We start from the raw sequence: 57671 nt of genomic DNA, 5'->3' as shown, positions 1-57671 counted from the left end.
CGGATCGCCCGAAAAGCAGTATCCCTTGTGAGGGACGGCATGATTGTACTCATCGGCGGCGGCACAACGGTACAGGCCTTCATCGAAGCCATACCCGATCAGCTACGGGCGACCTTCGTAACGGTCAATCCGCATACCTGCATTGCGTTACTGAACAAGCCCAACCTTGAAACTATTTTGATTGGTGGCAAAGTATCAACGTATAGTCAAACCGTAATAGGTGGCGATGCGTTTTTGAAGCTTGCCGATATTCGGGCCGACCTTTGCATTATGGGTACGAATGCCATTGACCCTACGGAAGGGATTACCGATCTGGAATGGGAAACCGTGGAGATCAAAAAGGCGATGTTCAAGGCGGCTCAGACTATTGCTATTCTGGCCATCGCCGAAAAACTGAATACCTCAATGAAACTACGGGTATGCCCCGTCACCACGCTTGATTACCTGATTACCGAACTTGACGCCAGCCATCCCAGTCTGCAGCCGTATCTCGCTCTCGGCGTCAAAACCCTTTAATTCACCCCAAACGAACCATGAACGCACATATACAGAAACTATATACGATTGCTCAGAAACCTGAACGTACCATCATTGGCTTGATGTCGGGTACTTCGATGGATGGACTGGACGTGGCCCTCTGTACTTTTCGGGGGGAAGGCGGACAAACGCAGGTTACCGTACGCGAGTTTCGGACGGTAGATTTTACCGAGGAAATTAAAGCGGAAATTCGAACCGTATTCGCCAAGCGAACCATTGATTTCCAACACCTGTGCGTACTGAATCCCTGGATTGGCAACCTGCACGGGCGGCTGGTGCTCGACTGTCTGGAAAGCTGGGGCATTGCTCCGGCGGAAGTGGATGTGATTGCCAGTCACGGACAGACGGTCTTTCACGCCCCCCGAATTCTGCACGGTCTGGACCAGTTTCCCAACGCTACCCTACAAATTGGCGATGGGGATCACGTGGCAGTTACTACGGGCATTATTACCCTGTCCGATTTTCGGCAGAAACATTGTGCAGCGGGTGGTGAAGGGGCTCCGCTGGCCGTGTACGGCGACTATCTGATTTTTTCGGAAGCGGGAGAAAACCGAATTCTGCTGAATCTGGGTGGTATTGCCAACTTTACCTTCCTTCCGGCCAATCTGAATGCGGATGAAGTATTCGCTACCGATACCGGCACTGGCAATACGCTGCTTGATGCCTATACGCGTCAGAAATTCAATAAAGCCTACGACGCAGATGCGGCTTTGGCCCGCCGGGGAACGATACACGAACCCTTACTGGCCGCGTTGAAGCAGAACCCGTTTTTTGAGAAACCCTTTCCCAAAACCACGGGGCCAGAACTCTTTAGTCTGGCATATCTGGAGGCGGCTCAGCAACAAATCCAGCGTACCGACCTCAGTCCTGAAGACGTACTGGCGACCCTTACGCGATTTTCGGCGGAAACCATTGCCGAAGCCGTGCACCGTTCGCTGAAAAGCCGGGATACTACCCAACCCTGGGTATTGTACGCCAGCGGAGGCGGGATGCATAACCCCTTACTCTGGCAGTATATCCAGGAGCTTTTGCCCGAAATGACCCTTTGCCGGACCGATGAACTGGGTATTTCGGGAGATGCGAAAGAAGCCGTACTATTTGCCACTCTGGCCAACGAAGCTCTGGTGGGTGGCAAGACCCACTTTGGCAATCGGCAGGGCGTTCCCAGCGTATCGATGGGTAAGATTTCATTCCCGAATTAATCGTTTTCTCCTCTAAATCGACTTCCTGAATACGTTTTTCGTGGGACGCGGGCGGCTGCTACAGCTTTCCCACGACCTGCCTTTTTTAGTAGTACACACTCCAAACTAGTTAACCGTATGCGAAAATCAGTACTTCCAGGGAAGCTCCTGTTTTACCTTCTTTTTGCCTGGACGGCCCTGGCGGGTTCCGTTTCGGCTCAGGTACAACTGCAGGGGAAGGTCAGCGATGCCAGTGGGTCCGGCCTTCCGTTTATTACCGTGAAATTAAGTTCGGCCAGTACAGGAACCACGACTAACGCCAGTGGGACGTACCAGTTTACGCCTTCCTTGAAGCCGGGTCGGTATACGCTGATCTTTTCCGGCGTAGGGTACAAAAGTCAGCAGAAAAGCTTTGACGTAAACGCCAGTCAGAATGCGGTAACCCTTGATGCTACGCTTGAGGAAGACGTGCTCGGTTTGGATGAAGTGGTAGTGACGGGTACGATGGGTGCCACCAGCAAACGCGAGCTGGGCAACTCCATCGCTACCGTAGGAGCGAAAGATCTTCAATTTTCCGCCGCCCCCTCCCTCGATGCCGCCTTACAGGGCAAGCTCTCCGGTGCTCAGATTACGCAAAACTCCGGGAACCCCGCGGGTGGAATCAGCATCCGGATGCGGGGACCGAGCACGATTGTCGGTTCATCGGATCCGTTGTATATCGTGGATGGGGTCATTGTCAACAACGATTCCCGACAGTTGATTGACCTGGGCGGTTACTCCCAAAATCGTCTGGTGGATATCAACCCGGCGGATATTGATCGCATTGAGGTCATCAAAGGAGCGGCAGCAGCGGCCATTTACGGGTCGCGGGCCAACAACGGGGTCGTCCAGATTTTCACCAAAAAAGGGAAAGAAGGCAAACCATCCATTACGTTCTCTACGCAGTTTCGGGTCAGTCAGCTTCGTAAGAAAATGGCCTACAACGAATATCCGTTTGCTTTCGCGAACACCACGCCGACGGACGAGACGCAGGTTCCGGTTACCCGTTACGATTATCAGGATAAAATCTTCCAGAATGCTTTCGGTACCGAAAATTACCTGTCGCTTTCGGGCGGTACGGCTAATACCAAATACTTTGTTTCGGGATCTAATTATTATAATCAGGGAATTATTAAAAGTACGGATTTCAACCGTAATGGCATTCGCCTGCGGATTCAGCAGAAAATCGGCAACAAAGCCACGATTTCGGCGGGTAGCAACTACGTGTACAGCTCCAGTAAGGAGATTCCCAACGGCGGTATTAGCGAGGCGTATGGGGCTTTAACGGGCTTCATTTTCAGTAACAACTCCGTCAATCCGGAACCCGATCCAGTCACGGGTGTCTATCCCTCCACCGCTCCCGTCAGCGTAGTACGACGGACGAACCCGCTCGAAGCCATCAACCGTTTCAAGTTTGGACAACGAACGAGCCGGATCATTTCGGATTTCAATTTCAATCTGAAACCCATCGAAGGTCTGAACATTGATTATACCGTCGGTATCGACAACTACACGCAGTCGGCTACGGCTTACATTCCACCGAAAAACACCACGCCGACCTACGATCAGGGACTCGCCCGCCGGGCTGATGCTACGGTTTTCCAGATCAACAACGATCTGAATGTCAGTTACAATACAAAAGTGAACGACTGGCTGACCTCGACTTCGGGTATTGGCGGCACGATCCAATACGATCGTACGCTAACCTTCGGAGCTACGGCCCAGCAACTGGGAGCGTTTGGCGAGACGATCAACAACGGAACCATTATTGCGACGGAATTCCGCTCGGAGCGATCCATTCTCGGAGCATTCGCTCAGCAGAGTTTTGGCATTAAAGATCGCTACTTCATTACGGGAGCGGCCCGAGTCGATGCTTCGTCGGTATACGGCATCGATAACCGCTGGCAGTTTTTCCCAAAAGTGAGTGGTTCGTACGTGCTTTCCAACGAAAAATTCTGGAGTGAAGGAGCCCTGGGCCGCGTTGTCAATTCATTCAAACTCCGGGCCGCCTGGGGGCAGTCGGGCAACCTGACCGCCATTGGAGCCTACGACCGCTTTACCAATTACAGCCCCGTCATTTACGGTGGCCAGACGGGCTATACCTCTCCCGCTCAGTTCGGAAACTTTACGGTAAAACCTGAGCGTCAGACCGAAACCGAAATTGGTGCGGATTTCAGCCTGTTGAACGATCGCGTGAGTGTGGAGTTTTCGTACTTCAACAAGAGCGTAGCCGATCTGATTCTGAACCGTACGCTGGCTCCCACGACGGGCTTCAACAACCGACTCATCAACGTGGGTTCGATGACTAACAAAGGCTTTGAAGTCATGGTGAAAGCCGTACCCGTGCAGACCAGTAGGTTCCGCTGGATTACTACGCTGACCTATACGTCCAACAAGAATACGGTCAATGGTGTGGAAGGCAACGGCGTACTACCTTTCGCGGGTGGATTTAGTCAGGTGGCTGCCGTCAATGGCTACCCGCTTGGAGCGTATTACAGCACCTTTTTTGCCCGCAATCCGGACGGTTCCTTACTGCTAACCGCCCCTACGGCTACGAACCCCAATCGCTATCCGCAACGGGAACGGGGTACTCAGCTGGCCAACGGACAGTATACCGTTCAGCGGGATGCCAACGGTCAACCCACCGGAACGATCCTCAGCAAGGTCATCGGCGATCCCAACCCCTGGGGTATTGTTGGCTTTACGAATGAGTTTGAGATTGGAAAATTCAATTTTCGGATGCAATGGGACGGCATGCTGGGCTTTGAGGTGTTCAACTTCACCCGTAGGGTCGGCGAGCGTGACCTCTATGCTTCTCTGAAAGGATACGAACCCGAGCTTCGCGGCGATGTGCCCAAGGGTACGAGTGCGGCCCTGTTCTCGATCTTTGAAAATTACATTGAAGATGGCTCTTTCGTGAAGCTCCGGGAAATTTCCGCGTCGTATGTTCTGACACCGAAGCTTTGGAAAATGCAGAACCTGCGGCTTACGCTCATTGGCCGTAACCTGCTTTCGATTGATAACTACAGTGGCTGGGACCCGGAAACCAACGCCGCCGGTCAGGATAATGCCGTGCGAGGTTTCGATTTCGTGGAAGTACCGATTCCGCGTAGCTTCCTGTTCGGCGTAAGTGTCAATTTCTAAGCATTAATCCACTGAAGATCATGCAATTCAAAACATACATTCTGGCCTCTTTTCTGGCTGCTGGTTTACTGACGGGTTGTAAACTGGATATTCCCAACCCCAATGCTCCTACCGACGAACAGGTACTATCCAGTCGGGAAGGGATGCTGACCCTGAGTCTGGGGATGAAACAATACTATTCGACCTCGGCCCTGGAAGCTCTCATCATTACACCGGGGACGACCACGCGTGAGCTGAAAGGCATTACTACCTTTACCAATGTACTCGAACTCGAAGCCGGGGGTACGGCTCTGCCTTCTTTCAACGGCAACGTCCTCAACCTCTGGGCCCGGATGTACCGGGTGATGGGCATGGCTGACGAATTAATCGCCAATGCCCCCACCGTACTGGCTACCGACGAAGCCACCCGCAGTGGTGTACTGGCTCACGCGTATCTGTTCAAGGCGATGGCTCTGGGCGGACTGGCAACGGGTTTTGAGCAGTTCCCTACGCAAACCAACAAGAACGGACAGGCCCCGTTTGTACCCCGCCAACAAGCCCTGACCGAAGCCGTAACGTTACTTTCGCAGGGCATTGATCTGATTACGGCCACGGCTCCTTCGACGGAATTCAATACGCGGGTGCTGGGTACGGATTTTCAGTTGCGGGATTGCCTGAACGCGTACCGGGCTCGCTACCAGATGATGCTGGGTCGCTACGCTGATGCACTAGCCTCGGCGAATGCGGTTAACCTGACGTCGCGGTCGCAGTTTGTGTATTCGTCGCAATCGCCCAATCCCATTTACCAGCAAATTGTCGTTAGTAAAAATTACCAGCCCCGGGCTACATTAGGGTTACCGACGTCGCTGCTGGAAACGGGAGATGCCCGGATTAATTTTTACACGGCTACGCCGGAGGTTACTGTGGGTGGCGAGGTACTGCGTTCAGTAGCCGGATTTTTCAATGAAATCACCAAGCCCATTCCGGTATATCTGCCCGATGAGATTCGTCTGATCAAAGCCGAAGCACTGGTCCGGAGTAATGGTTCGATTACCGAAGCCGTAGCTCAGATCAACGCCGTTCGTACGCAAACGACGGGTGATCCCTTCGGCGTAAATGCCGCTTTACCCGCCTACGCTGGCGGTACTGATGCGGCCAGTCTGCTCACGGAGATTTATAAACAACGCAGTACGGAGCTTTTCATGCAGGGTTTACGGCTGGAAGATAGTCGCCGTTTCAACCGTACGGCTCCTGCGGTGAATGTTAACCCGATACCGCTCTCGGCCGAACGCACGCGAAACTTCTATCCCTATCCGGATCAGGAACGCCTGACGAACCCGAATACACCGGCGGAACCGGCGATTTAATACTTGGTTGGATTTTCGAACGGGTGCAGAAATGAACGGAGGTGGTTCGTTTCTGCACCTTTGTTTTTATATCTACCCAACTACCCTTACTTCCAACCTTACTTCCAAATCGACTTCACTTTGTATACCTGAAGGTCTTTCACCTCAATCCGATTGCCCCAGAACTGGAGCCCTTCCTGATTGCCCGGTACGGGTTTCCGTTCCAGCGAAAAGGAATACCGACCGCCATCCACAAACACCTCTACTGAGGTTCGGTCCACGAAGATATCTGCGGTAATTTCCATGCTTGTCATATCCTCTGGCGAATAGAAGGCTCCATTCAACTGATTGAAATTCAAATCATAATTGAGGATTCGCTGACCAAAAAGCGAAATACCTGCGTCCGTCGCGTGGGAAAGTTTGAGCGTAGTTTTGAGTCGAAACGCATCCTGTACGTCCACCGATTTGAGTTTCTCCCGGGCTTCCTCGACCCGTAGTGAGGTCCATTGACCCGCTGGTGTAAACAGTTGTTCCGTTTCTTTGACGGGTAGACTAAAGAGGCGGGGACCGTTTTTGGTCGTACGAAGCCGTAGCTCAGTGGGCAGTAGCATCATGCCATTGAAGGGCATCCCCGGCTGCTGTACCCGCCCCCAGCCAATCTGAATCCGGCGAGGGTCCTTTTCGGGCATATTCGTAAACGTCTGAGCGGCGTAGATGGTCCCGTGCGTATACGAGTGTTTACCCGACTCCGGCGTGAATTTTTTCCCGTCGAAATCGCCAATCATGTACGTGGTGGAGGCTCCGTACATTACCCATTTGGTTTTATTTGGATCACCATCGATGGGAAGTTCGAACAGGTCCGGGCACTCCCAAAAGCCGGTAATGTGACTTTCGTACGTCCATTGCTTCATGTTTTTCGAGGTATAAATCGAATGGCCGTCCCGCTCATTCAATACCATCACCCAGTGCCGACCCGGTTGGTACCAGAACACCCGAGGGTCACGGGTATCCTTACTCTCCCATTTCGCTTTGGAGTCGATCAGCGGGTTCTGGTCGTATTTGGTCCACGTACGTCCTTTATCCAGACTATAAGCCATGCACTGTACCTGCTTTTCCGGACTATCCACCGTGAAAAAAGCAACCATCGCCGGTACACTCCCCCGGTTAAAACCCGCCGTATTTTCGTAATCAATCACCGTTGAGCCGGAAAACATAGTTCCCATCCGATCGGGTGACAGGGCCGTGGGCAGTTCCTCCCAGTGAACCATGTCTTTGCTTACGGCATGACCCCAGGACATGTTTTCCCATTCGCGTTCGAAAGGATTATGCTGGTAGAACAGGTGGTATTCGCCCTCATAAAAAATCATCCCGTTTGGGTCGTTGATCCAGCCCCGGCGGCTGGTAAAGTGGTATTGCGGCCGGTTTTTTTCGTGATACAGGGAATCCTGACCCGCTAGGCGATCATCCTGGTAAATCTGGTTTAATCCTTCGGGACTGCCGTCGTAACGAAGGGTAAGGGTTTTGCCCTGCCAGGCGGAGACATCATAGAAGACCCAGTAATCGGGTTTACCCGGAGCCAGCCGTATTTTAAAGGACTGTTCCGTCTGCTGTGGCGTCACCAACGCCATGGTTCCCCGGTGCTGGGACTGGGCTACGGGCAGATTCAGGTAGCGTTTGGTAATTTTCAGCGAGCGAGTCTGGGCGTGGAGAGTCAAGCTTAAGCCCGTCAGGCTCAGCGTAATCCATTTTACGGCTGCGGTCATTCAACTAGGTTTTAGAGTAGAATAGTGGCGGAATCGAAAGGGCGGAATGCGTGGGTACTTCTTCGTTTCCTGAGAATCGACTTGAGAAGTCCCCGTGTACTGCTCGTTTCCATGCCATACACGACTCTAAAGTAAGGCAATCACTCGTTCTTACACGCATGAAAAGCCCATAAGTACCGTATTAAGCTCGCGGAATACGCAAAACCTCCTACCCCTTTCGTGTCGAATCTTCCCTTCTGGCTACATCCTTGCGACAATCGACTACAAGTGTTTTAGGAATCGTGACTGATCTTTGTAGAAACAAAACGGAAAGAATATGGACTTGCATAACAACACCATCCTGATTACCGGCGGCACCAGCGGATTTGGACTTGAATTCGCTTCCCGACTTCTGGCTCTGGGTAATACCGTGATTATTACGGGAAGAAATACACAAAAACTACAGGAAACCCAGCAACAACTTCCGGCAGTACATACCATCCAAAGCGATGTAAGTAAAGCGGAAGACATTGTAGCCCTGTATGATCAGGTGACCCGACAATTTCCTGCCTTGAACATGATCATCAATAATGCCGGTGAAATGCGTAAACTCAGCCTGAATCAGCCCCACGAGCTTTCGGACATTACCCGTGAAGTGGAAATCAACCTGATGGGACCGATTCGCATGGTACAGCAGTTTCTGCCGCATCTGAAAACAAAACCTAAGGCAGTAATTCTGAATGTGACCTCGGGTATCGCGTTCATGCCCTTCCCCATCTCCCCCATTTACAGTGCCAGCAAATCCGGACTGCGGGCGTATACGCAGGCCTTACGCGTACAGCTCATAAAAACGAGCATTAAAGTCATTGAACTGGTAGCTCCCGGAAGTTCGACGCCCCTGAATGACAAATTCATTGAGGAAGATGGATTCAACGCCAAAACCCTAATGGCTCCCGAAAAAATTGTCGACGCGGCCATCCAGGGCATGAAAAACGACAAGGATGAAATTTACCCCGGTCTAGCTGGATTGATGCGGGTGATGAGCCGAGTGGCTCCTAAGTTAATGCTTTCGCAGGCGGGTAAAATAGGGCGTCTACGATGTATGGTACGAAGTAAAGTCGAATCATGTTGGCCCCTGGCATATGCATCTAACCGTCTAATCACCATTCATTACCTCGAATCTTTCCAGTAAATCCATGAAAATTGTAGCTATCGTACTCCTGTTGATCTCGGCCTTTCTGAGTATTAAACACGGCTGGGACGCCTTCCAGCCCGCTAACGCGGAACAGGCAAAAATGTTGTCGGCCCTTGGGCTCTCCAAAACCATTATGCCCTACATGGGCGTATGGTCGATCGCCGTGGGGGTCCTGCTGTTTTTCCCGCAGACCTTTTTCGTGGCCAATGTGCTGAATGCGGTTACAATTGTTCTGATCATGGCCCTGTCGTTACGGGCGGGGAACAGTAGCATCGCTTTGATGGAAATTCCTTTTCTTGCCTTGCCCTTATTATTGATTTGGTTGAAATATCCCTTCAAAGGGTAGGTGAATACTGCCTGCCAGATACTATCCTTTCGGAAGAATAACTAACTTACCCACATGGAAACCAAAACGCCACTCCGTATTAAGTCCATTACCGAAGGGCATCGGCTCGCGAAACTTCCCAAACCGCATCATCCGCTCATTAGCGTGGTGGATGTGTCCGAATTGACGAGAGACGCAGGCGTTACCGCGGTCGTATTCGACTTTTATACCATTTCCCTGAAAAGAGGTTGCGATACGCTATTCTACGGACAGCAACAGTATGATTTCGACGAGGGAATCATGGGATTCACGGCTCCGGGACAGATTTTACGCGGTGACGCAAGTGACAGTGCCCACCGGCTGGAAGGCTGGATGTTATTTATCCATCCCGACTTTCTATGGAACACGCCCCTAGCTAAGAAAATCAGGCAATACGAGTTTTTTGGGTACTCGGCTCATGAAGCCCTGTTTCTCTCCGACAAAGAGGAAACCCTGATCAACAGCATCGTTGACCATATCAAGCAAGAGTACCATTCATCGATCGATAAGTTTAGCCAGGATGTGATTGTTGCCCAGCTGGAACTCCTCTTCACGTACGCTCAACGCTTCTACGAGCGACAGTTCATCACCCGGAAAATCACCAACAGCAAGGTACTGGATCGGCTGGAGCAGGTACTGACGGATTATTTTAATCAGGAAGATCTCTTGTTGAAGGGCTTACCCAAGGTGCAGGACATCGCCGATACTCTGCACATGTCCACCAAATACCTCAGCAGTTTACTGAAGCAGCACACCGGACAAACTACCCAACAACACATTCACCACAAGCTCATTGAAAAAGCGAAAGAGATGCTCTCCACCACGGATTTGTCGGTCAGTGAAATCGCGTACGAATTAGGCTTCGAGCATTCACAATCGTTCAGCAAACTCTTCAAAACCAAGACGAAGCAGAGTCCGTTGGAGTTTAGGCAATGTTTTAACTAACGTTATTGATTGTTAATTTAGGTTGCTTTAAACGAAATTGAGTTTCGTTCATTAGAGACGGCTAGCTGGCCCTTCATGCCTTCGTAGACTACCTTCCCATCGAAAACTTAGTTCTTTTAGAGCTTCGTTATTCACCTAGATCGAGTTTGGTCCTGTTGGCACGGCTGGCTAGTAGCATATCAGCATTGCATGCCGGGCTCAAGCCGCCTTCCATTCCATGGTGGCCTGAAGCAGGATGAAAAGAGCGGTGGGCGTGCCGACATGGAATGTATATGGACTAAATCACCAGCCGCATTTAAGGGACGAAAAACTGATCTATTATTAGATATCCTTTTTTTCGTACAGCTGAAAAGCTAAACCTTACGCCCTACGAACAAACCCTATTAATGCTGAACAGGCAAAGGCAATGACCGTTGAAAAGCCTAAGGCCAGTAACTCTACACTTTGACGCGTCTCGTTTTCAGGGAAATTGGTAAAAACCCAGTAGCCTACCCATAGAATGGCAACTTCGAGTAAGGCAAACTTCCAGCCTTTCTGGGGTTCCAGGATACCCAGCCCAAAAGCCGTCAGGATGGCTACCAAACAGGGTAAAAAGAAGGAGGTAGCGGTTTTAACGCAGTAAATGATTAGTATCCCTCCTGCAATTACCAGAGACAGGGCGAGCAGGGTCGTTTTAGAAAGGTTAGGCATGGCAACAAGCGTTTAAGGGTGGCGTTACACGACCCAGCTACCGGCTGGTTTGGCGAATTCTACTCTTGGTGAATAGACATTTCGCGGCACGCGTAGACTCCCTTCTTGTTGCAAAAATAGCGGTTAGGTTAATCGATTCAGCAATTCATCCCGATACAAAGCGGACAAGGGTAAAACAGCACCCGTGGTCAGGGTGACCTGATGCCGTTCGATTTTCTCAACTTTGCTCAGGGAGACGATATACGACTTATGGATGCGTATAAACTGATCGGCGGGCAATCGCTCCATGGCTTCTGACAGTTTCATGCGGGTTAAGGTCCGGCGGCTGGGTTCGTGAAACGTCAGGTAATTATCATCCGCCTCCACGTACAGCAAGGTTGCTCGGTCGATGCGTGCCCAGTCGTAACCCGTTTTCACGAACAGGGAATCAGAGGCTACCCATTCTGGTAAATGTTGCTGCGAGCGTTTGGCCATGGCCCGCTGGCAGGCTTGGACGAAACGGCTCAAACGGATGGGCTTTAATAAATAATCGAGGGCTTCCAGCTCAAAACCGTTCACCGCATATTCTGCGTAAGCCGTCGTGAAAATGATTGGTACGGATGAACCAATGATCTGAGCCATTTCCAGTCCGGATAAATCGGGCATCTGAATATCCAGAAATAGCAAATCCACGGATTCCGTCTGTAAAAAAGCCAGGGCCTGCGTAGCACTGGCAAAGCTGGCAACTACCTGTACATAGGGTACCTGTCGGGCGTGCGACTCCAGCACGTGCAGGCCCATGGGTTCATCATCAATCAGTAAGCAACGGAGCGGAGCGGAATCTTTTTTCACAAGAGTTGCCGGATTTGTTCATACAGAGCTTCCTTTTCGGAGGGCCGTTTTGCGTGCACGGTCACTATTTTACCCGATTTGTCGACTAAGATATACGATGGAAACTGAAGATGACTCTGCGGCGAATAGTGCCGCTGTACATCATCCACCAGTGCTTTCCCCGCCAGGATATGATAACCCGTTAACTGATAGAATGCAATCATCTCCCGCCAGCCTTTTTCAGGGTTCGTCGTATGTTCAACCGCTACGTACAAGAAATCGACGGCTTGTCCCTTGAAGTGTTCTTTCAGAGCCTGATTGAAAGTAAATTCCTCCCGACAGGGACCGCACCAGCTTCCCCACAGATCCAGATAGACCACCTTCCCCCGGTGAGCTACCAGCAACGAATCCAGTGTAGGTATGGAAGCAGGGTGTACGTGTATATATGACCGTTCGGTTTGTAACACACTATCCCAGTAGGGTTTCATAAGTTGTTGTACATACGGTCGGTAGGAGCTTTTGGGAAAGCGGTGCATGAAGTCCTCATACGCCTCGCGTTGGTAACCCAGCTCACCATGCTTGATTCCCTGGGTCAGGAACGAGGCAATCGCCCGTTCCAGCGACGGTCCGCTGAGGCCGTAGTTGATGGCTTTGTACTCCCAGTAACGCTCGCCCTTTTCACGCAATTCCTGATTGACCGTTGTAAAGGGCTTTTCAAACATTTCCTCAGCCAGCGTCGCAAAGTCCTCTTTCGAGGCACACTGGTGCTGGAGATAGCGGGAGTAATAGGCAATCACCTGTTGGTAGGGATAACTGCGTAAAGCCGTTGCATCGGACAGATGTATGGATTGATAGGTTTTTTTGAGAACAGCCCGCCACTCCGGCTGACCGTACTGGGATTTATTGCGGGATGTCCACACGCCGTTTTCCCAAATCAGGTCCCAGACTTTACTGGCCGCAAAGTAGGTAAGGTCGGCGGTTGTCATTTCTAAAAAAGCAGACGTCGGCTTGAAAGCAAGGGTTTTAAGCTGAGCGAAGGCCCAGGTTTGACTTTGCTGAATATCCGTCAGAATCGCAGCCGGGCTACTCAGTGAATCGTTATAGGTCGTTCGCCCCAGTCGATTATGCGTCAAGCCTAGTCGCTGGCGAAACTGGTTTTCTTTAGCCAGACTTCCGCTGAATCGGATGTTACTGCGATCTGCCCGCATTATTAAGGTCTTGCCGGGTTCGGCGTAGAGGTACAGGCGTTGATCGGCATAATCCATGAAAATGATTTGCGGTGTCGTTACGGGTAGCTGAACGGAAAAGTTCCCCTGAGCGTCCAGACTCACTTTTCGCGAATCGGCCCGGTACACCCAGCAATCAAAGGGTATATAAAACGTGAGCGTTTTCACGGTTGGACTCAGCTTGCCCGAAAGTTTCAGCTGGGCATAAGCATTCAACTGCACACCTAGGAGTGCAAAAACAAGAAATAATCGCATAATAACTAGTAGATTAGTGAAGAGTAAGATGCAGGCGGACGCAGTACCGATCCGCCAAAGACTGAATGCTGAGTTGATGTTTATCCGGATACAAAAGCGACAGGCGTTTTTTTGTGTTTGCTAAACCGGTACCCAAGCTCGGCTGATCGTTCCGCCGGGGAAACAGGCTGTTTTCAATGGCCAATTCCAGCTCCTGTTGCTGAATGCTCAATTGCAGGGTGATAAAGCAGGGCTCATCCATGCGAATACCGTATTTAAAGGCATTTTCCAACAAAGGGAGCAATAGCAAGGGGGCCATCTGAGTGGGCTTTTCGTCGTAGATAAGCTCGGTTTGAATCTGAATATTCTCCCGTACGGGCAGCCGTAGTTTTTGTAGCTGCACGTAATCATTAATAAACGTTAGCTCTTCGGCAACCGATACCAGATCGTTCCTCGAACGGTCAACCGTATATCGCATAATGCTGGCGAGTTGTTCAATGCTTTGAGCCGTCTGCTCCGCCTGTTCGAGTAAGGCCGTTCCGTACAAGGTATTCAGGGTATTGAAGAAAAAGTGAGGGTTGATGTGAGCTTTCAGGGCATGCAGTTCGGCATGGGTGAGCTGAATCTGCTGTTGCGTCTGATCCACCCGCTGCTGGATGTACTGCCGCAACAACGCATAGCTAATGCTATAAGCTGCCACGGCCAGAGTGGGTTCTCCGATCGGGTTAGGCATTCCTCCAAACTTCCACTGTTTGAAATACGTGAGTAGTACACTGAAACCCACCGAGCCCAAACTGGTACTAATCAGAAAAAAGGAGATAGATTTCTTTCTGAAAATCAGGTGGTAGTTAAGTTCGACCAGTAACGTTCCTACGGCCAGCACTGCCCACAAGCCCTGCGTGTAATTGTGGTTCATAAAACGTTGCCAGACCGTGACCGGCGAGCCATCGGGATTGATGAGATAGGGCCCCTCCGTGTACACCTGATAGCGATAAGAAAGAGCATCACTCAGCTCCATTCCTAGCCAGAGGACCAGGGCATGGATAAGCCATTGTTGCCAGATGGGTAAACGTGTAATAGCCATAATTGCCGAATCGCAGACGATGAATGCATCAAAGCAAAAAGGTAAGCGGCTGTATCGCAAAAAAATGGGGTAAGAGCTTCAAATTATGGGGTGAAAAGATTCAGGGTAAAAATCTACAGCCACAAATGAGGTAAAGGGAAGCCTTTTATTGATTGATTACTGATTTAAACAGACTCCGTTCCTACAGATTTCCGTATCGAATGAAACCACTATTTCAGTCAGGACTAAAACTTTTTTGCTTCGGATCGAGTCTCACCCGTGAACACTTCTTTTCATGGATTTTCTATCACGAATAGCAATACTAAAGATTTGATGATGACATCCAACCCTATTTTACTCATCGGCGGCTCCGGTATCGTGGGCCGTTGGACCGCTCATTTCCTACGAAAAGCCCATCCGGAAGTACCCCTGCTGATCGGTGGACGGGATCTTGCTAAAGCGAAAAAGGCAGCGGCTGAAATCAGTCAGGCGGAAGGTGTGAAGATCGATCTCACGGCCGAGGATCTCGGTCTGGGCGATCGCCCGGTTAGTGCGGTCGCCCTCTTTTTTACGGATGAACGGGCTGCCGGATTGCATTTCGCTCAGTCACGCGGCGTTCCGTACCTCACGATTTCTCCGGGTTTGCATGAAATCGCCCCGGAAATAGCCGCCTACATCCATAGGCCAGACGCCGCTCCGATTGTATTGGGTACGGAATGGCTGGTGGGTGCTACGACGATTCCTACGCTGGAATTTGCGAAAGATTTTAGCCGTGTACATGCCATCACCCTCAGTGCACTCCTGGACGAAGAGGACGCTGGCGGTCCGGCAGCAGATGCCGACCTGGAACGACAAATGAAAACGATGCCTTTATCCCTCACTCGCCGCGAGGGTGCTTACGTGTGGCGGAGTGGCGACGAGGGCAAAACTACCTTTCGGGCCGTGGATGGTACGGAAATGGACGCTTTTGCCCTGGCTCCCAATGACGTCATTAGTCTGGCTACGGTAACAGGCTCGCCCAACGTTCAATTCAATCTGGCTATTGGTGTGACTTCGACCCGTCGTCGCGGAGAGCCGATGTCAACGGAAATAATAATTGAACTGGAAGGAGAAGATCATACAGGCCAAGCTTTGCGTACGCGTCATGCGGTCGTTCATCCGGAAGGTCAGATGCCCTTGACGGGATTCGGGGTGTCCATGGTTCTGGAACGGCTGATCGGACTTGACGGTAAGCCGGCGACTCCGGCAGGCTTGTATTTCCCTTATCAGTTACTTGATTCAACAGCTTATTTTAGCCGCTTGAAGCAAATGGGAGGTATTCTTTTGGATCTGGACGTTCTGTAAAAGAATGGATGGTTCATTAGCTGCAAGGAATCGTCTATCAAGGAATTTTCCCGTGAACCTTATTCGCAGCAAGTCGTCGCCGATAGGAGGTAAACTGTCTATCGACGACGATTTTGTTTTAGCATCCTTGTTTGGTAAATACGGTAACAATGGTTCGAAAAAAAATGTATGCTTCCAACCGTACGCTCCAGTGCTTGATGTAGTAGAGATCGTACATGAGTTTATGGCGAGCATCTTTGAGACCTGCTCCGTAGGGATAGCAAATTTGGGCATAGCCGGTGATTCCGGGTTTAATCCGATGACGCTCCCGATAATGCGGAATCTGCTCTTCAAAAACCTCCGTGAAAACCCGGCGTTCCGGCCGAGGACCAATCAGTGACATTTCTCCTTTCAGTACACTTAGTAGCTGAGGCAATTCATCGAGCCGAATTTTTCGCATGAAAGCACCGAAGGCAAACGTTCGCGGATCACGTTTACTGGAAAAAGTCGCCCCCGAAGCTTCGGCATCCAGCCGCATGGAGCGAAATTTAACGCAGGTAAATTCGCGTTCTTTCCATCCCACCCGTACTTGTCGGTAAAATACGGAACCGGGGGATTGTTGATTGATTTTAAAGGCACTCCACAACCAAAAGGGACAACTTGCCAGCAGTAAACCAAGGCTAAAAATGGCATCTACCCCTTTCTTAAATAGACGTATGGAAGGCGAAAATCCGGGTAATGTTCCCGCCAGACTACGGTGCGTAGCGGATTCTGCAATGTAGACTTTACCCAGCATCTGCTCACAAAAGTCGGAAATAGTACTGATGTGAAACTTTGAGCTTTTTTGAATGAGCAAAGCCTTCGACGGCTGCCAGGACCCAGGACGCGTAACCAGATGAATGTATTCAAAGTGTTTTACTAACGTCTCCAGATTTTGGTTTGTCTTCATTTGAGCCGGTACCAAAATGATTCGCTGGAAGGAAAGCAACAGTCGCCTGAGATCCCGTTTTGTAAGAAAGTAATCGTAATCCGTGATGAGTAGAACCTTCGAGTTTAAGTTACGGGATGAGCGAATCTGATGGATTACCGGATTAATAGAGACGCTTTCCACAAGGGGAGGGAGTACAGATAGCATCATATCGTATCAATACGTGTGGACTTGGGGGTTATGATCGATGTTGTCTCGGCCCTTTGATTTAAACCGAGGGCTCCGCTTGATTAATTCTTACAAGGTTAGGAGGAATAGAGAAGGGTAATAGATTAATTAGAAAGAACGTCACTGGTCAGTGAATGTTATCCATGCTAGTCATCAGAAAGTAGACGGCTAGTAATCAGCCCTAGAAACGCTACAAACAGCAAAGTATTCAGCCAATTCTTTAACAAAGAACTTTCATACAAGGCACGTAACCTATAGTAGGAATTGTAAAATCATGTAGTAGTAGTTGATAGTATCTTGTAGTACTAGTTGGAGTTACCGATGAACGGAGCCTACCAATCAAAGGGGCTACCTGCTAGTTGCAGGTAGCCCCTTGACTTATCAATCAGAGTAGTTTTTACTTGACAATCACCACGCGGTAGCTGTAAGTAGAACCATCCTGATGCTCTAGGCTGAGCAGGTACACGCCGGCAGGCACCGCCTGCACATCCAGTGAACTTTCCGGTAAGCCCTTTATTTCCAACAGCGTATTTCCTACGGCTGACGTCAGACGAACGGATTTAATCTGAGCCGGATCACTCACCTTGAGGTATACCTTCTCCGAAGCTGGGTTAGGATACACGCTCGTTTCGAAGGAAACCTTCATGCTCACCGAGCGGCTACGGCTATAGTCGAAACTGCCATCCTGATCGACCATTTTCAGTCGGTACAGACTCGCTCCAGCCAATGGTTGCTGATCGACAAAGGCGTAGCTTTGTTTGGTCGTGCTCTGGCCTTTGGCCGAAACGATCTGAAGGGTCGTCCACTCGCCTGGGTTACCCGAGCGGCTCCGTTGCACTTCAAAATGCTGACTGTTTCGCTCCTGAGCCGTGGCCCAAGTAAGTTCTACGGTCTGGCCTTTGACTTTGGCATCGAAGTTTGTCAGACGTACCGGCAGCGGACTATCCCAGCTTAGGGCGTACGTTACGGGTGCAGACACGCTGCCCGCCGCATCGTGGTAGGCGTAGGTAAACACCGTCGACGTGTAACCCGTACCGGTGAATTCAAGCTCCAGCTTCGAAGGATCGTAGCTTTGAATCACCTGACCTGGGGTTACGCGTACGCCATCGTACCAGAGTAGGCCGTTGGTAGGTAGCGTAGTGATGGTAACGGTGCGGTCTTTCTTACTTCCGTTTAAGACCCCATCCTCGGGATCGGTGCCCGTGAGTTGACCGGGCACAGCCGTTCCGACACCTGTCGAAACGTGACTGCTGTCGAGTTTGATCTTCGTACCCGGACTCGGTACATCAATCAAATAGACCTTGGGCTGAGCTACGGGGGGTTGCTGGACGCCGAAGTTCGCATTCGTCACATCCGTCGTCGTGACGGTGATGTTCGGCAGGATACCGTTCACCGTACCGTCGCTTCCCGCATTCGCTCCCAAATGCTCACCCGTGTTGATCCAGCCCGAAGGTAGACTTGGCGTCGTCGAACCCGTCGGAGTCTGATGCAAGACGACACTATACGTACCCGCTGGCGTCACCCCAAAGTCGTAAGCTCCGTTTGAAGCTACGGTTGCTGTTTTCACCGCTTGACCAGTACTATTGACGAGCGTCGCATACAGTCCCGTCGGAATGGCTACCTGTGACGTACTGTTAACCGTGTTATCCGTCAAACCGTTGGCATCGTGGAAAACGTTACCACTTAGGCTAACGACAGGCGTGGTGAAGGGAACCATCACCGTACTCGTGTTACTCTTAGCTCCGCCGTTGTCGGTTACGTAGAACGGTACCTGCGAAGTCACCTCCCCGTCTACGGGATCCACCAGGACCGAAAGATTCGTCACTGGAACGGTTACCGTGCCCGGCCAGACCTGCTGACCCGCAGCGGGTGTTTGTCCCTCGGGTACGTAGGTCGTTCCGTTAATCGTTACCGTCGTCACGTTCGTTGGGAACTGCGTGAAGGTAATCGAAGAGACACTACCGTCAACGTCGGAGAAGGTAAATTCACTGGAGAGATCCACCGTGGTCGTTCCCCCCGGATTCACCCGCGAAGGCAGCGTTTGATCCGAAGTCACCGGCGGTTGTTGCACCCCAAAGTTCGCGTTGGTGACATCCGTAGTCGTAACGGTGATGTTCGGTAAGATACCGTTGACCGTGCCGTCACTACCCGCGCTGGCTCCCAAATGCTCACCCGTGTTCATCCAACCCGAAGGCAGACTTGGCGTGGTTGAACCCGTCGGAGTCTGGTGCAAGACGACGCTGTAGGTTGCGGGAGTTACTCTACCAAAGTCATAAGCACCACTACTACCTACCGCTACCGTTTTCACCGCTTGACCCGTGCTATCAACGAGCGTGGCGTACAAGCCACCTGGGATCGCCTGAGCGGACGTGGTGTTGACGGTGTTATCCATCAAACCGTTGGCATCGTGGTAGACATTGCCCGAAAGCGTCACCTGAGGCGTGGTAAAGGGAACCGTCACCGTGCTCGTGTTACTCTTGGCTCCGCCGTTATCCGTTACCAGGAACGGAATCTGCGAGGTGACATCCCCGTCTACGGGATCCACGAGTACACTCAGATTCGTCACGGGAACCGTTACCGTACCCGGCCATACCTGCTGTCCACTTCCCGGCGTTTGACCCGGAGCGACGTAGGTCGTTCCGTTAATCGTCACGGTCGTCGCACTTGAGGGGAACTGCGTGAAGGTGATGGTTTGAGGCGTACCATCGACATCCGAGAAGGTAAACTCACTCGAAAGATTCACCGGCGTCGTTCCACCCGGATTCACCCGCGAAGGCAGGGTTTTGTCCGAGGTCACGGGGGGTTGTTGGACGCCGAAGTTGACATTCGTTACATCCGTGGTAGCGACCGTGATGTTCGGCAAAATACCATTCACTGTGCCATCACTACCCGCGTTTGCTCCCAGATGCTCACCGGTGTTGATCCAACCACTCGGCAGAGCCGGAGTTGTGGAACCCGTCGACGTCTGGTGCAGTACGACGCTGTACGTACCTGCCGTAACGTTACCAAAGTTGTAGGAACCATCCGCATTTACGGGTACCGTAGCCACCGCTTGATTGGAAGCGTTGACGAGCGTCGCGTACAAGCCGCCTGGGATCGCTACTTGCGAAGTGGTATTGACTGTGCTGTCGGTTAACGCGTTGGCATCATGGTAGACATTGCCCGAGAGTTGTACCGTCGGCGTCGTGAAGGGCACCGTTACCGTGCTCGTGTTGCTGGTAGCTCCGCCGTTATCGGTTACTAAGAACGGCACCTGCGAAGTAACCGCTCCGTCTACGGGATCGATGAGTACACTCAGATTCGTTACTGGAACCGTTACCGTCCCCGGCCATACCGATTGACCACTGCCTGGCGTCTGTCCCGCCGGCACGTAGGTCGTACCGTTGATGGTAACGGTCGTTGTATTGCTAGGAAACTGCGTAAAGGTGATCGTCTGAGGCGTACCATCGACATCCGCGTAGGTAAACGCACTCGAAAGATCCACCGTCGTGGTGCCCCCCGGGTTTACCCGCGAAGGCAGGGTTTTATCCGAGGTGACCGGCGGTTGTTGTACGCCGAAGTTGGCATTGGTCACGTTGGTACTCGCTACCGTAATTCCGGTCAGAATACCATTAACGGCCGCATCACTGCCTACGCCGGCTCCCAGGTTCTCGCCCGTATTGATCCAGCCCGTAGGCAGACTAGGTGTCGAGGAACCCGCAGCCGTCTGGTGCAGCACCACGCTATAATTGCCCGGAGCAGTTACGCCAAAGTCATAGGCACCATTACTGCCAACCGCTACCGTTTTAACGGCTTGACCCGTACCATCTACCAGCGTGACGTATAGATTCGAAGGAATCGGCTGATTCGAGGTGGTATTCACCGACACGTCCGTTAACGCGTTGGCATCGTGAAAGACGTTACCCGAAAGCGTCACCGGCGGATAGCAGGCTTCAATCGGATTAAGCGTTACGTTTACGGGGAGTACCAACTGACACTTCGATGTATTATCGGTAAGGGTCACCGTATACAGGCGAGCCGTAGCGGTCGTCACGGTCGGATGGGCTACGAAAGGATTCGAAAGGCCCGTTGCCGGCGACCAGACGTAGGTGTAGCTGCCCGAAGAAGTGACCGTCAAAGGCATCGGCGTAGCCGAACTTGCACAAACGGCCAGATCACTCGTGGTCGCTGCAATCGTGTTTTGATTGACCACCACGACCACTTCCTTAAAGTTGCTACAACCCGTCGTTAGGTTGGTTTGCGTTAAGCGGTAGGTCTGTGTGGCTGATGGCGTAATCACCGTCGCAGTCGCGTTGGGACTCGCTACCCCCGTTAGCGGGCTCCACTGCCAGCTCGTGTTAGCGGCCGGCGTGCCCACTAGCGCTAAGGTGGTGGCTCCCCCCTGGCAGAGGGCCGTGTTGCCCGTGATGGCAAAGTCAGCAGGGGTATTCACCGTTACCGTTACCTGACTTGTTGAACTGCAGCCGCTCAGAATCACCGTGACCGTGTAGGTCGTCGTCGTGGTGGGCTTGACCGTCGGCTGAGCTACGTTGGCAGCCCCCACAATACCCGCACCCGTCCAGCTATAGGTAGCTCCGGTGATAGCGGCCGTTCCAATCTGGGTGGATTCACCCGGACAAAGGGTGACGGGCGAGCCCGCTCCCGCCGTCGGCGTTACTTCCACTTCGTCGGTAAATTGACAGCCACTCGAAAGCGTGACGGTAACCGAGTAAGTCGTCTGCTGGGCTACGGTAGCCGTGGGGTTCGCACACGTAGTGCAGCTCAGCCCCGTAGCCGGTGCCCAAAGGTAGGTGGCTCCACTGGGAGCTGCGGGATTACCGGCCGCGCCATACCCGATGGGAACGCCCCCCGAACACTGGGTTTTGTCGGTCAGCGAAAGACCCGAAACGGGGTTGACGGTTACCGTCACCTGATCGGTGACGGGCGTTGAACAGCCGGGGTAGCTCACCCGCACGCTGTAGGTCGTGGTCGCCGTGGGACTCGTTACCGTAGGACTGGCACACGTAGTGCAGCTTAAACCCGCCGCCGGACTCCACTCGTAGGTAGCCAAGGGTTCCGCCTCTCTTCCCAGTTGTACGGGTACGCCCTGACAGGTAGTCTGGGCGGCTCCGGCGTACTCACCCGCCAGCACGGTATTGCGAAGCACCACCTGATCGGTCGCCGTACAACCTGACTGGGGATCCGTGACCGTCAAGGTATAGGTCTGGGGGGTCGCGAAAGCAAACTGCACCTGAGGTTGGGGCGAGGAAGCGGTGGTGCCGTTGGTCCAGGCGGCATTGGCGGGACTCCAGGCGTAGGTCCAGGAAGTACCCGCGGGGGCGGGCGTTCCCAGCGTAACGGTGGCTCCGTTACAGACGGCCCGGTCTCTGCCGGCGTCAGCTACGGGAGCCGAAACGTTCACGAGTACCGTATCGCGGTTGCGACAACCCGTCGCCGTTTCGGTAATGGTGACGTAAAACTCTTTTGCCGAGCTGACCGTCGCCGTTGGATTGGCGGCCGTCACGCTGGAAAGGCCTTCGGCTGGCGTCCAGGCGTAGGTAAAGCCTGAAAGGGGCGTCTTTCCAATCTGAACGGGGGTGCCCGGGCAGGTATGGGCATTGGGTGCATTAAAGACGGGCAAGGACCAGCCGGGTGGGTTGATCACAATCGACTTGGAGCAGGTAATGGACGCGTCGTACTTACTGCGAATGGTCAGGGTAATGGTAGCCGGAGCCGTGGCAGTAATCAACACGGAGGAAGCCGAGGCATTATCCACCAGATTGGCCGGACTCCAGGCATAGGTCACATCGGCCGGATTGGTTATATTGGTACCCAGCCGGAGGGCCACATCGCCGAAGACTTTGGGGCAGGACTGATCCGAAAGCGTCAGGATCTCAAAGTCACAAAGATTTCCCCCGTTCGTACAGGGTTGTACCGAGACGTCAGCCGTACAGCTCACGCCGTTGAGGCTTACCGTGCGGCGGAAGCGGGTCCCCCCACTCGTGCTTTGCAGGTAAGCATCCTTGCCATTGTTACGGGTTTGCAGCACGCTACCCGTGCCGCTCACTACGCTCCAGGCATACGTAGTGCCCGGGGCGTTGTCTTCGTCTAGATGCGAAGACCACAGGGGAGCACAGCGGGTCTCGTTTTGATCAGTGATGCGGTAGTTTAAGACCGACACGCGAACCTGATCGACAAAGACGCAACCGCTCTTTTCGGCATTGACGGTGTAGTCAATAAAGCCATTGGTCACAGCGGCCGTTCCGGCATTAAAGGTCGGTTTGGCTACCTGGGAAGCCGACAGATACTGGCCCGAGGTCCAGGTGTAGGCAAAACTAGCGTCGGTGGCACTACCCAACACCTGCGAGGTGTTTTTACAGAGCGTGTAATCGGAACCAGCAAAGCCGGTGGGATTGCTGTTGGGAGCCGCCACGGGGGTTACCGTCACATCGCTGGTGGTTGCGCACACCGCTCCATTTTTCTGGGTGACGCGCACGGTCAGGCGGTAGGTGGTCACGGCGGCCGGCGTGGCAATGGGCTGGGCACAGTCGGTGCAGCTTAAGCTACTCAGGGCACTCCCGGAAACCACACTCCAGGCGTAGGTGACCGAGGGGCTAGCGACGGGAGCCGTGCCGATCTGCACGCCCCCGCTGCCCTGGCAAAAAGACTTGTTGCCGCCCGCGTTAGCCACGGCGGGTACGATGGTAACCTGATCGATGTCGGTACAGCCGGCGGCATCTTTGATTTGCAGGGTGTAGGTGGTGGCCGAGGTCACGGCGGGGGTAGTCAAGCTCGCCGTGGCCGAAAGGGACGTTCCGGTGGACGTACTGCCCGAAAACCACTGGTAGGTATAAGAACCCGCTCCGCCGGTAGCTGAACCGTTTAAGGTCACAGTGTTAGCTCCGCTGCCGCATACAAACCACTGGGGGCCGTCGGCACTAGCAATGGGGGCGGCATTGGTGCCGATGATGACCGAGGCAACCGGAGAAGTATCGACGACTTGTAGGTTACAGTAATCGGCGATGACTTTGATCTGGCGTCGGTAGTACAAAGTGGTTTGGGAGGCCAGGGGCTGGAGGTCCTTGTAGACTTCGCCCGGCAAATCTTCCCAGGGCCCCGTAGCACTAGCCGACTTCTGCCACTGGTAGAAGACCTTGCCGGTGTAGGGATTGGGAGTAGTGACGCCGACGGCGTTGCCTTCAACGAGGGCCGGAATGCCCAAAATGCAGGCATTTTGCGTGAGGGGAGCCACCGTAGAAGGGGTGACGGCAAAGTCCAAGGGCAACTCGCCCCCGTTAAACTTGGCGATCACGCCGTCAAAGTTACCTCCTGGGTTGGTTTGGTGCGAACCAGGGGTAGCTAGGCCCGTGCTTCCTGCTTGAACGCTAAAGCCTAATACTAGATGACCTTTAGAGTTTAGCGTCAAACTAGTATTCGTTTCGAAATTTTCATTAACTGATGAACCAAAATAGGTACCCCAGAGGCGTTGACCTGAGGTAATATTAAAATGGTTTAGGAAGAGATCTGTACCGCCTTTAGGCATCGGTTGAAACGTACATTCACTAGCAAGCTCACCCGTCGTAGTGTTCGTTGTTCCTGCCAAAATCAGGTTACTTTCTAAATCAAGTTGAATGTTACTTACATTTGTCAAAGCCCCCAATTGAGCTCCTAAATATGAACCTTGCTGAAAGCTACCATTCAGATCAAAGCTGGCCCAGAAGCCGTCAGATGTAGCAGTTCCTTTATTGGTGCGGTAAGCCCCCGAAGAAGCTATGCCTGTAGTGCTTGCCGCCGTCCCCCCCACGTAAATTCGACCTTTGGCTTTATCAATAGTAATAGCACGAATATCGTCGTTGAGGGAACCGCCAAAATAACGACCCCAAATCCGCTGGCCAGTTGTTTGGTTTATTTTCAACAAATATCCATCAGCTTCGTATCGGGTTTGGCCCTCTGAAATTCCTCCTACTAAGCTAGTATACGCTAACCATTGTGGCACAGTACTTGAGCCTGGTGAACTACCAGCTACATAGATACTTTCATCGGCATCCATAGCTATACTAGTATACATGGAAAAATTCTCCAGATACGTTCCCCAAATTTTCCGGCCAGTCGCTCCATTGTATTTCAACAAAAAAGAAGGACGCCCAACAGAAGCAGTCGTTGGACGAAAGGTCCCAGTCGTTCCCAATTCTCCTGGACTAGTTGTAGCTCCGATGCCGGTTTCTACAAACCCTGCTAAATACAAAGCTCCGCTTTGATCAATCAGAATTTGTTTAAACTCCATAAGAAAGACGGTAGAATTAGTTACATAAGTAAACCAATTTTTTTGTCCAGTAGTAGCGTTTACAGTAGCTATAAATCCTTTGCCGTTATAAGTAGGCTGTTCGGTTCCAGGTGTTCCTAAATTAGGGCTATCTGTAGTTCCAGCAATATACAGAGTACCATTATGAAACTTAACAGTTTGAATCCTGTCAGTGCCAGTCCCACCGAAATATGTTCCCCAAAGTCGTTGGCCCTTGCTGTTAAATTTCGCGATAAAACCATCATCTGTTCCAATTAAACTCCCTTGAGGTGCTCCTATACTAGCAATGTTAGCAGTACTTGCAGAGTACCCTACCGCGTAAATATTGTCTTCAGAGTCAATGTCTACTGCATAGATTCTTTCAAATCCCGTTCCCCCATAGTAAGTGGCCCACTCCAGATTGGGTGTCGGGTCAATAACCAGCGTTTGGGTTTTGTCGTAAGCGGGTACGTTAAACGCGTACATGTCGGAGCCCAAAGCTCTGTAGTGCACCCTGACGGGCTTTTTGCTTTGACTCATCCAACTCGCTGGAATGCGCTCGGAAAGCTTACCGTGCACGAGATTCATCACCACCCGCTCGTTTTTTAGAGCCGTGGCATTCGCTCCCTCGTAGCGAAGCTGAATTTTAGAAGCATCGCCGCCTGGCCGTACAATGAAGTTGTACTCAATGGGTTTGTTAGTACCCTTTTGGGCCACGAACTCTAAGTCAATGTCCGGATAGATGTCCTGATAGGTCACCTTCTCGTAGCTACGGATGTTAGAAAAGGCTCCGTTCCCATTAATCGCGTTTACGGAAGGTGCCATCACCGCCCCGGTGCGAAGCTGAGCTTTGGGATTAGCTCCGACCAGCTCAACATCCACCCGGTGAAAACCCAGCTTTTTAGCCGAACCTTTTACCGCGTAAGTATCATAACTAAAACCCGATTGTCGGAGCTGTACGTTTAAACCCGGCAAATTTAGAAGGTATCTGACCGAAGCATTAGGCTTTCCGAACTGGTCCAGGAATTGACCTTTGTTTTCGGTAAAAGCCGAACGGTTCTGTTTCAACCAACGGGCAGCCTGGGCCTGCTCGGCAGGCGGCGGGCTACTTTCCTTCATTACACCCAGCGTCCCTCTAGGTTTCTGCTGAGCAGAAACCGAAAATAGGGCCGAAGCGGTGAAAAAGGAAAAGAGTAATAGTTGTTTAATCATTGAAACATTGCTTTAAATGAAACATATATAAATTGGAATTGGGTTGGCTTTAGGTAAAAGCGATCGGTGACTAGGACAGAGAATACTGATCAGTCCAAGGGATAGGAAAGGGCACAACAGAGCCTGAAAAGATTACGGAAAGCGTGATCTTTAGAGCTAAGGATATAGGGAAACGCGAGCGTTTGAGGACTTTTTATTTCAAGTCCTATGCATACGAATGAGAGAGTCTAATTGAATTCAGTAGAGAGTACTTCGATTCGCCGCTTGTAGCGGGAGCCTAGCAAAAATGTTTACTTCTTTTAAGGGAGGTATATTGAGGGTTTCAATCGAAAAGCGAATGAGTGATACGTATTGAAGACATAGCTTTAGTAGCTATTGAACACGGATAAGCAAAGTGGACAGAATCCATAAGTAGCGGTTTAAACGTATGAATTTGTAAAAGAGATGGGGCTTAATACTATGTCACATTGACGCAGCAAACCTATCATTTATTAATTTAAGTATAAATAGTAATAATTGAATAGTTACATAGTATTACTACTACATAATTTGTGCTGTTAATTGGCTAGTTAAAGAATAGCATTACTGATTATCAGCCGATAGAAATACCTTTACTATAACTAAAATCAAGATATTTATTTTTATGTACATTTTTATCTCAAAACTATCCAAGCATTAATAGGTCTTTCAATCATTTATTTGTATGTCAATTTATAGATTCTATAGAAATGTATACTCACTAAAAATTGAACAAGCAAACGTATCTATTAAATTTTCCCATAGACTAATTTTTATCCGCTGATCAGCCTTTGATGGTTATTTTTTGGTAATAGAAGAATGGCTCATTTCCTTCGCCAGGTTTTGACTTACCACTGCTATTCTCTTTGTAGATTTATAAAGTGCTGTTCTGGCAAACATCATTCAGTAGGTAAGAGATTACACTACAATAACCTCTCCTTTTCAAACGAATGCAAAGGAAAGTGGCAGGCTCAGACAAAGGCTACTTGGTTAAATTGGAAAAGAAAGTGGTTTTAATACGTAAGCAGGTGCCTTAGAGAATCTTGTTTTGAGGTTCCTAAATCTGTTACCTGCCCGTTCTTGTGAGATGTTGTGAGCCGTGTGAAGCGTGACTACCCAACACTTCATATAATGGCCTTGGGAAAGAACTAGTATCTTGATTGACCACTTCAGTTACAAATTTGCCCTAAAATCAAATTGAATCGTTACCTGGTCTTGAAAACATACGGTTTCATCCATTCGAGCTTAGTATTTTCGTACCGCTGAATCAGTTAGATAAGTGGCGGCTTGGACGACTGAGCATGCAATACAAAGCCTATTCGTTAATACGGATAGGCTTTTTTCATACCATACTCCCAGCTCATTTTTCACTTTTATTGTCCAAAAGGTGCGGTAGGCAGGAAGCTGTTTTGACGTATACCTGCATCACCGAGTAGCTCTACTTAAGATATACTTAGTAAGATCCTATCAACCAGTTGCCATGGGGATGAACCGCGTTTTTCCAGAAAAAATACTTGCGAACTGGCTGCTTCGGGGTTTTGGAATTCATAGAGGGTACAGATGGCCCGGGTTGAATCACTTGAAAAAATGACCGGCGAAAGCTATACGATGCCGTATACGTTTCTGTATTTATTTCGGGGCCCTCGCCAGGGGCTCGTATCGCCCTTATGATAATAATCCTTCACCTCGGCAACAAACCGAACCCGAGATTTGAACCGGTGTTCCAGTTTTGTACGGTTCAAGGTTTCAACCTGTATACTATCTAAAAAAGACCGCCATTCCGGCGTTCGAATGTTTTTTAGCTGACTGGGATCCAGTACGTGTTGCTCCGGATCATGCAGGTTGACTTCTTGCAGATTACGAATCGTAGTATGGTCTGAGATCAGGAAAAAGGATACCTTTCTGTGTTCTTTCAAACGCTTCAGTACCGCGTCATACACGGGATAAGGATTCTGCGAAAAACCGTTTTGAGTCAGGAGAAAGGCAATTCCTATACGTATAATCTGCCAGGCTGATTTCCGCATTTGTTTTGTACGAATGGTTTAGTGTTGATGCTTTTATACGGTTCGGCTGTCCTCTTGTGGCAAGATACAAAAATGGCGATGCCCTACTTTTCCCAAAGAACTAATGTAGGAAAAGTAAGGCATCGGTTCGAATCCATGAAAGCAAATTTAGTATCCCGGATTCTGAGCAAATGCTCCTTGGTTTAGATCCAGAGCCCGTGTCGGAATGGGTCGCAGCAGTTTCGGTTGATTGCCAGCCCCCATAAACGGATTGATGCCGTTATCAAACCACTTCCGCACGTCCTTGTTGTACATCCGGGCCCGGGTCATGAGGGTACCCGTCCGTTTCAGATCGAACCAACGGTGGTACTCACCCACCAGCTCACGACCCCGTTCATCCAGAATAAAATCAAGGGTTACGTCCGAAGACTGAATTTGCATACTGGTTTCAGCTCCTGATTTAGCGGCCCGCTTGCGTACTACGTTGATGCGGTCCGCGGCCAGAGCCAGATTACCCATTTTAAAGTACGCTTCCGCAGCCAGCAGGTACGTTTCTCCGAGACGGGCCACGAACAGATCCCGCGTGCTGGTATTGCTACCAAACTGGGCCGAGGGATCGTCGAATTTTTTCACGGAAGGCGTGTAATTATCCAGTACGACCGTGCGGCTGGCCTCCCAGAGCGTTCCTGAATAAGGATACACCACGGCGTTGTTCCGGCGAGTAGGGTCGGCAGCTTTCCAAGCCGCAATGGCTGCCGGGCTGTTAGCCCACTTAGGCGGATAATAATATTTCACGTTCAACTGATTACGTTCCGTTCGACGCGTATAATAATCGTAATACCGCTGGTAGAACTGAATCATGAACGTGGCGTCGAACCGAGCATCCGTCTCCGTAAACAGATCGAACGTATACATCGTTGGGCATAAGGTATAGGTCCGATACGGATAGCCCTCTACCCCACCCTGACCGCCGAAGTACGGTCCAAAGTAGGCCGCCTGCGTATTACCGCCCGAGTTGGCCGTGGGCAGCGAAGCGGCATCCCATTGAATGGAGAATAGAATTTCGGCATTCTTTTCATTGCCGGGGAAGAATACGTCTTCAAAGGAAAGCGTCAGTCCCTGACCCTGAATGGCCGCATCCGCGTAGGTCGCCGCCGTTTTAAAATCGTCTGCCGTTCCGAAGCTTTCGTAGCCCCGCGTCAGGTGAATTTTAGCCAGCATGTGCCGAACGGCCCGCTTGGTAACGCGACCAAAATTGGGCGTCGTTTCAGGAACCAGTTCCAGGGCTTCGGTCATTTCCTTGATGATAAAGGCGTACACCTCCTGAGCCGAGGCCCGTGAGAATGATTCCACGGGTTGCGTAAAACGGTCCGTCACCAGAGCTACACCCCCAAAGGTTTGCACGAGCAGAAAGTAGTCGTAAGCCCGCAGAAACTGAATTTCTCCCTTGCGGTTCTCCAGCGTTGACGTTGAAGCCGTTTTATCGTTGAAGTACAGGGCCGTATTACAAACCTGAATGGACTGGTAAACGTTGGTGTAAAAGTTCAGTACTTCCGAATCATCCGGAATCAGGTTCTGGTATTCGCTCAGGCCCACGGGCTGCTGGCTGCGGCCTTCCACGTACATATCCGTTCCCGCACAGAATACCCAGGGCTGACTGTACACCGATCGCATGGACGAGTATGCCGCATTGATGAGTTTTTCGTATCCTTCCGAAGTAGCGTAGTACTCGTCGGACACCATATTCGATTTATTTTCTTCCTTCAGAAAATCATTACACCCGCCAGCCGTCAGCATCAGACCAATCAGGAGGGCGGCTACTTTTATGGATTTCATGGTCGTTTAAAATTTGAGGTTCAGACCAAATTGATACGTAATGGTGCTCGGACCCGTGTTATTAATATTGCCCGTGGTGGTATTCGACACGTTGGAGGTCGTGGTCGGATCAATACCGCTGGCGTATTCAGGATCAAAGCCGTTGTACTTCGTCCAGACGAAGGGATTCAGCACGTTGGCGTACACCCGAAGGCTCTTAACACCGATTTTATCCACCAGCGTTGTCGGTAACGTGTAGCCTAATACGATATTCTGAACTTTCACAAAGGATACATCTTTGTAATAGCCGACGCCGGATACGCCCGTCCAGTAGGGGCCGATGTTATTCGGCATGGGATAAGTATTGGACACCCGGGAAGGCGTCACCTTATTATCGGTCATGTAGTAGTCTTCGTAAATTTTGTTCGTACCCCGATCGGAGTAGTTCAGGAAAATGCTGTGGAAGGCACTGTATACCTGGGCTCCCTGGCGGGCAAACATCGAGGCCGACAGATCAAAGTTTTTATACGTAAACTGCGTCGAAAAGCCTCCGGTCCATTTGGGATCTTTCTGACCAATGATGGCCCGGTCGTCCGCACTACTAATCTTGCCGTCGTTATTCAAATCCTTGACGCGAGCCTGACCCGGTAACTGGCCATACTTAACGGCCAGTTCGCGTTCGCTCTCCTGCCAGATGCCGTCAAACACGTAGGTGTAATTTACGTTGATGGGTCGGCCGATAAACCACCAGTTCCCTACCAGATCTTCTTTCTTGTCAAGCAGATCCACAATCTCGTTTTTGTTCCGGGCGAAATTGAAGGAAGTTGACCAGGTAAAGTTTTTCGTCGAGACGTTCACGGTCCGTAACGAGAACTCGATGCCTTTATTCCGTACCGATCCTACGTTATCTTTAATTGAGGACCAGCCCGTTTCGATGGGAATATCACGATTCATCAAAATACCTCGTGAAAGCTTGTTGTAGACATCCAACGTACCGGAAATCCGACCATTAAAGAATCCGTAGTCCAGACCAAAATCCAACTCGCGGGTACGCTCCCAAGTCAGGCCCGGGTTGGGCAGTCGGCTGGGACCGTAACCCAGAGCAACCGTTCCGCCGTAATCGTAGAAGGTAGGGTCGCTCAGATTCATCTGGCTTTCGTACGCACTAATATTGTTGTTGTTTCCCGCAATACCGGCACTCACGCGGAGTTTCAAATCCGAAATGAAGTTGGCTGATTTCAGGAAGTTTTCTTCCGACAACTGCCAGCCCACCGCTAGTGAAGGGAACGTAGACCACTTGTGCCCTTCAGCCAGCTTGGAGGAACCATCCCAACGGGTAGCCAGCGTCGCGAAGTAGCGATCTTTGAAGACGTAATTCACACGGGCCATGTAGGAAAGAATCGACACCTGCCGGAAGTAACTCGTGCCCGACTGACGATTCGTGGAAGAACCCAGGTTGTAGTACGAAGAGTTAAAGGGCAGATCATTCACTCGTAGTCCATCGCCTTCGAAGCGGTCCTTCTGCATACTGAACAGACCCGTGAACGTAAAGCGGTGATCACCAAAATTTTTACGGATGGTCGCAATGTTGTCGAAGATGTAGGAAAGCGACTGGGCGTTGGAACGCTGAGCATCGGGTAAAAGACCATCACCTACGCCGGTCAGGGATCCCCAGTACCGACCGTTCCGCTCAAAATTTACACTCGGCGAAAACGTCGAACGTAATTCCAGCCAGTCATTCAACGCATACTGCAAGTAAAGATTTCCAACTCCGAACAAGCGGCGGGTATTATTCTCTGTATTCGGAATTTCCAGCAAAGGGTTTACTGTACTGGTAAAGCTCGAAATGGTCGTGGAATTGGGTACTGGAATCTGTCCGGGCCGGAACATCAGATTACCATTTGCATCGTAGGGGCTGAAGATCGGAGCCATGTTGAAGGCATTCCGGACGGCATCATCGCTACCCCGCTCAATGTCAGAAAGCGAGAAGTTCACGCTCATGCCGGCCGACCAGTGGTCATTCATCCGACCATCCACGCTGGCTTTGAAGTTGTAGCGATCCAGGCCTTCCTGCAAAAGGTTACCTTTCTCTTTCTGATAACCCGCACCAATCAAATATTGTACTGTATTCTTTTCACTCGCTCCCGAAATGGTTAGCCAATGGTTCATTTGCGTACCCGTCCGCAGAACTAAATCTCGCCAGTTAGTATAATCTCCATTGGCTACGCGTTGTTGTACCACTGGGTTTCCCAGGCTACCGATGGTGTTGTCATAGTTGGTACGTCCGGCAATGAGTTCGGGAGAAATAAAGGTGTTTTGCCGATATTCCCACCATTCGGGACCGCTCATGAAGTGTGGCATCCGGGCCACTTCCCGAATCCCCACGTAACCGTCATAGGAAATCGTCGTCCGACCTTTGGCACTTGAACCGCCCTTGGTCGTCACCAGAATTACCCCGTTAGAACCCCGTGAACCGTAGATAGCCGTTGAGGCGGCGTCTTTCAATACGTCCATTTTGGCAATGTCCTGCGGGTTGAGAAAGTTGATATCGGGAACAATAACGCCATCAACTACGTACAGCGGCTGACCACCCGCCAAAGAGTTCTGACCCCGAATCTGCACGGAATAACTCGCTCCGGCCCGACCCGATCCGGCGGAAATATCCACCCCGGCAATCTGACCCTGAGCCCCCTGTAACGGACTTACTGTACCTCGATCGGCAATGGTTTTCCCTTCAATACTGCCCACAGCGGTGGCTACCTCCGCTTTTTTCTGGGTGCCGTAACCCACAACGACCACTTCCGAAAGAGCTTTAGAATCGGCTTTTAATACGACGTCCAACACCGATCCGGCTCCTACAGCAACTTCCTGCGGTGTATAGCCTACGTAAGAAAAAATGAGGGTAGCTGCTTCTTCACTAAAGGTAAGTCGATACTTTCCCTCTTCGTTGGTAGTCGTTCCCTGCTGCGAGCCTTTTCGAAGAATGCTCACGCCGGGTAAGGTGGCTCCCGTTTCATCCGTGACGGTACCCGTGAGGGTCCTGGATGTCTGAGCCTGAACGGTCAGGCCGAGCAACAAGAAAAAACCAATGGTGCAAGCCAGCAGGTATTCGTACAACCTGCGGCGAGTAGGTAGGAGTTTGTTCATAATCAGCGTAGTTCTGAAGTCGTATTAGGAATACGGTGAGAAGGTGGGGATCGAAAGACCCTTCGATACACAAGACGTAATTCATGTGACTTATCCAGTAAAAAATTAATTTTTTTTTAGAATAATTTTTTGTGTCTGAGTACGATCTGCATGGTTCAAAGTGAGATATAGGCGGTTAAGCATCTGCTCAAAACCATCGTAGTACTTTATTCAAGGACAGTGCTGTTTTCGTCCCGATGAGACGATTGGTCATTTCGTAATGAAGTTTGCTAGATTACCGGACCACAACTTCGTCCCGCTGAGGCGGCTGGTTTTTCAGTCCGTATCGCGAACGCCGCTGACTTCCTCTTGCTCAAAGCCACCGCATTGCTGAGGAAGTAGGCGGCTTTTCGCGATAGGACGGGGCCTGGATTTAAGTCGTCCATGAAGGTTTCGGCTGTCTTTTAACAACTACTAACCACCAACTAATAACTTGAATAGATTACAGTTACAAGAAGAAAACCTCTCCCGCCCCTGAGCAACGGAACGACCTACGACAGCCGCAACGCGGTGGCTTAGAGCAGGATGTCGTTAGTCGTGGAGAGGCTCAGGGGCTACCGAACAGCCAGTAAGGAGGACCAAACTCAGTCTAGGTGAATAACAAATTTCCAAAAGGGTAGAGCTTACTCTGCCTTGGAATAGAAATAGACTAATAGTCGGTCGTAGTGATGAGTAGAAAATTCCTTCTATTCAAGACGATATAAAAAGATCTTTTTAGAAACACTTCCAAGCGACAACACCCGGAGAAGCTGAACTAGACGCTCTGGGCAGGCAATAAAGTAAGGGGCGACTATTCCCTCTAGCGTCTTTCTTTCAACTGAGTCATGCTTACGCTCACCAGTACCGACGGGCATTAGCCGTCATCTGCGTTATCTGCTCGGTTTGCCTGAGGTAAGCATCGCTGGTTTACCCATTTCGTACTTCCGTTCGAATTCTTTTGATATTGCTTGCGAATACTACCCCTTACATAGACCCCTACAGCCGTTTATTTTCTGTACAGTCAAGATTGCCTAAAGGCTAATTTTCAGCTATGTTGCGAATCCCTTTTTTACTCCGGTTAGCCAGTTTAGGTTTATTACTACCGCCTTTCTTCACTCAGGCTCAGCAAACCTACAGTTGGGAAAACCTACCCGTGATCGACCAGCCCCGCTTTCGGGCCGATACCTTTCTGGTTACTTCCTACGGAGCCAAAGGCGATGGCCTGACACTGAATACGAAAGCCATCAATCAAGCCATTACCGAGTGTAGTCAGAAAGGCGGCGGGGTTGTCGTAATTCCAGCGGGTTTGTGGATGAGTGGTCCGATCATTCTGAAAAGCAACGTCAATCTACACCTGAAAAAAGCCGCGACCCTGCTTTTCTCGCCCGATAAATCCCAATACGCTTTAGTCGAAGGTTTTTACGAAGGCAAAGCCGCTGCCCGTAACCAGTCGCCCATCTCCGGTACGGATCTGGAAAATGTGGCGTTGACTGGTCAGGGTATCGTAGATGGCAACGGCGATGTCTGGCGAGCCGTGCACCAGCGTCAGCTGACCGACACGCAGTGGAAGGAAAAAGTGGCTTCGGGCGGCGTTTTGAGCGATGATCAGAAGACCTGGTATCCAAGTATCGCTTTTAAAATGGCCAGTAAGCAAAACAAAAGCATGTTGCTAACGCCGGATAAGTCTCTTGCCGAGTTTGCCGACATGAAGGATTTTCTACGTCCCAATCTGGTGGTGCTATTGCGATGCAAAAAAGTATTACTTGAAGGGCTAACCTTCCAGAATTCTCCGGCCTGGTGCCTACATCCGCTCCTTTGCCAACACCTGACGCTCCGTAAGTTGACCGTTAAAAATCCGGAATATGCCCATAATGGCGACGGTATGGACATTGAATCCTGCAAAAACTTTCTGGTGGAAGATTGCTCGCTCGATGTAGGTGATGACGCCATTTGCATTAAATCGGGCAAAGACGAAGAAGGCCGTAAACGCGGTGTTCCAACCGAAAACGGGATTATCCGCAACAATGTCGTTTATAATGGTCATGGCGGTTTTGTGGTAGGCAGTGAAATGAGCGGCGGAGCCCGGTATCTGTTTGTCTCTAACTGTACCTTCATGGGAACGGATAAAGGCCTGCGGTTCAAATCCGTACGGGGGCGGGGCGGCGTGGTTGAACATATCTACGCCCGTAATATTTTTATGAAGGACATTGCCCAGGAGGCCATCTTCTTTGACATGTACTACTTCGTGAAATTCGCGACCGACAGCCCCCGCGACGAGCGGCCCGTTGTCAATGAAGGTACGCCCGTTTTTAGAAACATGGTCTTTGAAAATGTCGTGTGTCAGGGAGCTAAAAAGGGCGTTTTCGTGCGGGGATTGCCCGAAATGCCCATTCAGCAGGTACGTATGAAAAACCTGGTACTGGAAACCGAACGGGGCGTTGAACTCATTGATACTCGCGGAATTAGCCTCGAACAGGTGGAACTGGTTACGGCCACCAGTGAGCCGCTCGTTTTCATTGAAAATAGTCAACAACTTACTTTTAATTCGGTAGAATACGCGGGCAAAATGCCCATTCTATTTTCGGTAAATGGTGAACGCAGTCAAGATATCCGCGTACAAAAAACGGACTTTCAAACGAACCAAACTGTCTTTGCCAACGGAGCGAAGGCTTCTGCGTTAAAGTAGAAATGTTCATCATCCGAGCCTAGTCATGCGGGAATGAAACGATCCGTTCGCTTATGAGATTAAGCGAACGGATCATTTCATATATACTAACCCTTATATATATACGTCGATAAATAAAATGCCTTTACCCATGAATCTTGCACTAGTCCAACCTTCATAACTCCGCAGGATTCAATTTGATTAGCCCCGTATGCAATGCGGGGTGCGTCCAGCCCGGCAGTCACAGCTTACCAACGTTTGCGTCCGTAGCAAATGACGGACAACGCGTCCGGGTAGTTTTACTGAGTTTCGGGAAGGAATTTGTAATGGAAGAGAGCGAAATTAAACTTCTATTCTTTTCCCATGATCCTTCCAATCCCGAAGAGGTTCAACCTCCGTTTCCCCGCATGCAATGCGAAGAAACAGGACCGTAGGATACCCAGTCATCCCCAATCATCGGGGTTTCCACCCATCCCCGCCCGCCAGGATCCGTTCCACCGTGTAAGTCTTTGCCTGAGCCGCCGTTAACTGTTTCGACCATTTCGCCCGTTCTGTGGTTCGGGCTCCCGGTCCCCGACTCTGAAATTCAGCGTACAGCACCGTTTGCTCGTTTTCCGGGTTTCGCCAGTTATCCCAACCCACGGGCAAGATATGGACTCCCATTTCCGTACGGATAAAGATCGTCTTCGCCTGCGGTCGCCAGGGACGACCCAGGTATACTTTCGTAGCCGACGGGTCGGCGGTTAAGTTGCAATCCAAAAACGTAAAACCGTACGTCTGATAGGCTGGCGTAGCAGCGGCAGTGATATACGAATCCGAGAGACTTTTGATCGTACAGTTCTGGAAAACGGCAATGCACTTGCCAAAAATGAAATCCGTCGTTCCCTCAATCTGACAATTCAGATAATACTGGCGGCTCCCTTCCCGAGCGGCAAACAACGTATCCTGATTCCCCAGTAACACGCAATTCCGGCAGATAAACCGATCACCCTCTACGTGCAAAGCCACGGCCTGTCCTACCCGACCAGCGGTATTACGAATCGTGAGATTTTCCAGAATAATATCCGGAGCATCCACCAGCACCGTATAGGAAGTATAGGTACTGAATTTGTCCTTGCCCGTGGCGTCTTTACCACCTGGATACGCTTTACCCGAGAAATCATCGCCCGTAATAATCACCCCTTCTTTACTTTCTCCCAGAATGTGAATATTCGGTTTCCAGGAAGGAATGACGAGTTTTTCGGTATAAATACCATTTTTAACGAATAACTTAACCCGTACCTGTGAATGATCGCGAAAGGAATTGACGGCCTCCTGAATGGTTTTAAAATCTCCACTGCCGTCGAGAGCTACGGTAAAGGAGCTTGGGTAGGTTACGGTTTGAGCCTGACTTACGTACGCTAGCAGGTACAAAAAGACAAAAATCAGAATTCGTTTCATCAGATTAGTTGGAAGAGGAAAATACCCGTCGCAGAAAGCCATCTATGTAAGCCAGCGTTGGCGTAAACCAGGGTTCAAAAAACAGAAAAGTATGGGGGGCATTTTCAAACGTATGTACCTCGGAGTAAATGCCGTGCTGGTTGAGAACGGCGATAAAGTCATCTCGTCCGGCGTGCATTCGGGCTACTGAACTATTCAAAAAGAGTGTCGGCGGGGTTGCAGCCCCCACATGTGTTAACGCCGACCCCTGTTTCCATAACTCCGGTTTTGCCGTTTTCGAATAGCCAAACCAGTACGTAGCCGCCGAGGTAGATTTCGAATCATCTCCTTCGCCCGATTCCGGATGAATGAAGGCCAGAATTCCATCCAGGTCGATAATGGCCTGAACGTTACTGGAATCCGCAGAGCCCGAGGCATCAAATGCAGGGTTACCATTGGTAGTGCCGATCAACGCTGCCAGTTGCCCACCCGCCGAAAAACCGAGTACGGCAAGTTTACGTGGATCAATCGCGTAGTTTTTGGCGTTGCGGCGAATCCAGCTTATTGCCGCTTTCAAATCATGAACGGCGGCAGGATACAAAGCTTCGGTCGATAAACGGTAGTCGGCCGTTACGGTTACGTACCCCCGAGCAGCCAGTTGTCCGGCCAGGGTATAGTTATGCGAACGGTCGCCCGACCGCCAGCCACCCCCGTGAATCATCAGAATAGCTGGTCGGAGCTTCCTGGAAGTGGGCTGAAATACATCAAGTTGCAGTTCCCGCCCTGCAGGGATACGTTTGTACGTCTGAGCGGCCGTTTTTCGAACGTTTGCTGGCAAATCTGGATGAGCTAGTTGTAGCTCAGGATGGTATTTCACCTCTTTGGTAAAAGAACCTGCGATACTAAAGCTGGTATCTCGACCACCCGTAGGACCCAACTGAGCCCAGCTCGTTCCAACGAAAAGATTACTCAGCAGAAGCAAAAGATACCGGCTCATCGTTTATCGGTGGTTAAGGGATTCCAATGATCCTCACCCGCCAGAATCGCTGGAATCTGATAGGTTTTGGCTTCTGCTTTCGAAAGCTGCCTGGCCCAGGCAACGCGACGTTTCGGATTGGCTCCCGGTCCTTTGGAAGCGTACTCAGCGTAAACGACCGTCTGCCGGGCCTGCGGTTTATCCCAATCGTGCCAGCCTTCTGCCCGAATGTGTTTCCCTAATTTGCAGGACAGAAAAGTCGTTTTCGCGTAATCCCGCCAGGGCCTTCCCAGGTAGACGGTACCCGCCAGATCATCACCCGTGAGTTCGCAATGCAGAAATACCAAGCCATAGGGTTTACCTTCCGACGTAGAGGCCGCTGTGACATAAGGCCCGTTTTGTTTGCTGTGAATGGTACAGTGATCAAACACCGCCGTCGCCGAACCAAAAATGAAATCGATGGTACCCTCGATGTAACAGTTCTGGTAATACTGCCGTCCGTACTGACCCGGCATACCCAGATACAACGTGTCCTGAAAACCCAGAAAACGGCAGTTGATAAATACCACCCGATCACCGGGAACGAATACCGCCACGGCCTGACCTACGGGGCCGGAGCTGTTGGCAAAACTGAGATTCTCGGCCCGAAAATCGTTGGCTTTCACTGTAAAACTACTCGAATCGAAGGTTCGGAAGGGTTTCCCTGAAGGGCTGATTTTTCCGTTGTAATCATCGAACGTTAAAATCGTGGTTTGGGCATTTTCGCCGATCAGGGTTACGTGATGCTGGGTTGAATCCAGCAGTAGTTTTTCCTTATATATGCCTTTTTTAATTCGAATGGTTACGGGTTCTTTATTAGGTCTGGGTACGGAAGTAAGGGCTTCCTGTAGACGTCGAAAGTCGCCACTCCCGTCCTGAGCCACGGTAATCACTCGACGTTGGCACCAGCCTGACAGACTTAATGGTACCAGAAAAATAATCAGTAAATAGCGGTTCATGAGTTTTGTTAGGGTAAGGGTTCAACACGAAACCAGTCCACATCGGCGTATCCGGAATCATTGATCTGGGCCGTTCGAGTACAGAACAACCCCATCTTGGCTCCAATCCAGCGGCCTACTTCGGACTGAAATTCGGCTCCAGCTTTCTGATACTGAGTTCCGTTGAGACTGTAGCTAAACTGACAACGGGCACCGGGGCGTACTTCCAGTCGCAGGTACACGGGTTGTCCGGCCTTTAGTGAGGTAATACGTTTTTCACTTTCCGGCTGATTGTCCGCCGCTTTTTCACAGACCGCTGATACGAGTTCAATATCCTGCTTCTGACTCTTCAAATACAGGCTGGCGTAACGTAAGCCCATCACCAGCAGCCCCGCTTTTTCGTTGTCGAGCTTGGCATTGGGCGTGAATGTCAATTTAGTAGTAACCTGAAACGTTTCCGCCGGGAATTTTTGCAGAAGTACGTTGGGAATATGCCACAGATTCCGTGCCTCGGCGGGAGCCTGGTACGAATACAGCCGCAGAAAACCTTCTGCTTGCAACATGTGCCAGATGCCCTGCGGGTTAGCCTGCCATTGCCACTGTCGCCCGAGGGTCAGCTGATTGAATTCATCCGATTCGGGTGGCGTCGCTTTGGGGTAAGTCTTGCCTACATTCGGTTTTCGGTGGGTCAGTACGGGCTCGCCCTTGCCATCCTTGTCCGCATCCATGCCAATGACTGGCCAGTCGTTTACCCACTGCATGGGTTGCAAATGCACGATTCGCCCGTAGGCTCCTTTGTCCTGAAAATGGATGAACCAGTCCTCCGATTGACCCTTAACGGGAGGCGTAGTTACCCAGGCCCCCTGGTGCGGCCCATTGATGGGCGACTTTCCCTGATCCATCACTACCCGCCGTTCGTAGGGTCCGTACACGTTTTTCGAGCGAAGCACCAATTGCCAGCCCGTGGAAACGCCGCCCGCCGGAGCAAAAATGTAATAGTAGCCGTTTCGCTTGTAAAACTTGGGGCCTTCTACCGTCGGGTCCAGAACATGTCCGTCGTAGACCAGCACGCCTTCATCCCGTACCTTCGTTCCGGCGGCGTTGAGTTTTTTAACGGTCAGGATGCTCTTGATACCAGCCCGACTCCCCGCCCAGCCGTGTACGAGATAAACCTGGCCATCGTCGTCCCAGAGCGGACAGGGGTCGATTAATCCCTTTCCAGCTTCTACTAGCACGGGTTCCGACCAGGGGCCCGCCGGATTTTTAGCTTTGGTCAGGTAAATACCAAAATCAGGATCCGGATAATACAAGTAAAATTCATTTTGGTGAAAGCGTATTGCTGGAGCCCAAACGCCATTGCCGTGCTGGGTTTTGGAGAAATGATCGAAAGGCGGCTGCCGTCGCAGGGCATGACCAATCAGCGACCAGTTGACCAGATCCTTCGAATGCAGAATGGGCAGGCCCGGAATGGCATCGAAACTCGAAGCCGTCATGTAAAAATCAGCTCCCACCCGGCAGACGTCTGGATCGGAGTAATCAGCATGCAGTACCGGATTTTTATAGGTTCCATCCCCCTGATCCGCCACCCAAACGGTTGAAAGTTCAGCCGAAGGTTTGACCTGTGCCACGGCTGACAAACCCAGCGACAATCCGGCGGCTAGTAATGTAATTTTTTGCATATACCTAAAAATAGAGTACTGGGAGAAGATGCCTAACGGCTGGACTTGAGTTGATCCATTTCCAGAGCTAGCAGAATAAAAGGGCCGACAGATTTGGGATCGTTATCGCGTTTGGCTTCCTGAACGTAATAGGCAAAAGTCCCTGAGCGATAAGGCGTACCGCCCAGCCCTGCTCCCGCACAGGCATCGGTGATGGCCAGGGTTCCGTCCGTTTCCGTTCGAATTTGGTGGGTAAGAATTCCCCGATAGGCTTTCTTGCCAGCTTCCAGACTAGCCGTAGAAGCGTAGCTCTGCCGACCCGCTTTCACAAGAAAATAAGCCAGCATCGTAGAGGCCGAAGATTCCAGATAATTACCGGCTTTGGGTCCGGCGTCCATCACTTGATACCACAGCCCCGTAGCGGGATCCTGGTAGCGTTGTAGCGTTTCAGCCAGATTTTTAGTAATGCGGAGAATGTCCGTTCGTTTGGGATGATTTTGGGGAAAATAGTCCAGTACATCCACCAGCGTCATGGCATACCAGCCCATTCCCCGCCCCCAGACGTGTGGCGAGCGGCCCGTCAGAGAATCGGCCCAGGCTTGCGTACGGCTTTCATCCCAACCGTGAACGTAGAGATTCGTACCGGGCTGTTTGTTATGCTGATCGATAAGGGTGATCTGTCGGGCTACTTCATCGAAAAGTTCGGGTTCCTGAAAGGTATTGGCGTACTGAGCCAGAAATGGGGTCGCCATGTACAGCCCATCGAGCCACATCTGGGAAGGGTAGCGTTTCTTGTGCCAGAAACCGCCCTCACTCGTTCGGGGATGCGTCCGCATTTGGTCCCGTAACATCGTCAGGGCTTTTTTGTACTTCTCGTCACCCGTTTTTTCGTAGAGGGCAAAAACGAACTTGCCGGGATTGACCCAGTCAATGTTGTATGATTCCAGCGAGTAGGTTTTGATGGTCCCATTGGGCTGAATCATGTCATCGGCGTACGCCTTGATGTAGGCGTAGTATTTGGGGTTCCCCTGCCGTTTCCAGAGTTTCTCCAGGGACGTGCAAACGAGACCATGACAGTAATTCCAGCGGGGTTCTTTCGAAAAATCCAGCATCCAGCCCTTCGGATTTCGCTGCATGTCCGAATCAGCCATACGAACGGCCCAGTCGAGCGGTGTCGAAGTTTGGGCGGTTTGAGCGTTTAGTCCGGCAGTAGCGGCGAAGGTAAATAAACCAATTCCCAGGTTTCGAATGAATGCGGGCATCATCAGGCGTTTACGAGGTTCCTTACAACGTAGACGGAATCTGAAGGTCCTTTCCCTTTTTCAAAGTGCTGATTTATGATGGGATAAACGTGCTGAAGAAAGAATTAGGGTAATAACCGTGCATGTTCGGAGTAGCTTTTACTACTCCCTTTGTCTAGTATTCTTTCAATTTAAAATTACCCGGATGAGGGGCGAGTAGCACGTGCGTCGTAAACAAATCCGGATGACCCAAATCCGTAATTGTATATTTAATTTGCCGGGTATTGGCTTCCGTAATCTGGCACGTGTACCAGTCTTGATGCGTTTCATCAAAAAAGCACCACCGCTCCATCAAGACTCGCAGGCCATTGGTTTGCAGGAAGTTTTCGGCCTGTCGTTCCGTGTTGAATACTTGTAAAGGGTATTTGAAAAACGTGTAGGCCTCAAACGGGCCGGTTTCGGAATGAGCCCTTACAAAACCCATCAATTCATCATCTTCTTCCCGTAGTACGGCTTTAAATTCCATGTCATCTATTGTTTACAAGAGCAGTAAAACTAGTTAATGGACCTGATCAGCCCAATCTTTCTCGAATTGCGAACGAGTAATCCGGTACAATACGTGCTCCCTTAAGGGGTGACATACGGCCAGTTTGGGATGCTCAAAATTATTTCCCGGTTGCATGCCCAGCCGTTGCATCAGTCGATACGAGCGTACGTTCGCCGGTACGGTAAAGGAAACGATTTCCGGCAAATGCAGACGTTCAAATCCATCCCGCAGGGCTGCCTGAGCGGCTTCAAAAGCATATCCTTTTCCCCAGTATTCCCGGGCAAATCGCCAGCCAATTTCAACGGCTGGCGTGAAAGTAGTCTGAAAAGGTACGGTTGCTAACCCGCAGAAGCCTAACAGCTTTCCGGTCTCCCGTTCTTCCACCGCCCATCGGCCCCAGCCGTGCGTTTCGAAATGATTTACGAATCTATCCATTAACCCACCACTCTCGGTACGGTTGAGGGGAGCTGGAAAATGGAGCATGACTTCGGGATCCGCGTTCATGGCCGCAAAAGCTTCCTGATCAGATTCCTGCCAGGGTCGTAAGCGTAGGCGGGGTGTTTCTAATGAAATAGCGTTCATTGTTTTTTTAAGGGATGACATCCTGTTCACTCCCCAAAGTTATAGCTCAAGAAAAGGATACGCGGGGTTACTGCCTTCTAGTTAATTAATTCACCTCAAACGAACCCGCACGTACTCAAACGGGTGCATCAAACGGTGTTTTAAACGTAAAGGCAAAGGGCGTAGGGCCGTGTTGATCCAGAAAATCAAGTCGCTGCCGTGCCTGCTCGGCCGTAGGAACAGTGCCTGCTTCAATCCACCACAAGGCTAGCGTTACGGACTTAATTTTAGCAAACCATTCCCGTCGACGTTTCATGATCGTGGCGTGATCCGACCGGTACGTATACGCTTTCAGCGTTTCTACATCTTCCCAAACCGAAAGATTAATCAGAATCATCGGATCCTCGTATGCTTGAATAGACGTCGCATCTCCCGTATCGCTTTGCAATCGCCAGACAAAACCAGGACTGCCATCGGCTAAGGTATTAAGAGGTTCCACACTGGATGTATAGTCCGCCAACTCGGCACTGTCCAAGGGGGCTAGTAAGCGAACGATGTTTACTTGAGCTAATTGATGGGAAATCATCTCTGTGCTACGAAGCGATTAAACAAAACGCCAAATTGCTTCAAAAAGCATTTCTTCTTCAAGTATTCTCGGAATGAACTGGTCAAAAATAGGAATGAATTGTGGGCAGGGCCGCCCTGAAAATATGGCAATTGACTTATGTACCTGAATATAAAAAACCGCCCTTAGAAACTAAGGACGGTTTAACTAATCACACCTAAACTACCTTCGGGTAGTTGCTCTTGATTTAATACGCTTTTGATCGAATTTTTATAAAACGTGGGTATGGATGAACTACACTTTCTTCCGCTCATACGGGGCAAACGCATACTTCTGTGTGAACTACCGAAGCAGATCACACAAGGCTTATCAAATCTATTCATCGGCAAGCCTTTGGTGGCGTGCCGATGTTAGGTTGACAGAGCAGTATTGAAAGTTGAACGAAACTGTTGTAAAGGAAATACCCTTCTTCAAACGAACGAGTACAGAGCGAATATCAAGTGAATGATAGCGGTCATTCATAAGAAGTATGGTTAATACAAAGTGTTTATGTGGTCAGGTGTTTTGTAGGTACAAAGGAATACCTTTCCCAAAGCCCTAGCAATAGTATAGGTTGATGATCTTCTGTAGCATTACTTGTACAGGCTACGCATTACTACTCATTCGGTAATCCGTTTTTACAGAAAACGAAGGATTACTTAATTATACCGAGGAAGGATTCAGGCCAAAGTGTTTTTTGAAGACAAATGAAAAATGCGAAAAGTCCTTAAAACCCACTGCTTCGTAAACTTGCGTGGGTTTTTGTTTCTTCTCCTTTAAAAGAAAATAGGCTGCATTAAGGCGTTTTTCCTGTAGCCACTTGGCGGGCGGAGCGTGGAAAAGTTTTTCGAAATCACGTTTAAAGGCCGAAATACTTCGCCCCGTCAGGTAAGCAAACGTTGTTAAAGGCAGGTTAAACCGAAAGTTCTGTTCCATAAAGGAAGCCAGATCTATTTTGTAGGGTTCGGCGAAGTCGAAGAGTATGTCTTTCAGTTCGGGCTGAATTTTCAGTAATACCAAAAGAGCTTCCTTGAGTTTAAGCTTTACCAGCGTTTCATCCGACGTATTGGCTAGAAATGAATAGGCTTGTAAGGAAGCAATAAAATTATGATACAAGGGGTGATTCGGTAGTACGAGTAGCGGAGCTGTATCCACCCGCCGACTTGATACATAGCCATACTCGCTACTAAACTCCTGCAGCAATTGCTCGCTAAAAGTCAAAGAAATGGCCCGGTACTCGCCTTTTTCCGGCGGTAGTTTCACAAAACGGGCTACTTTATTTTTGATACCTAGATAAAAGGAACCCTCCCCAAACAGGAGGGCCTCTTTTGCATCATACATCTGAATTGCCCCCTGGATCTGATATACGAACACGTAGTCTTTCAGTACATGCTCAGAATCAGAAGTTCGACAGTGGTAACAACTCGTTTTAATCGGTGCATTCATTCGAACTTATCCTTTGTCCTTGGAAACAGTAGCCAAATCAAGTAGACTTTCGACGGAAGCCAGAATGGCCTCTTCCTTACTACGCGGATTCCAGTGTAATACGGTCTTGGCCTTTTCGTTCGAAAGCTGTAACCATAAATCTACTGGTTTTAACCTAGAAACTTGCGAAGCCAGTTCCGGTTTCCGTTCCCGAATGAGCTGAGCAATCGTGTACACATTCATTACCCCATCGGCAGTCGCCAGAAAGCGTTCCCCTTTGGCCTGGGGTAGAGTCATGGCCCTGACGTGCAAATCGGCGACATCACGAACGTCTACCACACCAAAAGAAAAGGGAAGGCTTTCGGTCATTTGTCCCGTCAGAATAAGAGTAACGAAGGCCAGTGAAGTCGAAGAATCATGGGTCAAAGCTGGTCCGAAAATACCCACGGGATTAATGACCGTCAATTCCAGCTTCTGATCCTTTACAAAATCCCACGCGGCCCGTTCGGCCAGCGTTTTCGATTTAATATACGCGTCCTTGGTTTGTGCAGGGTCCGTCCAGTCAGCTTCGGTAAATACGTGATCTTTGGGATCGATACTGTACCCGATGGCTGCAAACGACGAGGTCAATACTACCCGTGTAACTCCCGCCTGACTGGCGGCTTTCAGCACCCGCAAGGTTCCTTCACGAGCGGGTATAATAAGTTCGTTTTCGTCCTGGGGCGATTGAATCGGAAAGGGCGAAGCCACGTGTAAAACGTAAGTACAATCCCGAACGGCCTCTTCCCAGCCTTCATCCTGAGACAAATCAGCAGCAACGAAGCTGAGATCTTCTAGGTTAGTAGCCCCACCCCGGCTGAGCATAGCTTTGACCTCTTCCACTTTCTGCAAAGACCGCAATGTCGTTCGAACCCGGTATCCCTGCCGTAAAAGCTCCAGAATACAATAGCTTCCTACAAAGCCCGAGCCGCCCGTAACCAATACTAATTCCTTATTCATGACTTTCGTACCTTTAGTTGACGCGACAAAATTCGCCCCCGGCCAGTGAGGGGCTATTGTTGTGTAGTCCATTTTTCTTTGTTGTACGGTCCATTTATGCTTTCCATAAAAAAGCAGGCATTTCTTTAGTAAGAAGAAATGCCTGCCTTCAATTTGTTTCCCTCAACGCGGTTACGGAATGCGTACCCTGGAAACCGTAAACGGTAATACGGGTGGCGTTGACCCCATCCGGCGATTGAGTTGCCCATTCACGACTAGAAAATACGGGCCCGCTTTGGCCATGGTCGTATTAAAAAGCAGGTTCTCTCCAAAGCCCGCCCCTACTGTTCCCTGGAGATAATCCGTACTGAGGATAACCGGAAAGAGCTGGTTAACGGCATTTCGTGATACGTATAACATATGTCGGTCCAGCCACAAGCCATCGCCCGCCATCACGGGGGTATTCAGCTGAATTTCCGATATGGCTTTGGTAGCCGTATCGATACGATACAGTTTACCCGACGTGGAAACGACTACAATCAGGTATTTTTGATCCTCCGTTAATTCGATTCCGTTGGCGTTGACCCCCGTCGTAGCAAAAGGAATTTGATCTTGGGTGAACGTCAGCCATTCCTCCACTTCACCCGGCTGATCCGTCGAGACGTCAATACGATAGAGGTGTTGATTTTGAGAATCCGTAAAGTAGGCGTAGCGGTCGCTCAGTATTACGTCGTTCACAAAACCCGTGGTAGCAAAAGAAGTGAGATCCCAGTTTTTCAGCAAACTGCCGTCCGGATTGAGTACCTGAATTTTGTTCTGGGTTCCGCCGCACACCCATAAGCGTCCTTTGGTATCCAGTTTTAAACCATTACAAGTAGGACGATTGGATGAAGCTCCGGCGGAAAACAGGCTGGTTTGCCCGGTTTGTACATTTACTTTTAAAATGTCTCCGGTACCGATGCTTCCTACGTAAAAAAAGCCGGCAGTTGAGTCATAGGCAATGCCTTCGGGAAAGAAGTTATCTCCAGGAATCGGATACCGTTCCAGACTCACTTCAATGGGACCGTCGACGTGATCTTTGACGCAGGCTCCAAGAAGCCATACGAGGCAAAGACCTACTAGAGCTGAGTAATGATTCATACGCAGGGATTGGATGGTTGTTTAGGAAAGTAACAGCTAAAAGAATCATGCTCAGCACTTTAAAAGCGTTTTAAAGGACTACTCTTCTGCTCTCATTTAGCCTTTCCTATTCAATAGAAAATTCCTATATCACCGCTTGAATCGATTCTTTTAAGTGAAAATAAACTTTATACTTAGGCTAGTAAGTAATTTTTTGAGTACTGTAAAATTAATACTACAGTTAATACCAAGTACTACTATTGTATAGCCTTTTACACGCCTGTACCTTTGTATTATAATTGAAGGCAAAGCACGAAGCAACAACACTATTTAAGTTCCTTGTTTGCATGTGTGCAGCTTTAGAAATTGGCTCTCAATTTAGTATTGATAATTGAAAAGTGTTCTGCAAAAGACTTTGTCTTAACACAGAATCTTGAGGTTACTTGTTTGGCGGCAAGTAACCTTTTTTTGTTTTTTGCTTACAGAAAATAGCCTAAAGCAAGTGCTAACTTTATAGCAAATGGTTTATAATTCTTCTGCATTATGGTATATGATTTTACTTTTATTTGCTGCTTTCCTACAAATTAATATTGTTTATTTTAGTCATCAATAAAAATAAGATTACCCAAAATGGATAATCTTATTGAACCTCTATCAGTAATTTTTTAGCAGAATAATTTACGTTTTAGTACCCTTTATTTTGATACATCCCTTCCGGATTGAGTTTATTTTCATCGAAAGGAATGGGATAGTATTGATCCTTGGTACCAAAGTTGGAAAGACGGGCCGTACCGAAATTCGCCTGAGACTTACTTCGCATATAGGTCACCAGTTCGTCGATGGTAAAAAAGCGTAGCAGATCAAACCAACGTTGGTGCTCAAAGGCCAGCTCCACGCGGCGTTCGTGCAAAAGAGCTAGTTTCAACGTCGGAAATTTAGTTCGGTAGCTTTCCTGCTCTTTCATCTCAGCGTACTTCGGACGATTGGCCCGTTCGCGTACCATATCCAGATATGTAATGGCCGTCGCTTCATCCCCGAGATACACATGCACTTCGGAAAGCATCAGGATCACATCGGCGTAGCGGAGCAAAATCCAGTCATTGCCCCCGTAGCCGTTTACGCCCGCTCCGGCACTCACATCCCGGAATTTGGTAATGAAGTAATCTTTAACGGCCGCATCATTGGCGAATTTGATCGAAAAATCCTTCCGCAGATCGCCCTCTTCGTATTCCAGCACCAGATCGCGGGTTACGTTACCGCCGATGCCCGTACCGGGTTTCAGCGAATTAATCGTCTCGCCCTTGGCTTGCGTATTGGCCGCAATACTGGAAGAGAAATTGATGTCGCCCTGCCGGTTTACAATCTGGAAGATGATTTCCGGATTGGTGGATTTCTTGGTCACGTCAAATACATCGGCGTACGGAATGTCTTTCAAATCCTTAAAGGTCCGACGATTGTAGGCTTCCATCAGATTGGTTTTGGCCAGATTCAGGTTGGCCGTCCGATGGGTCGCGTCGAGCGTAGTCGCCATGGTCAGGTACACTTTTCCCAGCAAAGCAAAGGCGGCTACTTTTGAAACGTGCCCTTTCCCCGACAGCGGCTGATGATCGGGCAGCGTACTAACGGTGGCTTCCTTCACATCAGCCACAATTTGTTCGTAAACCTTTTCCTTTTTCTCGCGGAAGGTGTTTGCTGCTACCTCCTCCGTCAGCAGTAATTGCCGCGTTACCAGGGGTACATCGCCCCACTTCCGTACGAGCTGAAAATAAAGGAAGCCCCGGATGAACTTCACTTCAGCCTGGTAGTTCGCCTTTGTTTCCGGATTTGCGTAGCTAACCTTATCCAGGTTGTCGAGCACCTGATTACAGCGGGTAATGGCCTGATACAGGTTCAGCCAATGACGTTTCAGGTAGGTATTACTCGGCAAAATTGAAAAATCATTGAACTGAAAGGGTTCTCCCGCGTTCGACTGGTTGTCGTTACGGCCCGTATCATCGGAGCGTTCGTCGGTATACAAACCGCTGTTTTCGCCAACCGTTTCAGAACTCCGAAGATACTGGTACACCCCGTTGACCGCCAGTTTCACATCATTCTCCGTCTGAAAAAATACGGCGGAAGGAATGGCATTCGGATCACTTTCTTCGAGAAAACTCTTCGAGCACGAACCTAGCCCCAGCAGGAGCGATAAGCTCAGAATAGAAAAATATGTTTTGTTCATCGTTGTATGTCTTGAAAATGGGAGCAAGTCTGGTTGGAGTAGTTTGAGGTTGGAATGGGTTTGATTAGGTTTTAAGTTTGAGTATGTATAAAGCTTGAGCTGGTATAGGGTTTGACTGGATACACGGGTCAAGACGTTCCGGTTAAAAGATGAAACTCCCGTTCTGATTCTTGACCACAATTCTCTTCTCTGCCAACCTCTTTTTAAATACCTTCAAACCTTTCTCAAACCATTTCAAACGCTTTTTCAAACCTGAAACTTTCTCAAACGCCTTCAAACCTGAAACTACCCTCAAACCAATTTTAGAAACTCAGTTTCACGCCTACGTTGTACCCCCGAACCAGCGGATATTTTCCGTAATCTACACCGGGGGTGAGATTTGCTCCGTTGTTGTAATCTACTTCGGGATTGTAGCCTTTGTATTTTGTGAGGGTAAAGGCGTTGTCCACCGATACGTACAGACGGGCATTGCTCAAGCCTTTGTCACTGAGCCACTTCGAAGGCAGACTATAGCCTAGCATTACGTTGGTACAACGCAGGTACGAGCCATCCTGCAAATAGAAGGTCGAGAGCCGCGTACTGTTACTTTGCGTACCGCCCCGGGAAGCCCGGAATATTTTGCCGTTGCCCGGCTCGGCCTCCGAGCGATACCGTTCCTTCACGATGGAATACTGGTTGCCGGAGCCCTCCATGTTGAAGAGGTAATAGTCCTGTCCATCGAGTACTTCATTTCCGTAGGAACCGTTGAAGGAAGACGAGAAATCAAAGTTTTTGTAGCTGGCCGTCAGGGCGAAACCGTAGATAAACTTCGGATAAGGCGAGCCAATCACCCGCTTGTCGGCATCATTCACTACGCCATCACCGTTGACGTCTTCAAAGTACAAATCGCCCGGTTGCAGGGGGTTACTGGAAGCGGTAGAACGGGCCGGACCTTTCAGTTGATACCCGGCCGGGAACGACTGCGTGGCGGAATTATAGTTAGCATTGTCGATGGCCAGATTTTCCATATCCGATTCGCGGACCATGCCTTTCACCTTAAAGCCGTAGAACATCCCAATGGGCTGACCCTCCTGCGTAATGTGCGTTAGGTATGACCGCTCGGCACCATTCGTAATGATGGTACTGGCTCCACCCATGTTCAGTACCTTGTTGCGGTTCAAGGAGAAGTTTCCACTCAGGTTCAGTTTAAAATCAGGGGTTGAGATCACCCGACCATCGAGTTGCAGATCTAATCCTTTATTTTCCACGCGGGAATCACGAAGGTTGGTCAGGATGGTGGAAGCTCCGGAGATGGCCGAAATGGGCTGATTGAACAGCAGGTTAAACGAGCGACTGATGTAGTAGTTGGCAATCACAAAAAGTCGGTTGTTGAACAGTCCCGCATCGACACCAAAGTTAAATTGCGAAGTCGATTCCCAACCCAGTCGCTGATCACGAATCCCGTTGGTCCAGACAGCCGTTTCGATGGCATTGCCCCCGAATACGGCTCCCCCCGGACTTGCCATCACTTGCTGGTAGTTGTAGTTACCAATATTGTTATTGCCACTTAAACCCCAGCTAGCCCGTAGTTTGAGCGAAGAGTTTTGTCCCAGAAAATCATTGTAGAAATTCTCCTTAGAAAGATTCCAGCCCGCTGATACAGAAGGGAAAGTGCCCCATTTGTTAAGGGGACCAAAGCGAGAAGAACCATCCCGGCGGAAGGAAGCCGAAAGGTAGTACTTCTCATCAAAGTTATAACCCACCCGAGCCAAGTACGAAAGCAGAGTCCAGGTGTATTTCTGCGTACCCAGGTCACCGCCGACATTTAACAGAAAGTTGGTTGGATCAGCTCCTTTCCCGGTAATTTCCTTGATGCGATCATTTTGAAAACCCCGGGCTGAAACGCTAATGATATCACTTTCAAACTTCTGAGCCGTATACCCCGCCAACGCGTCGAGGCTGTGTTTACCAAACTGACGGTTATAATGTAGCGTGTATTCAGCGAGTCGATCTACCTGAGCAATGGTACGGGCCGTAGCCGTGGCGGCGGCAATGGCCTGAGCCGAACCTGGAGCGTTGTTTCCGCTACTCAGGCTGGTGGGGAGATAGTACTCGTACTTTTCGTTGTAGTTCTGCATACCCAGGTTAATCCGGGCCGATAAGCCCGGCAGCAGATCGTAGGTGGCGTTTCCGTTGTAAGTACTCCGCGAGCCCCGGCGACGAATAATCGTTTCCATCGCTACCGCAACGGGGTTTTCGACTGTCTGATAAGCGTACAGGGGCCCTTGGGAAGAAGATTCAAATTTGGACAATGTACCATCGTCGTTGTAAGCCCGGAAGTACGGAGCATAGATTAAAGCCCCCAGAATCGGCCCTTTATCAAAACGGCCTTCCTCTACTTCTCGATTGGTATTGGAAGTCAGGGCCAGGTTTGCTCCAATCTTCAGACGTTTGTTTACCTGAGCATCCAGATTGGCCCGCAGGTTCATCCGTTCCTGTTTGGTACTCACAATGATCCCTTCCTGATTCAGATAACCGCCACTCAAAGCATAACGAACATCCTTGGTACCACCCGAGAAGCTCAGGTTATGCCGCTGTACGGAAGCCGTGCGGTAGAGTTCATCCTGCCAATCGGTATTGTACTTCGGTTTGATCATTGTCTGAGTAGCGAAGTCATAGATTTCCACTGGGATGCTCACGCTACTGGCGTTTCCCACCCGGGCAATCCGCGTCGCGTTGTTATCGGAAAACATGGCGTCGTTCCAGGTTTGCCCCGAATTGCGAACCAGATCACGGTACGAGTTATTGTGGCCGTCAATGTGCAGTTGAGCGAATTCCTCGGCGTTCAGCAGATCTACTTTTTTGCTGAGCTGATTCAGGCCAAACTGGTAATCGTAATCCAGGCGGCCCTTGCCTTCTTTGCCTCGTTTGGTGGTAATCAGTACAACGCCACCGGCCGCCCGTGAACCATAAATAGCCGCCGAAGCCGCATCCTTCAGGATGTCAATCGACTCAATATCATTGGGATTGATGAAGACATCGGGTCCCGCCGGGTAACCATCAATGACATACAGCGGATCCGCACTGGCATTGATGGAGCCGACACCCCGTACCCGAATTTTGGTACTGACGTAGGGAGCCCCACTCACCTGCGAAATCTGAACGCCGGCTACTTTCCCAACCAGAGCTTGTCCAACCGTGGGCGTAGAAAGGTTCAGTTCCTTGGCTTTTACACTGGAAATGGCCCCGGTCACATCGCTTTTACGAACGGTTTGATAACCCACGGCCACTACTTCGTTGAGCTGACTGGCGGATTCCTGCAACTGTACATCAAGAACTTGACGATTGCCCACTACTACTTCCTGAGAGACGTAGCCAATGAAGGAGAACACCAGCGTACTGCCCTCTTCCACTTCGAGGGTATACTTCCCCGTGGCATCCGTAATGGTACCGCGGGTGGTACCTTTGCTGCTCACGGTTACGCCCGAGAGGGCTTCTCCTTTTTCATCACGAACAATGCCTGTGATTTTGACCAGAGCCCGCGAGGAGCTTGGCCGTGGCTCGGGTGTTCGGGAGAAAGCATCGCTGGTAGTTGCCAGAACCACCAACAGGCAAAGCGGACTCAGGAGCGTCGCCGCTTTACGCAAGGGAAAAGATACACGTTTCTGCATGTATAGTGTAGTAGTTGAATGTGCTGAAAACAGGCCATAGCCAGCGGTTCTGATTCAAGAGAACCAGAGGACTTTAGCTAGCTCAAAGGGTTGGTTAGTAAGAAAAATGGCGGATACTAGTAGTCGAACGTTACCCAGTGAACGTTCTCTTGTTTGGATGAAGTCACCAGAATTACTTCTCCGTTACGGGTTAAGGTAAACCCTTCCAGTTCATCGGATTTATCAAAGTCTATTACTTTCAACACGCGTTCTTTTCCCTGAGCAAGGGATTGATTCAAATCCAGAAAAGTCAATCGCCAGCGACGGCCCACAATCTGATTTTGAATCAATACCAGAATATTTTTATCCGGGATGAAATGGAGATTCTGTACCCAAGGAGAACAGGTGAATTTTTTGTAGAGAATACCTGGTTCTGAGGTTTTTGAGGCTGCCGCCAGGGCCTGGGGATCATACAACCGGACTTCATTGGCCTTATTCCCGTAATCAGCCGTGGCTACGTACCAGCGGCCCTCATACTGTACGTACTCAGGACGAGTCCCCTGAATGCAGGCATCATCTTCAATGGTATGGATGAGATTTCCCTGGAGGGTTCCGCTCTGGAGTAAGCCGGCCCAGTTTACCTGATAGATAACGGCTTTCCATTGCGTTCCTTCGGGATTAAGTCGAATGCTGTTTCCGATGAATACCGGTTTTCCGGCCTGATAGGCGATGCCCGTTGGGTGATTGATCAGGTCTTTGGAATCGATGCTTAGCTGTACTTCTTTCTGCGTATACTGAAGTTCGTTGTCTTTTAAAATATATTCCCGAATGATTCCCACCTCCCGATCGCCGTAGAGGTACACGTTTCCATCGATATAATTTACCCCCTGCCCTGCTCCCAGCGAATCAATGGTCATTGATTTCTGAATCTGCACTGACTGCCCGCAGGCCGCGAATGCTCCCTGTATCATCAAAACCAAACTCAATACCTTCTTCATTGCTGCAAAATAAATGCGGCTAGATTATCCTAAAACCACGCGAATGTTATCTAATTATGAAGCTAAGAGCTGATTAAAACTGATATTGAATTATCCGTACGAACTTTTGTTTTTTTATTTCTATACGTACTAAAGATGATGGCATTTATACAAAACAGGGCAGGCTCCGGGAAATCAATCGCCCGGAGCCTGCCTTTGGTAAAACTAGAATGTACCTTAAATCAGTTGTAAGTGCGGACGGATCTGGATAGAAACGACGTCGCAGCGAAGCGGTTGGGTCAGGATATAATGAACGGAAACCGCAATGTCTTCTGCTCTCAACATTTCTCCCGTTTTCTGTTTTTCGCGTTCTTCTTCGGGCGTAGTGGGCTGCATGTCCGAACCTACCGCTCCGGGTTCAATCAGACTTATCTTGATACCGAGTTTATTGACTTCTTTCCGTAAACTTTCGGCAAACCCCTGGATGGCTGCTTTAGTAGCCACGTATACAGAACTGCCTTCCTCCCGTACATCCGCACTCATCGAGCCAATCAATACGATGTGACCTTTTTGCTGAAGCTTCATGCGATTTAGGGCTTCTTTTGTCGTAGCTAGATAGCCCATCAGATTGGTTTCGATGACGTACCGCCACTCTTCATCGGGCATTTCATCAATGGAACCCGCTGCCAAAGCTGCCGCGTTAATCAGAATATCAAGTCCGCCCAGCTGCTGATCTACCTGCCCGAATACCTTTTTGATGTCATCCGGCTTCGCTGCGTCGGCGATGATGCCATCAGCTTTTCCGCCAGCTTCCCGAATGGCCGCTAGTGTTTCGTCCAGTTGCTCCTGGTGGCGTCCAAAAGTGAAAAGTGTAGCTCCGTAGGAGCCGAGTAAAATTCCAATCGCCCGACCGATACCCGTTGTACCGCCCGTTAACAGAATACGTTTTCCTTCCAGGCTTTCTACCTGGGTGTGTGCTTGCGTAGCTTGTTGCATTGTTAAAAATTATCTAACGTGAGTAAATAGAATTTGACCTTACGAACGTGACCACTCCAGCCGTATTTGCTGGTCACCCTGCACTATAAATTCCTGATACTGGCGGGCTTCGTCCTGTGGTGGTATGGGCTCATCCGTTGTTGCATCGAAGAGTTGAATAAGTGGTAACGATTTACCCAGAGCGATTACCCGAACCCGACACGTAAACTCAGCCACTCCACCCAAGCGGAATAACGCATATCCTTGCTTTGGGCCGAGGATGTCGTATTCGGCGTGGTAAATGGGGTACTCGCAAAACAGCATCACCGGCATCGGGTCAAAACGCTTATACGCATACGTAGTCAGGATATAGGGCATGGCTCCTCCGTATACTTCCTGGCCTACCGAACCCGCTTTTTTTAGGCCCGTCGGAATGTCCTCCAGTGGAATGGGCAATTTCGGAGCAATGTGCCCCTCCCGCGGTTCTTCACTGATCATGTCAGGGGGTAATTCCGTTGGGAAATAATATCTTCCCCGGTGCAACAGATACTTGAAGTACTCACTGGAAATCTGCCGGATGGGAGCCGGCACATCACTACCCAATTCCTTCAGGTAATTGAGTACGGTAGCAAAAATTTCGGCTTCTTCATAAGCGGCTAGGTACTCGGCATCCCGCAAGGGAGCGACGCCCAAAAAGGTACTCCGGTATTTACCCAGGCCAATGCTACACTCCCAAACCCACATACGGGCAATGAGGTTAGCAATGCTGAGTTTACTTAACTTATAGTACAAGTGATTACCGGTGAGTTTCCACAACTTCACCAGGGTCAAAGCACTCATCATGGTAATGTTGGACTGGTACAGCAGGTCGAAGCCTTTGCCGATTAGTTTTTCGGCTGAACGGATTGCTTCGTCCAGATATAAGGTATCCCGGGTCATTTCATACGCCTGAAGCATGATGTGGCAGTAAAGTCCGGGCGTATCCAGCTCACCTCCCCTACCTTCACTGGTTTCTGCTTTGAGTACTTTCAGGCTCTCGGCATGATAAAATACGGGCCACTCGTACTTGAAATGATGAGCCGCATTCCTAACGTATTGGAGCGATTTCAGGAACAGCTCCTTTGCCTGCATATCGCCATGTTCGGCCAACCGGGCCAGATTCATGAGGATATGAACCAGGTACCAGGAATCGATTTTATCCGGGTCTTCCTCTTCACTCAATTCCTCCTTTTTAAACGTTTCGCCGGGCAACCAGCGAACAATTGTTTCCTTTTGTTCATCGTAAAAAGAAGGAATGCTTTGTCGGAGTTTCTCCAGTAGTTCTATGGGCTCGCCCAGCCACTGCTGGTATTCCCAGAGCGGCACCAAAATCGCCAGTTGCACCATACTTTCGGGAGGCTTGTCCGTAGAACCTACGTAGGCGTTGACATAAAATTTATTATGGATCTGCCTGCCACATTCGCCGGCTTTGGTTAACGCATCAATAGTTCGCTGGGAGGCTTTGGGCCAGTCGTAGTACGCCGTTTCGGGTTTTTGTAAGTGAGGATAAACTAGTCCAATCGCCTCCAAAAACTGGTCCGCTCCCTCGAATTCATCCGTAGGAATAATTTCATTTAAATACAGAAATGCATCGCTTAGCGTAATTTTCTTTTCCGCGGGTAAAGGCTGTTCGGCCGCGGGTAAGCTAAAACCCAGCTCCGGCCACTGAGCCGATACACAGCCACTGGGTTCGGTTTGCGTTAGATATCCATATTCATTTAGAGAAGTTAAGTTTTGGAAGTAAAAAAAACTACCTTCCAGCGGTTCCGTGACCGAAGCATACACCAGACCCGCCGTAGGTCCGCTTTGTTTGATATACATCTTACCCGCAGTTTCCATGGGGTCATTGTCGGCGTTAAGGAAATAGATATCCCGGGGAAAGCCCTGTACGGTAAACGCTTGCCGGGGTGTCAGTCGGGTGGTATACCGCAACAAGCCGGATTCGTAAATTTCCAGGTTAATACTGAAAAGTCCCAGTGAACCTTCTACCTCCCATTCAGCCGATTGTTTATTCTTCTTGTGGTTGCGTACGTTACCCGTCAGGTGCTGATCATAACAGGTACGGATAGCCAGTTTTCCTTTATTCGGAAATTCGTAGAATAACCAGAACGAATGGTCATCCAAGGCCGTCTGTAGCTTTCCCTGGGCCCAACGAAAAGTCGTGGCTTCTATGCTCGCCTGCTTCAGTTGTTCTTTCACCCCTAACGCCCACTGTG

Annotated in this window: 35 protein-coding genes (2 of these 35 running past the window's edge); 9 read left to right on the top strand and 26 right to left on the bottom strand. The window is 50.1% G+C overall.

Features of this window, described 5'->3' with window-relative positions; all coding sequences use genetic code 11:
* The 4 genes from C5O19_RS15975 to C5O19_RS15960 all read left to right on the top strand — a co-directional run.
* A protein-coding gene (locus C5O19_RS15975; RefSeq protein WP_104714404.1) for a DeoR/GlpR family DNA-binding transcription regulator crosses the window boundary here: on the top strand, positions 1-516 show its 3' portion. 246 nt of this gene lie to the left of the window's left edge; the window shows 516 of its 762 coding nt (coding positions 247-762); the start codon falls outside the window, past its left edge; its stop codon occupies positions 514-516.
* A gap of 17 nt (positions 517-533) precedes the next feature.
* Positions 534-1739 (top strand): anhydro-N-acetylmuramic acid kinase, encoded by a 1206-nt coding sequence (locus C5O19_RS15970; protein ID WP_104714403.1) that lies wholly within the window; start codon positions 534-536, stop codon positions 1737-1739.
* Between the two features lie 117 nt (positions 1740-1856).
* The gene (locus tag C5O19_RS15965) at positions 1857-4901 is read left to right on the top strand and encodes a SusC/RagA family TonB-linked outer membrane protein (RefSeq protein WP_104714402.1); all 3045 of its coding nucleotides are present in this window, start codon (positions 1857-1859) and stop codon (positions 4899-4901) included.
* Positions 4902-4921: 20 nt separating this feature from the next.
* Complete coding sequence (locus C5O19_RS15960; RefSeq protein WP_243406418.1) at positions 4922-6247, top strand: RagB/SusD family nutrient uptake outer membrane protein; 1326 nt, start codon at positions 4922-4924, stop codon at positions 6245-6247.
* Positions 6248-6345: 98 nt separating this feature from the next.
* On the opposite strand, the gene C5O19_RS15955 is transcribed toward C5O19_RS15960, so the two are convergent.
* Positions 6346-7989, bottom strand: coding sequence for a DUF4980 domain-containing protein (locus C5O19_RS15955; RefSeq protein WP_104714401.1), 1644 nt, complete (start codon positions 7987-7989; stop codon positions 6346-6348).
* 316 nt (positions 7990-8305) lie between these two features.
* Between C5O19_RS15955 and C5O19_RS15950 the strand changes: the two genes are divergently transcribed.
* The 3 genes from C5O19_RS15950 to C5O19_RS15940 are packed head-to-tail and all read left to right on the top strand — an operon-like array spanning position 8306 to position 10472.
* Entirely contained in the window at positions 8306-9160 is an 855-nt protein-coding gene (locus tag C5O19_RS15950; RefSeq protein ID WP_104714400.1) for an SDR family oxidoreductase, read from the top strand.
* Between the two features lie 4 nt (positions 9161-9164).
* The gene (locus C5O19_RS15945; protein WP_104714398.1) at positions 9165-9509 is read left to right on the top strand and encodes a hypothetical protein; all 345 of its coding nucleotides are present in this window, start codon (positions 9165-9167) and stop codon (positions 9507-9509) included.
* 54 nt (positions 9510-9563) lie between these two features.
* On the top strand, positions 9564-10472 hold the full coding sequence (locus C5O19_RS15940; RefSeq protein ID WP_104714396.1) for a helix-turn-helix domain-containing protein: 909 nt from the start codon (positions 9564-9566) through the stop codon (positions 10470-10472).
* A 360-nt stretch (positions 10473-10832) separates the two neighbouring features.
* Here C5O19_RS15940 and C5O19_RS15935 read toward each other — a convergent pair whose 3' ends face one another.
* The 4 genes from C5O19_RS15935 to C5O19_RS15920 all read right to left on the bottom strand — a co-directional run bounded on the left by C5O19_RS15935 (position 10833) and on the right by C5O19_RS15920 (position 14516).
* The gene (locus C5O19_RS15935; RefSeq protein WP_104714394.1) at positions 10833-11162 is read right to left on the bottom strand and encodes a hypothetical protein; all 330 of its coding nucleotides are present in this window, start codon (positions 11160-11162) and stop codon (positions 10833-10835) included.
* Positions 11163-11285: 123 nt separating this feature from the next.
* Complete coding sequence (locus C5O19_RS15930; RefSeq protein ID WP_243406417.1) at positions 11286-11993, bottom strand: LytR/AlgR family response regulator transcription factor; 708 nt, start codon at positions 11991-11993, stop codon at positions 11286-11288.
* The gene (locus C5O19_RS15925; protein WP_104714392.1) at positions 11990-13453 is read right to left on the bottom strand and encodes a TlpA family protein disulfide reductase; all 1464 of its coding nucleotides are present in this window, start codon (positions 13451-13453) and stop codon (positions 11990-11992) included. The genes C5O19_RS15930 and C5O19_RS15925 overlap by 4 nt, the downstream gene beginning before the upstream one ends.
* Before the next feature lie 13 nt (positions 13454-13466).
* A complete protein-coding gene (locus C5O19_RS15920; protein WP_104714390.1) occupies positions 13467-14516 on the bottom strand; it encodes a sensor histidine kinase in 1050 nt (349 codons plus the stop codon).
* A gap of 312 nt (positions 14517-14828) precedes the next feature.
* Here C5O19_RS15920 and C5O19_RS15915 point away from each other — a divergent pair, with 312 nt between their 5' ends.
* The gene (locus C5O19_RS15915; RefSeq protein WP_207766446.1) at positions 14829-15839 is read left to right on the top strand and encodes a hypothetical protein; all 1011 of its coding nucleotides are present in this window, start codon (positions 14829-14831) and stop codon (positions 15837-15839) included.
* Positions 15840-15957: 118 nt separating this feature from the next.
* Here the strand turns inward: C5O19_RS15915 and C5O19_RS15910 are convergent, their stop codons facing one another.
* The 5 genes from C5O19_RS15910 to C5O19_RS15890 form a co-directional block, all read right to left on the bottom strand.
* Entirely contained in the window at positions 15958-16767 is an 810-nt protein-coding gene (locus tag C5O19_RS15910; protein ID WP_243406416.1) for a sugar transferase, read from the bottom strand.
* Between the two features lie 604 nt (positions 16768-17371).
* Positions 17372-26446, bottom strand: a complete 9075-nt coding sequence (locus tag C5O19_RS15905; RefSeq protein ID WP_104714381.1) for a DUF7948 domain-containing protein — start codon at positions 26444-26446, stop codon at positions 17372-17374.
* A gap of 1619 nt (positions 26447-28065) precedes the next feature.
* On the bottom strand, positions 28066-28488 hold the full coding sequence (locus C5O19_RS15900; RefSeq protein ID WP_104714378.1) for a hypothetical protein: 423 nt from the start codon (positions 28486-28488) through the stop codon (positions 28066-28068).
* 147 nt (positions 28489-28635) lie between these two features.
* A complete protein-coding gene (locus C5O19_RS15895; protein ID WP_104714375.1) occupies positions 28636-30303 on the bottom strand; it encodes a RagB/SusD family nutrient uptake outer membrane protein in 1668 nt (555 codons plus the stop codon).
* Positions 30304-30309: 6 nt separating this feature from the next.
* Positions 30310-33429, bottom strand: a complete 3120-nt coding sequence (locus C5O19_RS15890; RefSeq protein ID WP_104714373.1) for a SusC/RagA family TonB-linked outer membrane protein — start codon at positions 33427-33429, stop codon at positions 30310-30312.
* A 1069-nt stretch (positions 33430-34498) separates the two neighbouring features.
* Here C5O19_RS15890 and C5O19_RS15885 point away from each other — a divergent pair.
* Entirely contained in the window at positions 34499-36133 is a 1635-nt protein-coding gene (locus C5O19_RS15885; protein WP_104714371.1) for a glycoside hydrolase family 28 protein, read from the top strand.
* Between the two features lie 432 nt (positions 36134-36565).
* Here the strand turns inward: C5O19_RS15885 and C5O19_RS15880 are convergent, their stop codons facing one another.
* From C5O19_RS15880 to C5O19_RS15805, 16 genes are all read right to left on the bottom strand, one after another.
* Complete coding sequence (locus C5O19_RS15880) at positions 36566-37552, bottom strand: pectinesterase family protein (RefSeq protein ID WP_104714603.1); 987 nt, start codon at positions 37550-37552, stop codon at positions 36566-36568.
* 4 nt (positions 37553-37556) lie between these two features.
* Positions 37557-38528 (bottom strand): alpha/beta hydrolase, encoded by a 972-nt coding sequence (locus C5O19_RS15875; protein WP_104714369.1) that lies wholly within the window; start codon positions 38526-38528, stop codon positions 37557-37559.
* Positions 38525-39505, bottom strand: a complete 981-nt coding sequence (locus C5O19_RS15870) for a pectinesterase family protein (protein ID WP_104714367.1) — start codon at positions 39503-39505, stop codon at positions 38525-38527. Before C5O19_RS15870 ends, C5O19_RS15875 begins: the two co-directional genes overlap by 4 nt.
* 8 nt (positions 39506-39513) lie before the next feature.
* Positions 39514-41163 carry a glycoside hydrolase family 43 protein gene (locus C5O19_RS15865; RefSeq protein WP_104714365.1) on the bottom strand — a complete coding sequence of 550 codons (1650 nt, stop codon included), beginning with the start codon at positions 41161-41163 and terminating at the stop codon, positions 39514-39516.
* A 32-nt stretch (positions 41164-41195) separates the two neighbouring features.
* Complete coding sequence (locus C5O19_RS15860) at positions 41196-42407, bottom strand: glycoside hydrolase family 88/105 protein (protein WP_243406415.1); 1212 nt, start codon at positions 42405-42407, stop codon at positions 41196-41198.
* A 151-nt stretch (positions 42408-42558) separates the two neighbouring features.
* Positions 42559-42909, bottom strand: a complete 351-nt coding sequence (locus tag C5O19_RS15855; protein WP_104714360.1) for a hypothetical protein — start codon at positions 42907-42909, stop codon at positions 42559-42561.
* A 33-nt stretch (positions 42910-42942) separates the two neighbouring features.
* Entirely contained in the window at positions 42943-43512 is a 570-nt protein-coding gene (locus C5O19_RS15850) for a GNAT family N-acetyltransferase (RefSeq protein ID WP_104714357.1), read from the bottom strand.
* Between the two features lie 115 nt (positions 43513-43627).
* Positions 43628-44077, bottom strand: coding sequence for a DUF3291 domain-containing protein (locus C5O19_RS15845; protein ID WP_104714354.1), 450 nt, complete (start codon positions 44075-44077; stop codon positions 43628-43630).
* Positions 44078-44758: 681 nt separating this feature from the next.
* A complete protein-coding gene (locus C5O19_RS15840; RefSeq protein WP_104714351.1) occupies positions 44759-45541 on the bottom strand; it encodes a helix-turn-helix domain-containing protein in 783 nt (260 codons plus the stop codon).
* A gap of 6 nt (positions 45542-45547) precedes the next feature.
* A complete protein-coding gene (locus tag C5O19_RS15835) occupies positions 45548-46519 on the bottom strand; it encodes an SDR family oxidoreductase (protein WP_104714349.1) in 972 nt (323 codons plus the stop codon).
* A 171-nt stretch (positions 46520-46690) separates the two neighbouring features.
* A complete protein-coding gene (locus C5O19_RS15830) occupies positions 46691-47638 on the bottom strand; it encodes a Vgb family protein (RefSeq protein WP_104714346.1) in 948 nt (315 codons plus the stop codon).
* A gap of 664 nt (positions 47639-48302) precedes the next feature.
* Positions 48303-49835: a RagB/SusD family nutrient uptake outer membrane protein gene (locus C5O19_RS15825; RefSeq protein ID WP_104714344.1), complete on the bottom strand. Its 1533-nt coding sequence runs from the start codon at positions 49833-49835 to the stop codon at positions 48303-48305.
* Between the two features lie 302 nt (positions 49836-50137).
* Complete coding sequence (locus C5O19_RS15820) at positions 50138-53485, bottom strand: SusC/RagA family TonB-linked outer membrane protein (RefSeq protein ID WP_104714342.1); 3348 nt, start codon at positions 53483-53485, stop codon at positions 50138-50140.
* Between the two features lie 116 nt (positions 53486-53601).
* Complete coding sequence (locus tag C5O19_RS15815) at positions 53602-54462, bottom strand: hypothetical protein (RefSeq protein ID WP_104714340.1); 861 nt, start codon at positions 54460-54462, stop codon at positions 53602-53604.
* 216 nt (positions 54463-54678) lie between these two features.
* Positions 54679-55437 (bottom strand): SDR family oxidoreductase, encoded by a 759-nt coding sequence (locus tag C5O19_RS15810; protein ID WP_104714339.1) that lies wholly within the window; start codon positions 55435-55437, stop codon positions 54679-54681.
* Positions 55438-55476: 39 nt separating this feature from the next.
* A protein-coding gene (locus C5O19_RS15805) for a glycoside hydrolase family 88 protein (RefSeq protein WP_104714337.1) crosses the window boundary here: on the bottom strand, positions 55477-57671 show its 3' portion. 58 nt of this gene lie beyond the right edge of the window; the window shows 2195 of its 2253 coding nt (coding positions 59-2253); the start codon falls outside the window, past its right edge — the gene reads right to left on this strand; it ends in the stop codon at positions 55477-55479.

Source organism: Siphonobacter curvatus, assembly GCF_002943425.1.
In the GTDB taxonomy this organism is placed as follows: Bacteria; Bacteroidota; Bacteroidia; order Cytophagales; family Spirosomataceae; genus Siphonobacter; species Siphonobacter curvatus.
The sequence above is the reverse complement of the archived record's forward strand: the minus strand, read 5'-3'. Positions and strand labels throughout refer to the sequence as shown.

Coding starts and splice junctions, on each gene's coding strand:
- C5O19_RS15970 (WP_104714403.1), top strand. CDS start 534: ATGAACGCACATATACAGAAACTATATACGATTGCTCAGAAACCTGAA.
- C5O19_RS15965 (WP_104714402.1), top strand. CDS start 1,857: ATGCGAAAATCAGTACTTCCAGGGAAGCTCCTGTTTTACCTTCTTTTT.
- C5O19_RS15960 (WP_243406418.1), top strand. CDS start 4,922: ATGCAATTCAAAACATACATTCTGGCCTCTTTTCTGGCTGCTGGTTTA.
- C5O19_RS15955 (WP_104714401.1), bottom strand. CDS start 7,989: ATGACCGCAGCCGTAAAATGGATTACGCTGAGCCTGACGGGCTTAAGC.
- C5O19_RS15950 (WP_104714400.1), top strand. CDS start 8,306: ATGGACTTGCATAACAACACCATCCTGATTACCGGCGGCACCAGCGGA.
- C5O19_RS15945 (WP_104714398.1), top strand. CDS start 9,165: ATGAAAATTGTAGCTATCGTACTCCTGTTGATCTCGGCCTTTCTGAGT.
- C5O19_RS15940 (WP_104714396.1), top strand. CDS start 9,564: ATGGAAACCAAAACGCCACTCCGTATTAAGTCCATTACCGAAGGGCAT.
- C5O19_RS15935 (WP_104714394.1), bottom strand. CDS start 11,162: ATGCCTAACCTTTCTAAAACGACCCTGCTCGCCCTGTCTCTGGTAATT.
- C5O19_RS15925 (WP_104714392.1), bottom strand. CDS start 13,453: ATGCGATTATTTCTTGTTTTTGCACTCCTAGGTGTGCAGTTGAATGCT.
- C5O19_RS15920 (WP_104714390.1), bottom strand. CDS start 14,516: ATGGCTATTACACGTTTACCCATCTGGCAACAATGGCTTATCCATGCC.
- C5O19_RS15915 (WP_207766446.1), top strand. CDS start 14,829: ATGATGACATCCAACCCTATTTTACTCATCGGCGGCTCCGGTATCGTG.
- C5O19_RS15910 (WP_243406416.1), bottom strand. CDS start 16,767: ATGAAGACAAACCAAAATCTGGAGACGTTAGTAAAACACTTTGAATAC.
- C5O19_RS15905 (WP_104714381.1), bottom strand. CDS start 26,446: ATGATTAAACAACTATTACTCTTTTCCTTTTTCACCGCTTCGGCCCTA.
- C5O19_RS15900 (WP_104714378.1), bottom strand. CDS start 28,488: ATGCGGAAATCAGCCTGGCAGATTATACGTATAGGAATTGCCTTTCTC.
- C5O19_RS15895 (WP_104714375.1), bottom strand. CDS start 30,303: ATGAAATCCATAAAAGTAGCCGCCCTCCTGATTGGTCTGATGCTGACG.
- C5O19_RS15890 (WP_104714373.1), bottom strand. CDS start 33,429: ATGAACAAACTCCTACCTACTCGCCGCAGGTTGTACGAATACCTGCTG.
- C5O19_RS15885 (WP_104714371.1), top strand. CDS start 34,499: ATGTTGCGAATCCCTTTTTTACTCCGGTTAGCCAGTTTAGGTTTATTA.
- C5O19_RS15880 (WP_104714603.1), bottom strand. CDS start 37,552: ATGAAACGAATTCTGATTTTTGTCTTTTTGTACCTGCTAGCGTACGTA.
- C5O19_RS15875 (WP_104714369.1), bottom strand. CDS start 38,528: ATGAGCCGGTATCTTTTGCTTCTGCTGAGTAATCTTTTCGTTGGAACG.
- C5O19_RS15870 (WP_104714367.1), bottom strand. CDS start 39,505: ATGAACCGCTATTTACTGATTATTTTTCTGGTACCATTAAGTCTGTCA.
- C5O19_RS15865 (WP_104714365.1), bottom strand. CDS start 41,163: ATGCAAAAAATTACATTACTAGCCGCCGGATTGTCGCTGGGTTTGTCA.
- C5O19_RS15860 (WP_243406415.1), bottom strand. CDS start 42,407: ATGATGCCCGCATTCATTCGAAACCTGGGAATTGGTTTATTTACCTTC.
- C5O19_RS15855 (WP_104714360.1), bottom strand. CDS start 42,909: ATGGAATTTAAAGCCGTACTACGGGAAGAAGATGATGAATTGATGGGT.
- C5O19_RS15850 (WP_104714357.1), bottom strand. CDS start 43,512: ATGAACGCTATTTCATTAGAAACACCCCGCCTACGCTTACGACCCTGG.
- C5O19_RS15845 (WP_104714354.1), bottom strand. CDS start 44,077: ATGATTTCCCATCAATTAGCTCAAGTAAACATCGTTCGCTTACTAGCC.
- C5O19_RS15840 (WP_104714351.1), bottom strand. CDS start 45,541: ATGAATGCACCGATTAAAACGAGTTGTTACCACTGTCGAACTTCTGAT.
- C5O19_RS15835 (WP_104714349.1), bottom strand. CDS start 46,519: ATGAATAAGGAATTAGTATTGGTTACGGGCGGCTCGGGCTTTGTAGGA.
- C5O19_RS15830 (WP_104714346.1), bottom strand. CDS start 47,638: ATGAATCATTACTCAGCTCTAGTAGGTCTTTGCCTCGTATGGCTTCTT.
- C5O19_RS15825 (WP_104714344.1), bottom strand. CDS start 49,835: ATGAACAAAACATATTTTTCTATTCTGAGCTTATCGCTCCTGCTGGGG.
- C5O19_RS15820 (WP_104714342.1), bottom strand. CDS start 53,485: ATGCAGAAACGTGTATCTTTTCCCTTGCGTAAAGCGGCGACGCTCCTG.
- C5O19_RS15815 (WP_104714340.1), bottom strand. CDS start 54,462: ATGAAGAAGGTATTGAGTTTGGTTTTGATGATACAGGGAGCATTCGCG.
- C5O19_RS15810 (WP_104714339.1), bottom strand. CDS start 55,437: ATGCAACAAGCTACGCAAGCACACACCCAGGTAGAAAGCCTGGAAGGA.